Raw genomic sequence first — 55,335 nt, 5'->3', positions numbered from 1 at the left:
TGGCCACGGACGCCTCCTGCGCGATGCTGTCGATGGGGTCACGGGCCGTCGGGCCGTGACCGGATCGTTACATGATGCTCGCGGAAGGTAAGAGCCGTCTCAACGACCGGGGTGCACCAGGGTCGTCAGGGCGTCGAGCCGTTCGTGGGCGATGGTGGCGAACGGGCGGTCCTCGTCGTCGGCGATCCACTGCGCGAACGACAGGTGGAACACGGTGACGGCGGTCTCGGCGGCGATGGTCGCGGCGGGCTCCGGGACGCCGCGGTCGCGCAGGACCTCACCCAGTCGGACCTTCAGGGTCGCGAGCTTCCCGAGCTCCCGTTCGCCGAGTGCGGGGTTGCCGTCGATGATGCCCTGGCGTGCGCGCGACCACGGGCGGCGCTCGTCGGGGAAGAACGCGCCGCTGGCGTCGAGCGCGAGCCGGACGAGGTCGAAGGGCGGGGTGCCGGCCGATGCTGCCTCGATCGGGGTGGTGAACATGCCGAGGAAGTCGTCCTGCCCGGCGAACAGCACTTCACGCTTGTCGGCGAAGTGTCGGAAGAAGGTGCGCTCGGTGACCTCGGCCGCGGCGGCGATCTCGGCGACCGTCGTCTCGTCGTACCCCTGCTCCGCGAAGAGCTGCAGGGCAGTGGCCTGCAGTCGCTCACGGGTCCCGGGTTGCCATCTCGCCATGTCCGCAGTCTACTGATGACAGCGACTGACATCGAGTGCTACGGTGATGTCAGTTCATGACATCACCGCCGTGGACACCTGCGAAGGGAAAGCACATGCACGTGTTCGTCACCGGGGCCTCCGGATGGATCGGCTCCCACACCGTCGACGAGCTCCTCGCCGCCGGACACACCGTCACCGGCCTCGCCCGCTCCGACTCGTCGGCCGCCGCGCTCGAGGCGAAGGGCGTCGCCGTCGTCCGCGGTGACCTCGACGACCTCGACGCCATCCGCCGCGGGGCCGCCGCGTCCGAGGGGGTCCTGCACCTCGCGAACAAGCACGACTGGGCGAACCCGGCCGCCACGAACGCCAGCGAACGCGCCGCGGTCGAGACCATCGGCGAGGCACTCGTCGGCACCGACCGGCCGTTCGTCGTCGCCTCGGGCGTCGCCGGACTCGCACAGGGCCGGCCCTCGACCGAGGCGGACCCCAGCCCGTTCGTCGGCGGGGACAGCATGCGCGGCGGCAGCGAGAACCGCGGGTTCGACTTCGTCGACCAGGGCGTGCGCACCATCGCGGCCCGCTTCAGCCCGACCACACACGGCACCGGCGACCACGGGTTCATCGCCGCGATCGTCGCCGCCGCCCAGGAGCGGGGCGAGTCCGGCTACGTCGGCGACGGCACCAACAGCTGGGCGGCCGTGCACGTCACGGACGCCGCGCGGCTCGTCCGGCTCGGCCTCGAGCACGCACCCGCGGGCACGAAGCTGCACGCCGTCGCCGAGACCGCGATCCCGACCCGGGCGATCGCCGAGGCCATCGGCGACGCCCTCGGGCTGCCCGTGACCTCGATCGATCCGCAGGACGCGCTGTCGCACTTCGGGTTCATCGGGCAGTTCTTCGGCATGGAGATGTCGGCGACGTCCGAGGCGACGCGCGAGCTCCTCGGCTGGGAGCCCACCGGGCCGGGGCTGCTCGAGGACATCGCCGCCGGCGCCTACTCCGACGTGCGGGTGGCGTAGCGCGACCCACCGCCGGCCTGGAGGCGCGTGGCGGCCCCGCCTCGCGCCTCCAGGCCGTCGCCGGTCCGGACCACCGCCGCCGGTCCGGACCACCGCGCACTTGGTGAGCAGAAATGGTCGGGTCCCGTCTCCGGACCCGACCATTTCTGCTCACCAAGTGGGCGCGCGGCGCGCGCGGGGCGCGCCCGCGGGGCGCGGCGCCCGCGCGCGCCTACTCCGCCTTCTGCATCTGCCAGGGCTCGGGCTCGCGGTCGCCGTTCGGCCGCACGGGCCGGACGTCGCCGACGATCGGGATCGCCCGCTTCCGCATGAACCAGAGGTACCGCACGAAGAAGTGCGACAGCGTCGACAGCCGGTTGCCGTTGCCGAGCAGCGACGCGATGTGCACGGCCACCCACGCCGCCCAGGCCACTGGCCCGACCATCGTGATGCCCCCACGGAGTTGGGCCACCGCGGCGTTCGTGCCGATCGTCGCCATCGTGCCCTTGTCGAAGTACTTGAAGTGCTCGGTCGGCTTGCCCGCCATGAGCCGCACGATCTGCCGCGCCGAGTGACGACCACCCTGCAGCGCCGGCTGGGCGAGCTGCGCGAGGGCGTCGTCCTGCGCGGCGATGTCACCGGCGGAGAAGATCCGCTCGACGCCCTTCACGCTGAGGTCGTCGTTCACCTGGATGCGTCCGCCGTGGGTCTGCGGCATGCCCCAGCCGGAGACCTCCTTGTGCGCGGCCACACCGGTCGCCCAGATGACCTGCGACGCCGGGATGAACTCGCCCTCGGCCGTCATCACACCGTCGGGCTTGACCTCGGAGACGCCGGTGTTGAGGCGCAGGACGACACCGCGCTTGCGGAGGACCTTGGCCGCGTAGCGACGCAGCCGCGGGGCGAACGGCTTGAGGAGCTCGCCGCTGCGGTGCACGAGGGTGATCGAGATGTTGCCGCGCTCGATCTCGGGGTACGCGCCGACGAGGGCCTGGTCGCGGAGTTCGGCGAGCGCACCGGCCATCTCCACGCCGGTCGCGCCACCGCCCACGATGACGATCTTGATCTCGTCGGGGCCCTGGTTGGCTGCGGCTTCCTCGAGGCGGGTGAACAGCTCGTCGCGGATGCGGAGCGCCTGCGAGCGGGAGTACATCGAGTAGGCGTACTCGTACGCGCCGGGCGTGCCGAAGTAGCTCGTGTTCACGCCGTTCGCGAGGATCAGCCAGTCGTAGTGCAGGTGCTCGCCGTCGGACATCTCGGCGACCCGCTCGACCGGGTCGATGCCGGTGAGCAGCCCGTGCCGGAACTCGGCGTTGCTCTGCTTCGCGCGGAGGCTCCGGAGGAAGTACGTCACGTCGCCGGCGTTCAGCCCACCGGTCGCCACCTGGTACATGAGCGGCTGGAACATGTTGTAGACGTGGCGGTCGACCAGGGTGACCCGCACCGGTGCGTCGGCGAGCTCGCGCATGGCCGCGACACCGGCGAATCCACCGCCGACGATGACGACGTGCGGGCGGGTGTCCTGGGGCATGCTGACTCCGGCTTCCTCGGATGGTGAGATGGTCACCACCGAGGGTACGCGCGGTTCGGACAGTCGTTCGACGGCGTGGAGGCGCGGTGCGCCTCCGTCAGGCGTCGAGCCGCGCGTAGGTGCTCACGACGTTGCCCTTGCTCGTCACGGTGCTGTCGACCAAGCGCAGGCGCGTGGGAGGGTCGGTCGGCTCGAAGAGCCTGCGGCCCGAGCCGGCGATCGCTGGGTGCACCATGAGCTGCAGTTCGTCGAGGACCCCCGCGAACAACAGGCTGCGGACGAGGGTGACGCTGCCGCACACCGCGATGTCGGCGCCGTCCCGCTGCTGCAGCCCGCGGACGAACTCCGGGACGTCGCCCGTGATCCGGGTGCTGTTCTCCCACGCCAGGTCGTCGCCGAGCGTGGTGGACGCCACGTGCTTCTCGATCGGGTTGATCCACTGGCCGAAGGGGTCGTCGGGGTGGGCGGGCCACCACTCGGACCACTCCAGGTAGCTGTTCCTGCCGAGGAGGACGGTGTCGGTGCGGGCCATGAACGCGCCCATGCCCGCACCGAGCTCGTCGTCGAAGGAGTCGTACTGGAAGGTGTACGGGTCCTGCACGACGCCGTCGACCGACGTGAAGAGTCCAGCGGTGACCTTGCGCATGGTCGGAGCGTAGCCCTCAGCTGTTCGCGGAGGAACCGCTCGTGTCCGATCCGGTGCCGGTGCCGGTGCCGGTGCCGGTGCCGGTCCCGGTCCCGCCCTGCGTGCCGTTGCCCGGGAACTGTCCGGTGCCGCCGCCGGGGAACTGGTTCGTGCCGCCGTTCGTACCCGGCACCTGCGTCGTGGACTGGCTCGTGCCGCCGCCGATCGCGTGTCCGATGGCGAAGCCGATGCCGCCACCGACCAGCAGCGCCGCGAGGCCGACCCCGACGGCCAGCACCTGCCAGAACCACGGCGGTCGCGGGCCGCGCCCGCGCCCGCGCCGGGGCGTCGCCGCGGAGCCGTACCAGGGCGTCGCGCCGTTCGGGGCGCCCGGGTTCCACGAGCCCGCGGAGGGTGCCGGTGTCGCGTACGGGTGCTCGGGCGCCGGCGCCGGGGCGTCGAGCGTCGCGGTCGAGGTGGGCGTCGGTGCGGCGCCCCAGCCGGCCGGGCTGGCGGGGTACGGCGTGGTGGGCTGGTGGGCTGCGGGGTCCACGTCGTCGCGGGACTCGCGGGACTCGGGGTTCACGGGGGTGCGCTCGGTCATGAGGACGAGTACAGACCGGTCGCCTATGTGCGGGCGATGACGACGCTGGTGCGTCACTGTGCACAGCGCCGTCCGCGTAACCTCGCATCGTGCGCGCGAGAGTCGAGACCGTCCGGATCGACGGGCTCCCCGTGCGCCTGCACACCCTCGCGCCGGCCGGCAGGGTGCACGACGCCCTCGCCCCGACGGTCGTGCTCGTGCACGGCATCGGGATGTCGCACCGGTCGTTCGCGCGGTCGCAGCGGGCCCTCGCCGCGACGCACCGGACCGTGAGCGTCGACCTGCCGGGCTTCGGCGGGCTCCCGGCGGCCGGCCGGCGCCTCACCATGACGGAACTCGGGGACCTCGTCGTCCGCACCGTGCGGTCCCGCGGGGCCGGGGACCTCCTGCTCGTCGGGCAGTCGATGGGGACGCAGGTCGTCGCCGAGGCGGCCCGTCGGCACCCGGACGTCGTCGCCTCGGTCGTGCTCGTCGGTCCGGTCATCGCCGCCGGTCGTCGCCGACTGCTCACGCAGGCGCTCGACCTCGGGCGGGACGGCTTCGTCGAGGGCGCCCGGATGAACGCCGTCCTCGTGACCGACTACCTGCGGAGCGTGCGGCAGTACGTGCCGGAACTCCGACCGATGCTCCGCTACCGCCTCGAGGACACCGTCGCCGAGCTCGCGCAGCCGGTGCTCGTCGTCCGTGGCACCGAGGACCCGATCGCACGCCACGACTGGTCCGCCCGGGTCGCCGCCACCGCCCCGCGCGGCGCGTTCGTCGAGCTGCCGGGGCCGCACCACGTGCAGGAGCGCCAGCCGGTGGCGTTCGCGCGGCTCGTGGGGGAGTTCCGCCGCGCGCAGACCCTCGAGGGGCTGCGGTGACCGAGGCGACCACGTCGGGGACGGACGGGACGCGCACGGACCGCACCGCGCCTCCCGTCCACGTCTCCCTGCTCCGCCGCACCCGGTGGGCCGTCCTCGACTGGTGGTACGCGATCCGCTGGCAGGTGCGGAGCCTCGGGCCGACGACCGCCGACGACTACCGGAGCGGCGACGGCCAGCCCGTCGTCGTCGTGCCCGGCGTCTACGAGACCTGGCACTTCATGCGTCCGCTCATGGACGCCCTGCACGACCGCGGACACCCCGTGCACGTGCTGCCGGTGCTGCGGCACAACCTGCGACCGGTGCCGGAGTCCGCGGCGGAGGTGCTGGCGTACCTCGACGAGCACGACCTCCGCGACGTCCTGCTCGTCGCGCACAGCAAGGGCGGGCTGATCGGGAAGTACGCGATGACGCGCCTCGACGACCACGCGCGGATCGACCGCATGGTGGCGGTGTCGACGCCGTTCGCGGGCTCCGGGTACGCGCGGCTCGCACCCGTCCGGCACCTGCGGGCGTTCCGGTCGAGCGACCCGGTGCTCGCCGGCCTCGCACGGGAGCTCGACGCGAACGCCCGGATCACCAGCGTGTACGGCGTCTTCGACACGCTCATCCCCGAGGGCAGTGCGCTCGCCGGGGCGACGAACGTGCGGGTCCCGGTCGGCGGGCACTTCCGCATCCTCGGCGACCCGCGCACGCGTGCGGCGGTGCTGGCCGCGGCGGATCCGGGCCACCCGGCCCCGGCCGACCCCCGGCCGAGCTCCGGCCCGCCCCCGGCCGAGCCCCGGCCTGGCCCGACCCCGGCCTGATCCCTAGGCGCCCGGCAGGAACAGGCAGAACGGGTGTCCGTCGGGGTCGAGCAGCACGCGGACGTCCTCCTGCGGCTGGAACGCCGCCTGACGAGCGCCGAGCCCCTCCGCCCTGGTCACCGCCGCCGGCAGGTCCTCCACCTGGAAGTCGAGGTGCAGCTGCATGCCGGGGGCGTCCTCGGTGCCGGGCCACGTGGGCGCCACGTAGGCGGGTTCGTACTGCACGGAGAGGCCCGGGCCGTCCTCGGGGCGGATGCGCGCCCAGGTCGGGTCGTCCTCGTGGACGGTCCAGCCGGTCAGCGCGCCGTAGAACCGGGCGAGCGCGAGGGGGTCCGGCGACTGCAGCACGGTGGCGGCGAGCGTCGGCATCGACGGGTCAGCAGCGGTCATGCGGCGGAGCGTACGCCGGACCCGCCCGCCCGCCCCGGTCAGCGCGTGGCCACGCTCGCGCGCTCGACGATCCGGTGCGGCACCACGACGGTCTCGGGCGGAGCCTCGCGGTCCTCGATCCGCCGGGTGAGCAGGTCGAGCGCCGCCGTCGCGAACGCCCGTCGGTCGAACGACACCGTGCTCAGCGCGGGGATCGCGTACGCGGCCCCGTCGACGTCGTCGAACCCGATCACGCTCACCTGCTCGGGGACCCGCACACCACGTGCGGCGAGGACGTGCAGCACCCCGAACGCGATCGAGTCGGTGAACGCGAACACCGCGTCGGGCAGCGGGTGCTCGTCGAGCCACGCCGCGAACGCCGACGCCGCCGCGCTGGTCGACCACGCCGGCAGCGGGACCCGCAGCTCCGGGTCCGCACCGATGCCCGCCGCCGCGAGGCCCGCGAGGTACCCGCGCTCCCGCAACTCGCTCGTCGCGGTGGCCTCGACGTCACGGGCGGCACCGACGATCGCGATCCGACGGTGGCCCCGGCCGACGAGGTACGACGTCACCTGCTCGGCCGCGGCACGGCTGTCGACGTGCACCTGGTCGACGTGCTCGGGCTCCACCTCGCCGATGACGACGGTCGGGGGCAGCCCCTCGGTCGAGGCCAGCACGCTCGCGCTGAGCGACACCGGGTTGAGGATCAGCCCGTCGACGAGGTGCGCCCGGGCACGCGAGACGAGGTCACGCTCGCGGGCGGGGTCGTTCGCGGTCTGGTCGAGCTGCACGGTCCAACCGCGCTCCCGCGACAGCTCGACGAACCACTGCGCGAGTTCGGCCGAGTACGCGCTGGCCATCTCGGGGAGCGTCAGGGCGATCGCGCCCGAGCGTCCGTTGCGCAGACCCCGGGCGGACAGGTTCGGCACGTAGTCGAGCTCGGCGAGTGCCTGCTCGACCCGTGCGCGGGTCTCCGGGCGCACCACGACGCCGCCGTTGATGACGTTGGAGACGGTCTTCGGCGACACCCCGGCGAGGGCAGCCACGTCCCGCACGGTCGCGCGCATCGCCACGAGCGTAGCGCGGCTGCGGCTCAGGGACGCACGTACCGGTGCACGTACGTGGTGTAGCCGACGGGGACGGTCGCGCTCCCGGCGGTCTCCGGATCGTCGTCGAGCACGCGCCGCACCCGGTCGAGGAGGGCGGTGCGCTCGTCCGGCGGCAGCACGATGACGTAGCTGCGGGAGGCGACCATGTCGAGGAACGCCGACCGGTCCTGCTCGTGCACCCACGGGAACCGCTCGTGCTCGACGGCGCCGCCGTCGAACGGTGCTCCGACGACCGGCGCGCTCTGGACGCTCGCCCGCGACTCGGGCTGGGACAGGATCGCGCTGATCCGGGCGGACCAGGGCCGGGTCTCGTCGCGGACGTTCCACACCAGACCGAGCACGCCGCCGGGGCGGAGGACCCGGGCCACCTCCTGCGACCCCCGCACCGGGTCGACCCAGTGCCACGCCTGCGCGAAGGTCACGGCGTCGGCGCTCCCGTCGGCCAGGGGGATCGACTCGCCGGTCCCCGCGAGCGCCCGCACGTCGGGCAGCACCGCGGTGAGCCGGTCGCGCATCGCCGGGTCCGGTTCGACGGCGACGACCTCGGCGGCGCGTCCCACGAGGCTCCGCGTGAACTTGCCGGTCCCCGCGCCGACGTCGGCGACGAGTCGGGTGTCCGCCGGCAGGAGCCAGTCGACCGCCGTGTCCGGGTACCCCGGCCGCCCGCGCTCGTAGGCGTCGGCGGCGGCTCCGAACGAGTTGGCGTACTCCTCGAGGGTCATGCGTCCAGCATGCCCCGCCCGGCCGGGTGGCGGACCGGAGGCGCGGGTCGAGCCGGTCGCGCGCCTCCCGGCCGGCCGTGTGACGGACTGGAGGCGCGGGTCGGGGCCGCCACGCGCCTCCCGTCCGCAGTGGGGTCGCCGGGCGACGCGTCGCTCACGCCGTCGGGACGGGCACCGTCCTGCCGGTCCGCACCGACTCCTGTGCCGCGAGGACGATCGACAGCGTCCGCAACCCGACCCGCACGTCGGGCTGGGGCTGCACGCCGTCCCGCACCGCGTCGAGGAACGTCCGCAGCATCGGCACGTCGTGGTCCGCCCCGTACCGCAGTTCGATCGGCCGGCCGCCGACCGCGTCGAGCCCCCTGGCCGCCGCGCCGAAGAAATCGACCGACACCGTGCCGCCCGTCCCCGCGACGTCGAGCGTCAGGCCGCCCCACGCCGGCGCCGTGTCCGGGCGGCTCCATGAGCAGTCGATCGCGACGACCATCCCGGTGTCGTAGGTCACCGTCACGAGCCCGGCCGTCTCGGCCCGTGCGCGCTCGGCGTGCAGCACGCGGTTCGCGACGGCGGTGACGGACACCGGTCGCGCGCCGGTCAGCCCGTCGACGAGGTCGGCGACGTGCACGACGTGGTCGACGATCGCGCCGCCGCCGCTCAGCGCCGGGTCCGTGAACCAGTCGCGCGTGAGCGGCAGCATGCCGTTGTTCGCGCCACGGACCGAGAACACCGTGCCGAGCGCACCCGACGCGTGCGTGGCCCGCAACCGGTCGAACGCCGACGCGAACCGCACCGGGTAGGCCATCATCAGCGTGACCCCGGCGCGCTGCACGGCGTCGCGGATCGCGAGGCCGTCCTCCCACGAGGTGGCGAGCGGCTTCTCGCAGAGCACGTGTGCGCCAGCGGCGGCTGCCCGTTCGACGAACTCGCGGTGCCGCGCGTTCTCGCTGGTGACCACGACGGCGTCCGGTCCCCAGGCGAGGAGGTCGTCGACCGTGTCGGCGTGGTCGACGCCGAGCGCTCCGGTGAGGTCGGCGCCCCGGAGTTCGCCGAGGGTCGTGCCGGTCGAGACGCCGCCGGGGTCCGTCCCGCGCACCTCGACGTCGGGCATCGCGGCGAGCGCCGAGAGGTACCCGATCGCGTGCGTGTGGGCGAAGGACAGGACGCCGACGCGGAGGGTCACAGCGTCACCTCCACGGGTTGTCCGGACGCGATCGACGCCAGGGCGGCGTTCGCGAGGCGCACCGCGACGGCACCGTCCGCCGCACTGACGCGGGGGAGCGGCCCGCCGTCGAACGCGGCGACGAAGTCCGCGAGCTCGAGGGCGTACGGGTCCTCGGCGGGGTCGACGGACGGCAGGAACCCGTCGACGGCGGTCGGGGTCGCGAGGTCGGCGCGGGTGTCCTCCTCGGCGAGGGACGAGTGCGACAGGCTGCCGCGCGTGCCGGTCACCGAGTACTCCGTGCTGAAGGCCAGGTGCGGTGGTCCCCAGAGTCCGGCGACGTGGCTGATCGCGCCGGACGCGTGCGTGAGGAGGACGTGCGCGGCCTCGACCGGGTGCTCGTCGTCGCCCGTGCGGACGGTGACGGCGGACACCCGGGTGACCGGACCGGCGACCCAGCGGGCGATGTCGAGGTCGTGGATCATCTGGTCCATCACGATGCCGCCGGACTGTGCCCGGTCGCCGAACCACGCGACTCGGGTCGGGAACGCCCCGGAGCGGGAGAAGCGCAGGACGGCGAGGTCGCCCAGGAGGCCCGTGGTGACGGCCTCGTGCAGCCGCCGGTACGCGGGGAACCAGCGGACGACGTGCGCCGGGTAGAGCTGCAGGCCCGCGTCCGCCGCCCGGGCGACGAGGTCGTCGGCGTCGGCGTCGGTGCGGGCGAGGGGCTTCTCGGAGACGACGTGCCTGCCCGCCGCGAGTGCCGCGCGGACGACGGTGGCGTGGGCCGGTGTCGGGACGACCACGTCGACGACGTCGACCGCGGCGAGCAGCTCGTCGAGCGATTCGGCGACGGTGATCGTGCTGCCGACCCGTGCGGCCTCGTCCGCGAAGGCGGCGGCGAGCGCGGGCGCACCGTCCTGCGAGTGCACGACGAGGTCGCCCAGGCGGAGGAGCCCGGGGACGTGCGCGACCGCGATGCCGCCGGCGCCCACGAGTCCGATCCGCCGGCGTGGTCGGGGTGCTGACTGCAGCGTCATGGAGCCAGCGTAGAGGTCGTGTTCTCCCCGGGTCGTGACCGTTCCGGTTCGCGGAACCCGGGGATCGCGAACCGGAACGGTCACAGGTCGCGCGGATTGCCCGAACCCGGCGCGCTCCGTGCCCTACGCTCGGGCTGTGGGGAAGCGCGGCATCTACGTCGAGACGATCATCGACGCGGACGTCGACCGGGTGTGGGCGGCGACGCAGGACCCCGAGCAGCACGTCCGGTGGGACGTCCGCTTCTCCGAGATCGTCCCCGAGCCGGCGGACGCCGACGGTGCCGCCCGCTTCACGTACGTCCGGCGCTCCCCGGTGCACGACGTGCACGGCACCGGCGTGAGCATCGGAGAGCGACGTCGGGCGGACGGCACCCGCACGTCGGCGCTCCGGTTCGCGACCGACGACCGGCTGTCGCCGATCCGGGCCGGCCGCGGCTACTGGCGGTACGTCCCGACCGACGACGGGCGCACCCGGTTCGTCACCGGCTACGACTACGACTCCGGCTGGGGCCCGCTCGACCTGGTGGTCCGGCCGCTCCTCGGCTGGGCGACCGCGTGGAGCTTCGACCGGCTCCGGATCTGGCTGGAAGGCGGGGCCGAGCCGGAGGCCTGGCCGCTCACCTCGGTGCTGCAGCCGTGGCGGCGGGACCGGCCCCGCGCCTCCAAGACCCGCCGCGCGCCCGTCGGTGGTACCCGGCGAGGCGACCAGCTGCACGACGCGCCCGCCACCCTGGCAGCGTTGCCCGACCCGGGAGGCGACCGATGAGCTCGGTGTTCGAGGAGGCGCTCGGCGCCGACTTCCAGCGGCTGCACCCGCAGATGCGCCGCAGGTTCGGCGTCGGTCTCGACGCCGCCGAGGCGTGCACCGGCCGCGGCGTCATGACGTCGATCCGCCGGGGACCGTGGTGGACCGTGCCGTTCCTGCAGATCGGGCGACTGCGGAACATCCTCGTCCCGGACGTCGGGACGGACGTGCCGTTCACGATCGAGAACTACCCCTACCGCGACCGGTACGGCCGCGAGACGGTGACGTTCGTCCGGACCTACACGACCAAGCCGGGGCGGACGGCTCGGTTCGACGCCACGATGGTGCTCGTCGACGGCCGGGTGCTCGACTACCTCGGTTCCCACCATCACCTCGCGGTGGACCTCGACCTGACCGTCGACGACCGCGGTGGCCTCGTCCTGACCTCGGACGCGCAGCGGTTCTACGAGGGGCCGATCGCGTTCCGTTTCCCGATGCTGTTCAGCGGTCGCGCGACCCTGCACGAGTGGTGGTCGGACGACGACCAGGCGTTCCACGTCGACCTCGAGGTGCACAACCGCGTCTTCGGGTTCCTGTTCGGCTACCGCGGGACGTTCACCTGCGAGTGGACGCCGGCGACCGACGCCCCCGAGCGGTTGAAGCCGCGGCGGACCGAACTCCGGACCTGACCGCGGCGGCGGGCACCAGGGTGTTCAGCGGCGGAGCCACCCCGCCTCGGCGAGCACCGTCTGGAGCTCGTCGACGAACCGGGACGCGTGGAAGCCGTCCGTGACCGCGTGGTTCACCTGGAGCGCGAGCGGCATCAGGGTGCGTCCCTCGACGAACCGGTACCGGCCGATGGTGAAGATCGGCAGCAGGTGGTCCCAGCCGTCCCGCACGTGCAGGGCGAACCCGGTGAAGGACGCCCCCGGCAGGGTCGAGATGTCGAACACGTTCCGCGGGCGGTCCTCCTGCGGGAACATCCGGTGGTCGTCCCGGTAGCGCTCCATCGTGGCGACCGCGGCCTCGTGGAAGCGCGCCGGATCGTCGTCGTACGGCACGGTCAGCACCGAGAACGTCTCGGTGTCGGGGTGGAACACGGTGAACATCGGGTGCACCACGTCCCAGACGGCGGGTGAGCCGTCGTCGAGCAGCTGCATCCGGAACTCGGCGTGCCGGTTCACCACCGACGCGATCGCCCAGATCTGCGACGCGTACGTGCGGCGGTCCGTGGCGCGCACGGTCTCGGCGAAGTCCGTGACGTCGAGCTCGACGGTCATCTCCCACGTGCAGGGCACCCGGTCACGGTAGTGCTCGAAGTGTTCGCGTCGGGGCCAGCGGTCGAGGTCGACGGGGCGGAGCTCGGTCATGGGACCAGCTTCGTCGCGAGCGCCTGGTCGAGTGCCGAACGGTCCCCGTCGATCGTCACGGCGACCGCGTCGAGCGGGCGTCGGCCCCAGAGGACGAGCAGCAGGTCCTCCGCCCGCCCCGTCACCCGGACCGTCGGCCCGGCACCCGCCGTCCCGACGAGCTCCGCCTCGCCGTCGGCGTCCGGGAACCGGAACACGACGGTCTCCGACAACGGGTCGACGCGGCCGAGGCGCACCTGGCGCGGGTACAGGTCGCCGACCACCTCGCGCACGCCGTCGGCCGCGGTGTCGGCCTGGAGGCGCGGCTTGCCCCCGACCGCCTGCTGTGCGTCCCACAGGTGGATCGTCGTCTCGTGCAGCTGCCGTCGTGCCCACGTGCCGGCCGTGTCGGGTGGGTAGATCGCGCTGCACGCGGCGTCCGCGGCGCGCCCGCGGAGCGCGGCCACGAGGCGGTCCGCGCCGGCGCGGAACCGGTCGGGGAGGTCGGCGGGCTCCGGCGCTTCCTGCTCGGTTCCGGTGAGCTGGCCGAGGGCCCAGCGGTGGACGTCCGTCAGGTGCACGGCGAGGTCTGCCAGCGTCCACCCCGGGCAGGACGGCACCACGGCGCGGTGGTCGCCCGACCGGAGCACCGCCTCGAACCCGTCGACCGCCTCCGCGAGCAGGTCGATGCGGGCCCGGTAGGTGGATCCACCGGCGTCGGTGAGGTCGATGCCGCTCGAGCGCAGGGCAGCACGGAGTCCGTCGACCCCGGTGAAGTGGTGGACCCGCATGCCGAGCTCCTCCGCCCCGGCCAGCTTCCGCTCCGAGTCATCCGTGAAGAACACCTCGGGTCCGTCGAGGTCGAGCGCGTCGAGCACGTGCCGGAAGGCCCGGACGTCGGGCTTCGCGAACCCGATCTCGTGCGAGCTGAACACGGCGTCGACCCGGTCGTGCAGGCCGAACGTGGCCACCTCGGCCGGGATGCCGTCCGTGCCGTTCGTGAGCACCGCCGTCGTGTACCCGGCGGCACGGAGCTCGTCCGCGAGGGCCAGCACCTCGGCGTCCGGGGTGAACGGCTGTCGGCCCCAGGCCTCGGCGGCGTCATGGTCGCCGATGCGCTCGCCGACGGCCCGGACCCACTCGGCCCGGGTGATCCGGCCGGTCGTCACCTCGTCGATCAGGGGCGCGGCGAACGCCACCGCCTCGATCGTTCCCGGTGGCAGGCCGTGCGCGCGTTCGATGGCCGCGACCTGCTCCGGGTGGAAGTGCCGGATGACGCCGTCCAGGTCGAACAGGACCGCTCGGATGCCCGTCACGAGCCGTCAGTCGTTCGGACGGATGAGGCAGAACGGGTGCCCGGCTGGGTCGAGGTACACGCGGAACGTGTCCGTCCCCGAGCCCGTCGCCGTCGCCCCGATGGCCAGGACCGCGGTCTCGCCGGCGTCCAGGTCGTCGACCTTCACGTCGAGGTGGCTCTGCTGCGGGACGTCCTGGCCGGGCCACTCGGGGGCGCGGTACTCCGCCACCTGCTGGAAGGCGAGGATCGGCCGGTGGTCCGTGAAGGGGAGCGCGACCTCGGTCCATTCCTCGTCGTAGCCGACGATCTCGCCGCCGAGCAGTTCGGCGTAGAAGCGGGCGAGCGCGCGAGGATCCGCGCAGTCGAGGACGATGACGTCGAGTGTGCCGATCACAGGAGTGCTCCCGCCGTGACGATCGCGAAGGTGAAGAGGACCCAGTCGTTGATGATGTGCGCGCCGGTGCTGACGGCGATGTTCTTCGTGCGGATGTACGCCAGCGTCAGGACGAGCCGTGCGACACCGATGACGAGGAACGCCTGGACGGGGTTCCAGCCGTACGTGGGCAGGTGCGCGGCGCCGAACCAGACCGCCGTCACGAGCCACGCCACGAGGATCGCGCCCTTCCGCGACATCCCGCCGCGCGCGCAGAACGACAGCACGGCGAGGAACGGCAGGATCGAGAAGAGCTCCTCGCCGAACAGCTGGATCGCCGTGCCGACGTAGAAGGCCGTCACCTCGGCAGCGCCGTGGATGCCGTCCGTCGCACCGTTCGAGTTCGCGCCGAACACGTACTTGACGACGATGCCCACCGCGAAGGTCACGATGAGGTTCGCCACCGCGAACCCCACCATCGTGAGGACGTCCCGCCCCGTGGTCCGCTGGAAGATCTGCGACCAGTGCCGCCGGGTGAAGGCGATGAACACCGCGAGGGGGATCGCGGCGAAGAGGAACCGGGGGACCAGCGACTGGACGTTGTCCGCCGCGGGGGTGAAGCTCAGGACGAGGAACCCGACGGCACACGCGGCGATCACCGCCACCCACTGCAGGATCGACAACGGCAGCGGATCACCGTCGTAGTACGGGAAGTCCCGCCCGTCCCTGCGCTCGATCGCCTTGCCGTACCGCGCCTGCACCCGTTCCGGCCCTGCCGTCGTCCCCACCATGCCCCGAGGCTAGCGGATCAACGGGCGGCGGCCAGCGCCTTCGTGATGCGCTGCAGCGAGACCGTCTCGGCGGTGCCGAGCTCCTGCGCGAACAGACTGAGCCGGAACTCCTCGAGCATCCAGCGGGCGTGCACGAGTTCGGGGTGCGCTCCGACGGCCGGCGGGAAGGTGCCGCCCGCGTCGACGTACCGGTCGGTCGCGACGGTGACCTCGCGCATCCACGTGGCGTCTCGGCCGGGGTTCTGCAGGAGCTTCTGCACGCGTGCGTCGACACCCTGCAGGTACACCCGGATGCGCCGGAGACGATCGAGTCCGGCGACCGAGACGAACCCCGGGAACACGAGCCGCTCCATCTGCTGCCGCATGTCCGTGAGCGCCGGCAGGAGCGACATCGAGTTCGCCTGCTTGAGCGACCGTTCCGCGGCCCGGTGCGCGGCGAGGACCGCAGCCACCTCGGACACGGCGGTGAACATCGTGTCGACGACGGTCGCGGACACGGTGTCGCGCACGGACTCGAAGTCGGTCTTCGTGAACACCAACCCGTCGGCGTGCGCCCGGCGGATCCCGGCGTCCACGACCGCCGCGAGGACGTCGTCGAAGAGCGCCGCGGTGGAGGGGTACGGACTGGCGGCGAGCGCGAGCTTCTCCTGCGCGGTCAGGTGGGACTGGATGTACGAGACCGGCGAGGGCACCGCGTGCATGACCAGCCGCCGGACACCCGCGGGCATCCGCACGGCCCGGTCGGACGGCGTCGCGAGCAGCTGGACGCCGACCGTCGCCTTCGGGCCGTCGCCCTCCTCCACGAGGGACGGGTAGGCGCGGATCACGCCACCTGCCTGCTTCGTGTCGAGCACCTGCGGCAGGTCGTCGGACGGCCAGGCGGTGAGCCCTGACCGCTCCACGGCGCCACCGGAGGCGGCGGACGCGACGCGAGCCGCGCCTCCTGGACGCCCTGCGGCGCGCGTCGTCGCCGAGGCGACGCTCTGCTGCGTCCGATCCTTGAGCTTCGTCTGCAGGGCCGAGAGGTCCTTGCCGGCCTCGACCCGACGGCCGCGTTCGTCGACGACCGCCCACGTCGGCAGGAGGTGGGCCGGTACCCGCGAGAGGTCGAAGTCCGACTCCGACACCGGCACGTAGGTCATGCGCTGGATCGCCTTGGCGAGGGTGGCGCGGAACGACTCGGTCGGCTCGGTCGGGGCGTCGTCGGGGAGCTCGGCGACGATCTTCTCGGCCCAGTCGGCAGCGGGGACGACGTTCTTCCGGATCTGCTTCGGCAGGGACTTGATGAGCGCCGTGACGAGCTCCTTGCGGAGGCCGCGGACCTGCCAGTCGAAGCCCTCTTCGCGCATGCGGGGGAGCAGCGCGAGCGGCACCTGCACGCTCACGCCGTCGTCCTGTGCGCCGGGTTCGAACCGGTACTTGATCGCGAGGCGCTGGTCGCCGCTCCGCCACTGGGTCGGGTACTCCTGCTGGTCCTGTGCGGCCTCGGCCGCGTCTTCGTCCAGCAGGTCCGACCGGCGCATCGTGAGCAGGTCCGGCTGCTCGCGCCTCGTCTGGCGCCACCAGCCCTCGAAGTCGCGCGTGGTCGCGATGTCGGCCGGGATGCGGGCGTCGTAGAACTCGAAGACCCGCTCGTCGTCGAAGAGGATGTCGCGGCGACGCGTGCGCTCCTCGAGCTGTTCGAGTTCGCGCCGCAGCCTGCGGTTGTCGCGGTCGAACGCCTGCTGCGCGTCCCACTCGCCCTCGACGAGCGCGTGCCGGATGAAGAGCTCACGCGAGTGCTCCGGGTCGACTCGCTTGTACTGCACGCGGCGGCGCTGGACGATCGGGACGCCGAACAGGGTGACCCGTTCGTAGGCGACCGCCGCCCCCTGCTTCTTCTCCCAGTGGGGTTCGCCGTAGGTGCGCTTCAGGAGGTCTCCGGCGAGCGGCTCGACCCACGCCGGGTCGATCCGACCGACCGTCCGGGCGAAGAGCCGACTCGTCTCGACGAGTTCGGCTGCCATCACCGCGTCCGGTTGCTTCTTGGCGAGGACGCTGCCGGGGAACACCACGAACCGGGTGTTCCGCGAGCCGAGGTAGTCGCGCTTCTCACGGTCGCGCAGACCGATCTGGCTGAGGAGTCCGGCCAGCAGGGAACGGTGTACCGCGTCGCCGTCGTCGGATCGAGCCTGCCCGATGCGGACGTCGACCTGCTTCGCCGCACGGGAGAGCTGCCGGTACAGGTCCTGCCACTCGCGGATGCGGAGGTAGTTCAGGAACTCGGCCTTGCACAGGCGGCGGAACGCACTGGACGAGAGCTCGTCCTGCTTGTCCTCGATGTGGTTCCAGAGGTTGAGCAGGGTGAGGAAGTCGCTCGTCGGATCGGCGAACCGGGCGTGCAACTGGTCGGCGTGGGCGCGCTTCTCGAGGGGGCGCTCGCGCGGGTCCTGGATGCTCAGGGCGCTGACGACGGCGATGACCTCGCGCCCGACGCCCTGCCGACCGGCCTCGAGCACCATGCGTCCGAGCCGGGGGTCGATGGGCAACCGGGTCAGCTGCTTGCCGGTCTTCGTGATCGTGCCCGCGGCGTCGACGGCTCGGAGCTCGCGGAGCAGGTCGAGGCCGTCCTTCACACCCCGGGAGTCCGGCGGCTGCAGGAACGGGAACGCCTCGATGTCGCCGAACCCCAGCGAGATCATCTGCAGGATCACCGCCGCGAGGTTCGTCCGCAGGATCTCGGGGTCGGTGAACTCCGGACGGCGTTCGAAGTCGTCCTCGGAGTAGAGCCGGATCGCGATGCCGGCGCTCGTGCGGCCCGCGCGACCGGAGCGCTGGTTCGCGCTCGCCTGCGAGATCGCTTCGATCGGCAGCCGCTGCACCTTGGCCCGCGGCGAGTAGCGCGAGATGCGGGCGGTGCCGACGTCGATCACGTACTTGATGCCGGGGACCGTCAGACTCGTCTCCGCCACGTTGGTCGCGAGGACCACTCGGCGTCGGATGCCCGGTGTGGTGCGCCGCTCGAAGACCCGGTGCTGGTCGGCGGCGGACAGGCGACCGTAGAGCGGGAGGACCTCGGTACCGGGGTAGCGCTTGCCCTCGATGGCGTCCTGCGCGTCGCGGATCTCGTTCTCGCCGGAGAGGAACACGAGGACGTCGCCCGGGTCCTCCTGCGCGAGTTCGTCGAGCGCGTCGGTGATGCCCTGCATCGTGTCGCGGTCGTCGGCCGTGCGCCCGCCGTGGTCGTCCGTCCGCGGATCGTCCTCGTCGCCTTCGTCGTCGCGGTCGGCGTCGTCGGCGTCCTCCGCGACGAGCGGGCGGTACCGGATCTCGACCGGGTAGGTGCGGCCGGAGACCTCGATGATCGGTGCCCCGCCGAAGTGCTGCGAGAACGACTCGGGGTCGATCGTCGCACTCGTGATGATGAGCTTGAGGTCCGGCCGACGGGGGAGCAGCCGCTTGAGGTAGCCGAGCAGGAAGTCGATGGTGAGGGACCGCTCGTGCGCCTCGTCGATGATGATCGTGTCGTACCGCTTGAGGTCGCGGTCGAAGTGGATCTCGTTGAGCAGGATGCCGTCGGTCATCAGCTTGACCCGGGTGTCGGAGGACACCTTGTCGGTGAAGCGGACCTGATACCCGACGAGGCCGCCGAGCTCGCCCCCGAGTTCCTCGGACACGCGCTCGGCGATGGTCCGGGCAGCGATCCGCCGGGGCTGGGTGTGCCCGATGTGCTCACGTCCGAGCTCGAGGCAGATCTTCGGCAGCTGGGTGGTCTTGCCCGAACCCGTGGCGCCGGCGACGATCACGACCTGGTTGTCGCGGATGGCGGCAGCGATGTCGTCCCGCCGCTGCGACACCGGCAGTTCGGGCGGGTACGTGATGACGGGGGTGGCAGACATGAGCCCTCCAGGATACCGCGCCGGGGGTCGGTGGGTCGCTAGCCTGTCGTGCGGACCCGATCGCCGAGGAGAGGAACCGGCCGGTGCACGTGTGGATCCGCCCGAGCGCGCGTGGTGCGGTGCGAGGAGCGGCAACCGCTCGGGAGCGGCCCTGGGATGCACTGGCCGCGGTCCGGACGCTCGACGCGGAACTGAGCACCGGCCGACGGTTCTGGGGTGGGACGGTCTCGGTCGCACTCGCGGTGCTCGGAGGCGCGGTGCTGTCCGGGGTCGGCGGCGCTCGGAGCGGTCCGGATGTCGTCGCAGTGGCGATCACTGCCTCGCTGCTGCTGGGAGCGGCGCTCTGTGTGCGGATCGGAGTCCTCCGTGCACGGCACGCCATCGTCGAGGCGTTCGTGACGTGGTCGTCGATGTCGGCGCCGCTCGGCCCTTCGTCGGTCTTCACCGGGCAGCTCAGCGGGAAGAGCATCGCTCGCACGGCGCTCGCCGCCGTGCTCTTCATCGCCGCTGCGTTCAGCTGGTCGTCGGTCGCGGCCGGCCCGTGGGCGTCCGATGACTGGTCGTTCCGCCTGTCCGCCGTTGTGTGGGGTGTCGCCAGCACGGTCGCGATGCTCGCTGTCGTCGCGACCGAGGTCCGTGGGAACCTCGCTCGGACCGGGCGCATCGCCCGTGGCCGGCTCTGAGCGCCCCTGACTCCGCCGCTTCCGGGTGTCGCGGCCGGTCGGGCCGCGAGCTGGTCACGCGCTGAGCTGTGCCGTCAGCTCGTCGACCGACCGCGCGGGCAGGGCGCACACGCGGTCGTGGCAGACGTACCCGGCGGGGTCGAGCCCGTCACGGGACTCGAAGAGCGTGAAGCCCGCGGTGGACCAGTCGGTCGCCTGCGCCGGGGTCACCGTGGCGACGACGGTCCCCGGACGCCGAGCGCCGCGGGCCGCCGCACGGATCGGGTCGTCCGGGTCCGACGCGACCACGACGACCTCGCGCGAGGGACGCTGCAGCGCGAGCGCGACCCCGAGGGCATCGGCGTGCCCGAGCGGCCGCTCCGTCCCGGTGACGGCCCGGTCGGCCACGAGCGACACCGCCGCCCCCCGGTACGACTCGTTGCCGGTCAGCGCGGCGAGCGTCGCGGCGGCCGCGGCGAGTGCGACCGTGCCGGAGCGCATGGCGGTCTGCGGCTGCTCGCTCGTGGCGGTGCCGGCTGCGGCGAGCACCGGATCGGTGTCGAACCGCCCGGCCAGGCCGTCGTCGACCAGCGTGCGCGCGACGTCGGCGTAGGGGAGCTCCCCGGTGACGAGGGCGAGTTCGAGGAGTCCTTCGGCGAGGAGTCCCACGTCCTCGATGGTGGGCGCCGCCGTCGATGCGCCGCGCGGAGTGCTCGACCGCACCGACACGTGTCCGTCCGTGAGGTGTCCGGCGACGATCGCGTCGGCCGCACCCCGTGCGAGCTCGATCATCTCGGCGTCGCCGTGGCGGGCCCCGGCGATGGCGAGCCCCCGGATCGCCAGGCCGTTCCACCCGGTGAGCACCTGGTCGTCGAGCGGCGGGGGGTCGAGCCGCCCACGCTCGTCGAGCGGGAGTCGGTACCACTCGCCCTCGACCCGCCGGCCGTCGATGGTGGACTCGCTGTCCTGCGCCGCGACGAACGCGCCGTCCGCACGCCGGAGCGTGTCCCGCAGGAAGTCGGCGATGCCCCGGGCCTGCTCCGCCCCGGCCACCGCGAGCAGTCCCGCGTTGTCGTAGAGCATCCGCTCGTAGTGCGGCACAGACCAGTCGCGCTTGGTCGCGTACCGGAAGACCCCGCCGTCGGCGTCGGTCAGCTCGCTCGCGCGGATCGCGTGCAGGGAACGTTCGAGCAGTGCGGACGACCGAGCGTCGCCGTCGGCGGCGACGTCCGACAGGAACTCGAGCAGCGGCGCGCTCGGGAACTTGGGGGCACCGCCGAAACCGCCGTATGTGGTGTCCTCGGCCTGTGCCAGTTGGTCGACGACGGCTCGGACGTCGTCGACGCTCGGGAGGCGCGGCTCGTCCCCGCCACCGTCCGCGCCACCGCGGGCGGTCCGGTCCGCCTCGGCCCCCTGCCGGATCGCCGCCGCGATCGCACTCGCGTTCGCGTCCACCTCGTGCCGGCGCTCGGTCCACGCGTCGAGAACCGCCGCCAGGATCTGCCGGAACGCCGGCACCTGCCCGACGGGCGACGGCGGGAAGTACGTCCCCGCGAAGAACACGTGCCCGTCCGGTGTGAGGAACGTCGTCAGGGGCCAGCCGAGCTGCTGCGTGAAGGCACTCGCCGAGGCCATCAGGCTGGCGTCCACGTCCGGCCGTTCTTCGCGGTCGACCTTCACCGCGACGAAGTCCTGGCGGAGCAGCTCGCCGATGCCCGGGTCGGAGAAGCTCTCGCGCGCCATGACGTGGCACCAGTGGCACGTGGCGTAGCCGACCGACACGAGCACGGGGACGTCGCGTTCGCGGGCCTCGGCGAAGGCTTCCGGGCCCCACTCACGCCAGTCCACCGGGTTGTCGGCGTGCTGGCGGAGGTACGGGCTGACGGCGGAGCCGAGGCGGTTGTCGGTCATGCGTCCAGCCTGCCTCGACCGTCCTGGGTGCGCTGCGCTCAGTCGCGATCTGTGGACGGATCCGCGGTGTCCACAGGCTGCCGCAGACCGACCCAGCCCACGAGCGACGCGAGCTGCGCGGCCACGTCGACCGGCGACCGGGAGTCGGTGTCCACCCGGGTGACGTCGCCTCGGACAGCCGAGTCGAGCCTCCTGGCCGTCCGCGTGCTGTGCGCCAGCTGCGCCTCGGGGAGGTGCCCACCGGAACGACGGCGCAGCCGGTCGGCGGTCGTCGTGTCGCCGGCGCGGAGCAGCACGGCGGTCACGACGGGATCGTCGCCCATCGCCTCGGCCAACGCGTCCCGCTCCAGCACCGACACGGTGTTCGTGTACACGAGCCGGTGGTGACCGAGTTCGCGGTACCGGGCCCACATCGCGGCGAGGTTCCGTTCGGCGAGGCGGGCCTCCGGGTGCTCGACGTGCGGCGCGGGGTGGGCGAGGTCGAGGAAGTCGCCCTCGATGACGGCGTGCCGGACGTCGGCGGCGACGAGCAGGTCGTGCAGTGCCTCCGCCGCGGTCGACTTGCCCACGCCGGACCTGCCCCCGATGAAGAGGACCTCGGTGCGGGGCACGGCGTCAGTCCCGGCTGAGCGACAGGAGGGCGAGGGCGGCGTCCTCGGGGCCGTAGTCGAACAGCCGGTCCCAGAACGGGTCGTCGGCCCACGGCACGTCGCTGCCGGCCGGCACCGCATGTGCCGTCTCGACGAGCCAGTCGAGCTCCGGCCGGACCGCCGTCGCGAACACGGGCGGCTCCCACCCGAGGGAGCGTGCGGCGGTGGTGTCGAGGACGAACGGCGTCGGCGTGGTCCACGGGGTCGTGCCCACGAACGCGGGGGCGTCGGCGTCGAGCAGGACCTCGTCGAACGGGTGGTCGAGGTGACCGGCGATGGTGCGGACGATCTCGAGCACGCTCGGCGCGGTGTCGTCGGCGACGTTGAGGATGCGGCGGTCCGGTGCGTCGGCGACGAGACGGACGAGTGAACCGATGCCGCTGGCTGCCGTGGTGTGGTCGACGCTGCGGCCGTGGTCGGCGAGGAGGACGCGCTCCCGACCGTCCAGCGCCCGCCGGACGACGAACCACTCGCGAGGCCGACCGATGCCGACGCCGTACACCTTCGATGGCCGGACCACGGTGACCGGGGCGCCGTGGTCGAGCAGCACCTGTTCGGCGGCGACCTTGGCGGCGCCGTAGCCGTCACGACCGGTGGGGTCGCCGTCGCCCGCCGTGACGGTCGGCTGCAGCTCGGTCACCGCGCCGCCGAACACGGGCTTGTCCAGCGAGTTCGCGTGCCGACCCTGCTCGTCGGCGTACACGGCCTTCGACGACACGAACACGGTCGAGCCGACGTCGTCGAGGAAGGGCAGGAGCTGCCGGGCGTCGTCGCGGGTGAGGCCGACCGTGTCCACCAGCAGGTCGGCGCCGGGGCGGAGGAGGTCGCGGAGGACGGCGGTGTCGCGACGGTCGCCCGGGGTGAACGTCGCTCCCACTGCGGTGAGTTCGTCGGCGACGGGGCCACCGCGGCGGGCGACCACGTCCACCTGCCAGTCGTCGCCGCCGCGTCCGGAGGCGTCGAGGAGCGCACGCGCGACGGCCGAACCGATCCCGCCGGTACCGCCGAGGACGACCGCGCGTCTGGTGCTCATGGGTCAACGGTAGTCGGCGCGGGCGCGGGGCCACCCGAGACGGCCGCCGGTGTCGGCCGCCGGTGTGACCGGTGTCGGCCGCCGGTGTGACGGGCGTCGGCGGCCGGTGTCGTCGGGCTAGGAGGCCAGCGCCTCGGGCTCGCGCCGCCACCAGTCGAGCAGGGACCCGTCGTAGACCCGGACCTTCTCGTGGCCGAGCACCGTCAGCGCGAGGGCGTCGACGCACGCGGCACTGCCGACACCGCAGTAGGTCACGATCTCGTCGGCGTCGAGTACCGCTGCGAAGGCCTGCTCGAGGGCGGGACGGCGCAGGTACGCGTTCGTCGTGGGGTCCACGAGCGTGTCCACGGTGATCGGGGTGCTGCCGGGGACGATCGGCGGGTGCTCGGCGCCGAGGGCGGACTCGGGCGCGGCGAACACCAGCGACGCGGGCTGCTCGCCCGAGACGGCACGGAGGACTCGTTCGTGGTCGGCCCAGAGCGGACGCTCCTCGCCCGCGAGGAAGGTCGTGGTCGCCGTCGCGTCGCCCACGTGCGACGCCGGGGTCGACGCCGGCTTCGGCGCCGATCGGAGCGCACCGACGCGCACCGGGCGACCCTCGTCCCGCCACTTCGTGAAGCCCCCGTCGAGCACAGCGACGGAGTCGAAGCCGAACGAGCGGAAGATCCACCAGAGCCGCGCCGACCACTCGCCGACGCTGTCGTCGTAGACCACGACCGTCGAGGTGTTCGTCACGCCGAGGTCGCCGGCGGCGGACTCGAACCGCTCGGCGCCGGGTCGGGTGAACGGGACGTCGGCGTCGGGCGTGGAGAACGCCTCGACGAGGTCGGCGTACCGGGCGCCCGGGACGTGTCCGCGCTGCTCGTAGGAGTCCCGCGCCGTCTGCCACGTCGTCTCGAGACCGGTCCCCGCGGTGTGCACGGACGCGTCGAGCACGACGAGCTCGTCAGCACCGAGGTGGTCTGCGAGCCACTGCGTCGACACGAGCGGCGAGGTCAGGACGGGGGCCATGCCGGAAAGGGTAATCGGCACCCCTGACGTGTGCGAGGGAAACCGACACACGGCGCAACCGGGCCGCGTCCTGCGGCGGATCGTCAGACCGGACGGAGCGGTTCCGGCGTGCCGGCGGGGACCTCGACGCGGATACGGTCTCCGGGGCGGACCACCCCGCCGGTGACGACGACGGCCATCACGCCGCCCTTGCGCTCGACCGAGCCGTCCTCGGCGCGACCGAGCACGGCGCGCAGGAGCCCGGGCTCGAAGTCGTTGATCTGCTGGCACGGGTTCCGCAGGCCGGTCACGCGGACGCACGCGTCGTCGCCGAGGTGCAGGAGCGTGTCGGTCGGCAACCCGAGCAGGTCGACGCCGCGGGTGGTGACGTTCTCGCCCATCTGGCCCGGAGCGACCTCGTACCCGGCCTCGGCGACCTCGTCGAAGAGTTCGGTGTGCAGCAGGTGGACCTGCCGCAGGTTCGGCTGCGAGGGGTCCCGCGCGACCCGGGACCGGTGCTGGACGGTGGTGCCGGCGTGTGCGTCGCCCTCGATGCCCCAGCCGGCGACGAGCACGACCTCGTCCACGACCGGCTTGCTGAACCGGTGGTCGGTGTCGCGGCTGACGGAGACGACGACGGCGTGGTCTTCCTGGTGTTCGGTCACCCCTCGATCCTGGCGCGGATCGGATTGGGGCGCGAGGGGGTCCCGCGCGGAGTGTCGGGAGTGTCGACGCCGAACGACAAACCCGTTGTCGTACGACCTCGATCATGTCGCTCCCGTCGGACCGCGAATGCTCGCGAGCGCAACGAGCGACAACGCCGATGTCGTGCGACGTCGACCATGTCGTTCGGCGTCGGCGTCGGCGTCGGCGTCGGCCTCGGCGCCCCCGCCCCGCCCGCCCGCCCCGCCGCACCGCGCCAGAGACGCCGAACGGCCCGCCCCGGAGAACCGGGACGGGCCGTACGTGTCGAGCGGTGCGGGTCAGTGCGCCGCGGTCGGGATGCTGCCCGTCGTCGCCGCGCTGGCGTGCTCGAGCTTCGCGAGCCGCACCGACTGGCGGTTGATGAGGAGCCCACCGGCCAGGGCGACCAGGACGAGCACGCCCGCCGAGATGCCGAACGCCACGTGGTACCCGTCGAGCACGGCCTGCGCCTGCTGGAGCTTCGTCGGTGCCGCGGAGAGCCCGGAGAGGCTGTTCGCCACGACGTCCGCGAAGATCGTCGACAGGAGCGCGGTGCCGATCGAGCCGCCGATCTGCTGCATCGTGTTCACCGTCGCCGAGGCCACGCCCGCGTCGGCACGGGCGACCCCGGTCGTCGCGGTGTTCATCGCGGACGAGAAGATCGTGCCCATGCCGAGGCCGATCACGATGAGCGCCGGCAGGACGGTGCCCGCGTAGGAGCTGTCGAGGTCCGTGCGGAGGAGCAGCAGCAGACCGATCGACGCGACGAGACCACCGGCGAAGATGAGCACCTTCGGCCCGACGCGGGGGAGCAGCCGACCGCCGATCTGCGTCGCCGAGATCATGATCGAGAGGGGCATCGGCAGGAACGCCAGACCCGTCTGCAGCGAGCTGAACCCGAGGGTCTGCTCGAGGTAGTAGGTCAGGAACAGGAAGATGCCGAACATGCCGATCGCCACCAGGCCGATCGCGATGAACGAGCCACCGCGGTCACGGTCGAGCACGACCCGGAGCGGGAGCAGCGGGTGCGCGACGCGGGTCTCGATGAAGACGAACGCCGCGATGAGTACCACGCCCGCAGCGAGCATGACGATCGTGACCGGGGAGTCCCAGCCGTTGGTCTCGGCGTTCGAGAAGCCGTAGACGACGCCGACCAAGCCGGCAGTGATCGTGAGGACGCCGGCGACGTCGATGCGCGGGCGCTCGACCTTCGGCGGCTTCGCCATGAACACCAGGGCGCCGATCACGCCGAGGACGGCGAACACGACGTTCACGTAGAGGCACCAGCGCCACGACGCGTACTCGGTGAGCACGCCGCCGAGGAGCAGGCCGATCGCGGCACCGGAGCCGGCGATCGACCCGAAGATGCCGAACGCACGGCCGCGTTCCTTCGGGTCGCGGAAGGTCGTCGTCAGCATGCCCAGCGCGGAGGGGGCGAGGAGCGCGCCGAACACGCCCTGCAGTGCACGAGCGGCGACGAGCAGGCCGAACGAGTCCGCCAGGCCGCCGAGCACGGACGCCACGGCGAAGCCGACGAGCCCGATGATGAAGGTGTTCTTCCGGCCGAAGAGGTCGCCGAGCCGCCCGCCGAGGAGCAGCAGCGACCCGAACGCGAGCGAGTACGCCGTGACGATCCACTGGCGCTGGTCGGTGCCGAAGTCGAGGTCGGCCTGGGCGGAGGGCAGTGCGATGTTGACGATCGTCGCGTCGAGCACGACCATCAGCTGCGCGAGGGCGATGACCGCCAGGGCGATCCAACGGTGGTTGCTCTTGTCGGGCGTGGAGCCGGAAGTCGTGGGTGCTGTCCCGGTGGGGGTCGGCACGGTCTGTTCTGCCGTCACGGCAGCCTCCTTCGAGAAGGTGGAGGGATGGTGGAGCACGCGCCGTCGGGCGCTCCGGGAGAGGGAGGGGTGAAGCGGATGCGATGCATCCGCTTGTGACCAGTGTAGACCGAAACGGAAGGTCCGCATCCGCTTATTCCCAGAAAGTTCAACTAGCGTCGAGGCCGTGAGCACCACCGACCTCGAGCGCCCCCTCCGCGCCGACGCAGCACGCAACCGCGAGCTGATCCTGCAGACGGCACGCAAGTGCTTCGCAGAACGCGGGTTGTCGGTCACGCTGAACGACATCGCTCACGAGGCCGGGGTCGGCGTCGGGACGGTCTACCGCCGCTTCGCCGACAAGGACTCCCTGATCGAGGCGCTGCTCGCCACCAAATTCGAGGCGATGAACGACGCCGCGGCGCGTGCGGCGGACGAGTCCGATCCGCGCGAGTCCCTGCGGGTGTACCTGATGGGCGTGTTCGAGTTCCGGGCACGCGACCGGGCCCTCGCCGACGCCATCGTGCGTGCCGGCAAGTCGCGTCCGTCGATCGTGCAGGAACGCGATCGACTCGAGACCCAGGTCTCCGAGATCATCCGCCGTGCGCGGGACGCCGGCGTCGTGCGGGTCGGGTTCGACTACCGCGACCTGCCGATGCTCACCTCGATGGTCGGCGCCGTCGCGGACACCACCCGCGCGCACGACCCGAACGCGTGGCGGCGCTACGCCGAGGTCCTCATCGAGGGCGTGCTCCCGGGCGAACGGGAAGCGCCCATGCTTGGCGACCCGCTCGACCGTGAATCGATCGAGCGAGCGCTGCACGCGCAGTCCTGACGCCGCGCACGCGCGGTCCTGACACCGCGCACGCGCGGTCCTGACACCGCGCAGGCGCAGTCCTGACACCGCGCACGCGCTACAACCAGCTCGGCACCCAGTAGTGCGACCGGACGAAGTCCCACGGCATCTGCATGCCGGTCCACATCGGGAACCAGTACGCCGACGCGAGCACCACGACCCCGAGGTACACGCCGACCCAGACGACCGCTCGGGTCCGGCGTGGCCGGGGATCGTCCCGTGACCCGAGCACCAACCCGATCGCCGCGGCGAGCGCCATCACCATGAAGGGCTCGAACGAGACCGTGTAGAACTGGAACACCGTTCGGTTCACGTAGAGCAGCCACGGCAGGTACCCCGCCGCGACGCCCATCAGGACGAAGGCGTACTCCCACCGGCGGCGCAGGATCCAGAGCACCAGCAGCGCCACGGTCGCGATGACCGCCGCGTACCAGATGAACGGGTTCGCGATGCCGGTGATGGCCTCCCCGCAGCGGGTCGCCGTGCAGCCGTCCTGGCCGGCGTTCGTGCCGACGTAGTACATCGACGTGGGTCGCTGCATGAGCAGCCAGAGCAGTGGGTTCGCCTGGTACGAGTGCGGGGTGTGCAGGCCGATGTTGAAGCCGTAGATCTCGGACTGGTAGTGCCACCAGTTCTGCAGGCTGTCCGGCACCCACGACAGCACGCCGGTCCAGCGCTGCCCGCCCGTGGCGATCCAGTCGCGGTCCCAGCCGTCCTTCGACACGAACCACCCGGTCCACGACGCGACGTAGGTGACCGCGGCGATCGGCACCGTGAGCAGGAACGACGCCGGTCCCTGCTGCAGCCAGGCGCTCGAGGACCAGAACTCGATGCCGGCCCGCTTCCGCAGCATCATGTCGGTCAGGACGGAGTACACCGCGAAGAACGCGAGGAAGTACATGCCGGACCACTTCGTCGCGGTCGCGAGTCCGAGCGCCACCCCCATCGCGATCAGCCACGGACGCCACCAGAGCACCGGTCCCCAGAGCGTGTCGCGGCCGGCTGCCGTGCGTCGGGCGACCCAGGCGTCGAGCCGCTTGGACGTCCAGCGACGGTCGAGCAGCAGCGCGCCGAAGCCGAGCACCACGAAGAACGTCAGGATCCCGTCGAGCAGGCTCACACGGGACAGCACGATCGCCTGCCCGTCGATCGCGAGCAGGAAGCCGGCGAGGGTTCCGACCAGCGTCGAGCGGAAGAGCGACCGGGCGATGACCGCCGTCAGGAACACGGTCGCGATGCCGAGCACCGCCACGGCGAACCGCCAGCCGAACGAGTTGTCCGCGCCGAACAGGAGCATCCCGAGGCCGATGAGGTACTTGCCGAGCGGCGGGTGCGCGATGAACTCCGCAGCGCTGGTGAACAGCGAGGTCTCACCGGACGCGAACCGCTGGTCCGTCGTCGGCTGGGAGCTGTCGGCGGGGTTGCCCGGCCAGGTGCCCTCGTACCCGAGGTGCACGATCGACCAGCCGTCCTTGACGTAGTACGTCTCGTCGAACACGAGCGAGTGCGGGTGTCCGAGGGCGACGAGCCGCAGCACCGCGGCCAGCAGCGTGACGGCCAGGGGCCCGGCCCAGCGCCAGACGGCGACGCGCCTGGCGGTGGAGAGCGTGCGCGCCCACCAGTCGTCGAGACGGGAGCCGACCGGCCCGTCGGGGACGGCGGTGCGGTCGTCGGTCAGCTCGCTGGTCATCGGAGAGCATCCTACGGATCGGCGCCATGTCCCCGCAGCCGCGCACAGGCGACCACAATGGTCCCGTGATCGTGCTCGCAGCAACGCCCATCGGCAACCTCGGAGACGCCTCCCGGAGGTTGGTCGAGACCCTCTCGAACGCGAGTGTGGTCGCCGCCGAGGACACCCGCACCGCGATCCACCTCATGCGGGCGCTCGGCATCGAGAACCGCCCGCGCCTCATCGCACTGCACGAGCACAACGAACGGGCGAAGGCAGCCGAGGTCGTCGAGCTCGCGCGGGACGAGGACGTCGTCGTCCTCACCGACGCCGGCATGCCCGCCATCAGCGACCCGGGCTTCCCCCTCGTCGAGGCCGCCGCGGCCGCCGGGGTCACGGTCACCGCGTTGCCGGGCCCCTCGGCGGTGCTCATGGCGCTCGCCGTGTCGGGGCTGCCGACCGACCGCTTCAGCTTCGAGGGGTTCCCGACGCGGAAGGGCGGGGAACGTCGGCGGCTCTTCGCGTCGCTCGCCGGGGAGCAGCGGACGATGGTGTTCTTCGAGTCGCCGCACCGGTTGGGCGACACGCTCGCGGACATGGCCGCGGGCTTCGGGGACGACCGGCGCGCGGTCGTCTGCCGCGAGCTGACGAAGCTGCACGAGGAGGTCCGACGCGGGTCCCTCGCGGAGCTCGCGGCGTGGGCAGCTGACGGGGTGCGCGGTGAGATCTGCGTCGTCGTCGAGGGGTCGACCGGTGCGCTCGACGACACGACGATCGAGGACGGCGTCCGGCTGGTGCTGGAGCGGGTGGCCGCCGGGTCGCGCATGAAGGAGGCGGCCGCGGCCGTCGCGGACGCGACGGGGCTGTCGAAGCGCGACCTCTACGAGGGCGCGCTGGCGGCGCGGTAGACGCGAGCGTCACCGGACTGAAGGCGCGGTTCCGGACGCGCACCGCGCCTCCCGTCCGGTTCTCCACAGGTGGCGCGCGGGGCGCGTCATGCGGCTCCCGCCCACCCGTAGGATGGTCCGCATGTCCGACGGGTCCTCGTTCAGCATCACCACGCCGATCTTCTACGTGAACGACGTGCCCCACATCGGGCACGCCTACACCGAGGTCGCCGCGGACGTCCTCGCGCGCTGGCACCGGCAGCGCGGCGACGACACGTGGCTGCTCACTGGCACCGACGAGCACGGGCAGAAGATCCTGCGGACGGCCTCGGCCAACGACGTCACGCCCAAGGAATGGGCCGACCGGCTCGTGACCGAGGCGTGGAAGCCGCTCCTCGACACCGTCGACGTGGCGAACGACGACTTCATCCGCACCACGGACGAGCGCCACGAGCGCGGCGTGACGGCGTTCCTGCAGAAGCTGTACGACGACGGCTACATCTACGCGGGCGAGTTCGAGGGCTTCTACTGCGTGGGCTGCGAGGAGTACAAGCAGCCGAGCGACCTCGTCCCCGGCACCGGTGCGTACGAGGGGCAGCAGGTCTGTGCGATCCACTCGATCCCGGTCGAGGTGCTGTCCGAGCGCAACTACTTCTTCCGCATGTCCGACTTCGAGCAGCGCCTGCTCGACCTGTACGAGTCGAACCCGCTGTTCATCCAGCCGGAGAGCGTCCGCAACGAGATCATCTCGTTCGTCAAGCAGGGTCTGCGCGACCTGTCGATCTCGCGGTCGAGCTTCGACTGGGGCATCCAGATCCCGTGGGACCACGACCACGTCCTCTACGTGTGGTTCGACGCACTGCTCAACTACGTCACGGCGCTCGGGTACGGCACCGACGACGACGAGGCCTTCCAGCGCCTCTGGCCGAGCGTGCACATCGTCGGCAAGGACATCGCACGGTTCCACGCGGTGATCTGGCCGGCGATGCTCATGGCCGCCGGGCTGCCCGTCCCCGAGCGCGTGTTCGGCCACGGCTGGCTGCTCGTCGGCGGCGAGAAGATGTCGAAGTCGAAGCTGACCGGCATCGCGCCGTCGGAGATCACCGACACGTTCGGGTCCGACGCCTTCCGTTACTACTTCCTCCGCGCCATCACCTTCGGGCAGGACGGCAACTTCAGCTGGGAGGACATCTCCGCCCGCTACCAGGCCGAGCTCGCGAACGGCTTCGGCAACCTCGCCTCCCGACTCGTCGCGATGCTGCAGAAGTACTTCGACGGTGCGGTGCCCGAGCGTGGGTCGCTGACCTCCTCCGACGAAGCGATCGACGCGCTCGCGGTCTCCGTCACCGAGCGCGCCGACGCCGCCATCGCCGCGTTCGCGCCGCACGAGGCCATCGCCGCGGTGTGGGAGCTCGTCGATGCGCTGAACGGGTACATCACCGAGCAGCAGCCGTGGGCGCTGGCGAAGGACGACGCGCAGCGCGAGCGGCTCGGCACCGTCCTGTCCACCGCGCTTCGTGGGCTCGGCACCGTCGTCGTCCTGCTCTCGCCGGTCATGCCGAAGGCGACCGAGAAGCTCTGGGCCTCGATCGGTGCCGGCGGATCGATCGCCGAGCAGCGGGTGGACCGTGCCTGGGAGTGGCAGGGTGCCTCGACCGTGGTCCCGCTCGAGTCCGGGTTGTTCCCGCGCATCGAGCAGTCGGAGCAGGGCGCAGCGTGACCGACGCCCACCTCCGCGCCCGTGGTGACGGCGATGGGTCCAAGCGGGACCTGACCTACCCGCCCCTGCCCGAGGCGCTCGTCGTCCCGGTCTACGACAACCACACCCACATGGAGATCGCCGACGGCGGCGACGGCGCGCTGGACTACCGAGAACACCTCGACCGAGCGTCGAGCGTCGGCGTCCGCGGTGTCGTGCAGGTCGGCACCGACCTGGCCACCTCGGAGTGGTCGGCGGCGATCGCTGCTCGTGAGCCCCGGGTCCTCGCCGCGGTGGCGCTGCACCCGAACGAGGCGCCGTCGCTGCAGGAACAGGGCCTGCTCGACGAGCACCTCGTCGGCATCGAACGGCTCGCGGCGCTGCCCCGGGTCCGGGCGATCGGTGAGACCGGTCTCGACTTCTTCCGCACCGGCGAGGACGGCCGCGACGCCCAGGTCCGTTCGTTCGAGGAGCACATCCGCATCGCCAAGGCGCACGACCTCGCGCTGACGATCCACGACCGCGACGCGCACGACGCCGTGGTCGAGGTCCTCGACCGTGTCGGCGCTCCCGAGAAGACCGTGTTCCACTGCTTCTCCGGCGGTCCCGACCTCGCCCGGCTCTGCGCGGAGCGCGGCTGGTACATGTCGTTCGCCGGCACCGTGACCTTCAAGAACGCGGCCCCCCTGCGTGCCGCGCTCGAGGTCGCGCCCCGTCACCTGATCATGGTCGAGACCGACGCCCCGTACCTCACGCCGACGCCGTTCCGCGGCCGCCCGAACGCGCCGTACCTCATCCCGCTCACCCTCCGGTCGATGGCCGACACCCTCGGGACCGACGCCTCGATGCTCGCGGCGCAGATCGCCTCGAACACCGAGCTCGTCTACGGCGCGTGGGACGCCGAGCCCGTGACAGTGGAGCAGTAGTGGCATCGCTCCTCGGCCCGGCGGAGATCCGGGACCTCGCGGCCCAGCTCGACGTCACGCCGACGAAGAAGCTCGGCCAGAACTTCGTGCACGACGCGAACACGGTCCGTCGCATCGTGGCGTCCGGTCGGGTCACCGCCGACTCGAAGGTGCTCGAGATCGGTCCCGGTCTCGGCTCGCTGACGCTCGGGTTGACCGAGACGGGCGCCTCCGTCACCGCGGTGGAGATCGACGGCCGGCTCGCCGCCCAGCTGCCGACCACGGTCGCCACGATGCAACCGGCGGCCCGGCTCGAGGTCATCCACCAGGACGCCCTCACCGTCGCCGCGACGGACCTGCCCGAGGCGCCCACGCACGTCGTCGCGAACCTGCCCTACAACGTCTCCGTCCCGGTGCTGCTCCACCTGCTGGCGACCTTCCCGTCGATCGAGCGGGCGCTCGTCATGGTGCAGGCCGAGGTCGGCTACCGCATCGCCGCAGGCCCCGGCAGCAAGGTCTACGGGGCGCCGAGCGTGAAGGCCGCCTGGTACGGGTCGTGGTCGATCGCCGGACAGGTCAGCCGCCAGGTGTTCTGGCCGGTGCCGAACGTCGACAGCGTCCTCGTCGGGTTCGACCGGCACGACCCGCCCGGGGACGAAGCACTGCGGGCGCAGGTCTTCGCGCTCGTCGACGGGGCGTTCCAGCAGCGGCGGAAGATGCTCCGCCAGAGCCTCTCCGGTGTCCTCGGCAGCAGTGCCCGGGCGTCGGAACTCCTCACCGCCGGCGGGGTCGACCCGACGGCTCGGGGCGAGATGCTCAGCGCCGACGACTTCGTGCGCCTCGGCCGGACGGTCCTCGCCGCGGCGGAGTGACCCCGGCGGCCGCGTCCGCCGTCGTGCTCCAGTGCCCGGGGCGCTGGAACCCCTCCGGCAGGACCGTGGCCGCGTCGCCCCGCGCCGCGTTGACCTGCATCTGCGTGAGGAACACCGCGCCACGGAGATCGGTGCCGCGCAGGTCCGCGTCGCGGAGGTCCACGCCGAGCAGGTCGCAACGGTCCAACCGGGCGCCCCGGAGGTCCGCCGCGATGGCGAGCGACCCGCGCAGCGTCGCCCCGCGCAGGTCGGCCCCGCGCAGGTCCGCGCCGACGAGGTCCGTCCCCGGACCGACCCGCTGGTCGTGGGCACCGACCGGACCCTGCCGACGCGCGATCGCACTCGCCTCGAGCAGGAGCGGACGGGCACGGTCGTACTCCGCGTCGACGTCGAGGGTGGTGAGGTCCTCCGGCGTCCCGTCGCTCAGCAGACGGACGCGCTCGAAGGCCGCGACCCACGGGGTCTCGTCGTGTGTCGCTCGCACGAGGGTGATCGCCTCGTCGAGGTACCGCAGGAGGTCGTGGAGTCGTCGGACGATCGGGAACGTGGCGAACATGGAGCGCCGCGTCTCGGGGTCGTCGCGCCACGAGCGGCCCGCGAAGGTGTGCCGGGAGACCTTCTGCCCGGCCCCCGAGCAGTCGAACACCGTGCAGCCGGAGAAGCCCCGCTCACGCAGGTGCGGGTGGATCCGGCAGCCGTCCGCGTCGTCGAGGTTCGTGCACGGGTCGCCGGCGTCCTTGTCGAACGGGAAGTCCGCGGACTTCGCGAACGCCAGGGCCACGCAGCACAGGCCGAAGCAGTTCGCGCAGTCAGCGCCGAGGTCCTCTCGTCGCCCCAGCTCGACGCGCGTCCGCGTCGCCATCAGTGGTCGTTGACCCGGACGACCGTCCCACCGGTCAGCGACAGCAACTGCTCGAAGGTCAGGGGGAGCACGCTGTTCGCGGTCCCCGCCGCCGACCAGACCGTGTCGTACTCGCGGAGCGCCTCGTCGACCACCGTGCGGATCGGGGCCGGGTGCCCGACGGGGGAGACGCCGCCGATCGGCTGCCCGGTGATCTCGCGGACCCGCTTCGCGGTGGCCATGGTGAGCTCGGTCGCGTCGATCTGGGCGGCGAGCAGGTCCGTGTCGACCCGGTGCCGGCCAGACGTCATCGCGAGCAGGGGTTCCCCGTCGGCGAGGAACAGCAGGCTGCTCGCGATCGCTCCCGGTTCGGTGCCGAGCGCGGCGGCGGCCTGCGCGGCGCTGTGGGTCGAGTCGGGGAGTTCCCGGGCGGTCGCGTCGATGCCGGCTTCGGCGACGATGCGCTGGACGGTGGCGAGGCGGTCGTTCATCACCGTCCATCCTCGTGGGAAGCGGTGTCGAGCGCGAGCACCTGCCCCGAAGTCATGGAAATCCAACATGTTTGCAGACCGGCTCCGTGCCCGCCTACGGTCGTCCTGACGAACCGAAGGAGACACCATGACAAGCACCCGTCGTCCGCATTTCGCGCATCGCACGCTCACTCCTGCTGAGATCGAAGCACGTCGCACCCGACCGACCGGCACCCCGGCGGAACGCGCACAACGGGTCCGCGAGATCCTCAGCACGTCGACCTTCACGATCGCTCCCCGTCCCACTCGTCACACCTGGCGGGGTGTCTGAGGACATGCCGCTGGAGTTCGCTCCGATCGACGAGCCGTACCGTGTCTTCCCGATGGAGGACGTGGCACGGATGCCCGCTGCGGTGGTGCTCCGAGCGGAGCTTCGTCGTCGCCGCACTCGAGCGCAGCGCTCCTGGGCACGACTCGGCCGCCGGCTTCCTCGAACGGATGGTGCTGGCGGACACGACGCTGTTCTGCAACGACGTCCTCGAGCTCCAGCTCCAGGACGCTGCCTTCGACCTCGCCCTCCGAGAAGTTCGTCTCACGGGGACACGCTCGGAGGCATCCGTCTGCTCACACCGCTGCTCGAGGACGTCATGTACTACCGCGAGCGCTTCGGTCTCCCCGCCCTCGACTCGGTCCAGGCGGCGATGGTGATGGCGTCCGGCGCGGACGGCATCGTGACCGTCGACCAGTACTTCGGAGAGGTCGATCCCTCGCTGCTCCCGATCTTCACACCCCAGCAGTTCGTCCGTGGCACCCGAGCGCGTCGACGCTCGAGCGGCTGGACGAGTCCCTGACGAGATCACGAGCGTGATGCGATCGCACCGCCCCTACGATGGCGGCATGACCGACGGGACGGTGCGATCGCACGCGCAGGGGATGGCTGCCGACAACGTGCTCGCGGCGACCGGTCGCACGCCGGACGACTGGTACGCCCGCATCGACGAGATCGACGGACGGACGATCGGGCACGCCGCCATCGCCGCCTGGATCGTCGAACAGGGCGTCGAGCCGTGGTGGGCGCAGGGCGTCACGATCGGGTACGAGCAGGCGCGGGGCCTCCGGATCCCCGGGCAACGATCGGACGGCTCGTTCGCGGTGTCGGCGTCGCGCCAGGTGCCCGGGGAGCGCGAGACGGTGCTCGACGGGGTCGTGCCGGTCTGCACGAAGGCGTTCGGGTTCGCCCCGACCTCGGAACGCCGGGGCGGGAAGCGGCCGTCGGCGCGGTGGACGTTCCCCGATCGCGAGTCGGTGCTGCTCACCACCGAGGACGGCTCCCGGGCGGGCACGGTCCGGATCGCCGTGCAGCGGGAACGGCTCACCGGACCGGAACGCATGCCCGACGCCAAGGCGGAGCTCCAGGACCTGCTCGCGGCACTCTGAACCGGGGTCCCGAACGGGGCACGCGCGGATCGACCGGATGGCCCTAGGCTTCGACGGGTGTCTGCACCCCGTTCCCGTTCCGCACTCGTCCTCCTGCTCACGGCAGTGGTCGCGGGGTGCGCCATCGTGGTCTTCGCCGTGCTCGCGCTCCTCCGGGATCCCTCCGACGACGCCGCGTGGGTGGCCGTCGTGCTGGGCGGGCTGTTCGTCGCGTGGGGGATCACGTTCGACCGCCTCCCCGACGATGACGATGACGATGACGACGGGGACGGCGACCACCACAGCCACGACCAGGGCTGGACGCCCCGCCGCCTCAACGCCGCCCTGTCGACTGGCCTGACGATGACCGGCGCGTACGTCGTGATCCGCGCGCTCGGCCGCCCGGTCGACACGGCGCTGGTCGGGGCCCTCGCGTGGCCGGCCTGGCGACTCGTCAACCGGATCCTCGACGGCGTGATCCGACGGCGCGGAGCCCGCGGCGAGGCGGACGGCGCCACCGACTGAGCGAGACGGACGGCGAGCCGGACGTCAGTGCCCCCGCGACGCCAGCGCCTCGATGAGCTGCTGCTGCGTCCCGTCCCGCTCCGACCACCGCAGCGGCAGCACGTTCTGCACCAGGATCTCCGGCGCGGCGCCGGCCTGCAGCAGCGACACCACCTCGTCGAGGAACGAGGCCAGCGGCATCCCACCGAAGTCGACGCCCTCGCCCATCAGGTCCGTGGCGACCGCCGGCGGCACGAGCTCGAGCACCGAGACGGGTGACCCGGTCAGCTGCTGGCGGAGCGACTGCGTGTACGAGTGCACCGCGGCCTTCGTGGCGCTGTAGGTCGGGGTCGCGGCGAGCGGTGTGTACGCCAGCCCCGACGACACGGTGACGATCGTCGACGCCGGACGACCGAGCAGGTGCGGCAGGAACGCGTCGATGAGGCGGATGGTGCCGAGCAGGTTCGTCTCGACGGTGGCGACGGCGTCGGCCAGGTGTTCCGACGATCGCAGGTCCTCGGCGCGCATGATGCCCGACATCGTGACGAGGGCGTCGAGCGACGGGTAGGCGTCGATGACGGAGGCGGCCGCGGCGGTGATCGACGCCGGGTCGGTGACGTCGAGCTCGACGGTGCCGAAGCCGTACTCGTCGTGCAGCGAGTCGAGCAGGGCGCGACGTCGGCCGCCGATGACGACGGTGCTGCCCGCTGCCTGCAGGCGCTGGGCCAGCCCGAGGCCGATGCCCGAGGTCGCGCCGGGGATGAAGACGGTGGAGTTCGTGATGTCCATGACGACCACGATCCACCTGCCCGACCGCCCGAACCAGAGCGCCGTCATCGGGGGACCGCCGATCCCTGGCACGGTCGCCGGGCCCGGTGCACGATGAAGGCATGGACCGCCCCGGGCTCGCCGACTTCCTCCGCCGCCGCCGCGAACTGCTGCGCCCCGAGGACGTCGGACTCGGATCCGGGCAGCGCCGCCGCACGCCGGGCCTCCGGCGCGAGGAGGTCGCCGCGCTGGCGGGGATGTCCGCCGACTACTACACGCGCCTCGAGCAGCAGCGTGGACCGCAGCCGTCCGAGCAGATGGTCGCGGCGATCGCCCGGGCGCTCCGCTGCAGCCTCGACGAGCGCGACCACCTGTTCCGCCTCGCCGGGCACAACGCGCCCGCACGGGTCCACCGTTCCGACCACGTCGACCCCGCGATCCTCCGGGTACTCGACCGCCTCGAGGACACCCCGGCGATCGTGGTGAACGACCTGGGGGAGACCCTCGTCGAGAACCGGCTCGGGGCCGCGCTCCTCGGCACGACCACGGGGTTGCCGGGCAACGAGCGGTACCAGCCGTGGCGCTGGTTCATGACGGGCTACGAACGGGCGAAGTACGCGCCGGAGGAGCACGAGCGGCTCGCCCGGGCACAGGTCGCCGCACTCCGTGCAGCGGTCGGCGCCGCGGGACCGACGGACACCCGGGCGGCGGAGCTCATCGCCGACCTCGAGGTGAACAGCGCGGACTTCCGAGCGCTGTGGTCCCTACACGAGGTGGCGAGCCGGTGGGAGGACCACAAGACGTTCGTCCACCCCGAGCTCGGTCGCATCACCGTGGACTGCCAGGTGCTCCACACGACGAGCCAGACGCAGGCGCTGCTGCTCTTCACGGCACCGACGGGCAGCGAGGACGCGCAGAAGCTCGAGCTCCTCGGCGTCGTCGGCCAGCAGACCTTCGTCCGCTGACGGAGTAAACCCGCGTCACACACCTGGCGACTCCCGGCAGGCCGTGCCTAGGGTGGCGAGGTGAGCACTCCCCGCGTGTACGTCATCCACGAGAACCCCGAGTGGTTCCCGCCGCTCGCCGCTGCCTTCGAGGCCGAGGGGGTCCCCGTCGAGGAGATCCTCCTCACCGAGGGACAGATCGACCTCGCAGCCGACCCCGAACCGGGCGTGTACTGGTCGCGGATGTCGGCGAGCTCCCACACGCGCGGGCACGAGCACTCGAAGGAGTACACCCGCGCGGTCCTCGGCTGGCTCGAGCGCGCCGGTCGACCGGTCGTCGGCGGCAGCCACGTCCTCGAGCTCGAGGTCTCGAAGGTCGCCCAGCACGGACTGCTCCGGAACGCCGGGTTCGACGTGCCCCGCACCACGGCCGTCTTCGGGCGCACGACGCTCAAGCAGGCCGCCCACGACTTCACCGGCGGCCAGGACGTGCCGTTCATCACGAAGCACAACCAGGGCGGCAAGGGCCTCGGCGTCCGCCGGTTCGACTCGCTCGCCGAGTTCGACGCCTACGTCGACAGCCCGGAGTTCGAGGAGCCCGTCGACGGCATCACCCTGCTGCAGGAGTACCTCACGGCCCGCGAGCCGTTCATCACGCGCGTCGAGTTCGTCGGTGGCGAGTTCGTCTACGCCGTCCGCGTCGACACGAGCGCCGGCAGCTTCGAGCTGTGCCCGGCCGACGCGTGCGAGGTCCCGCAGGTCATCGCGGGTGCTGTCTGCGACGTCCCCGGCACCGAGGCCGCCGGGGCACCCCCGGCGTTCAGCGTCCGCACGGAGGTCACCGCCGAGCACCCGCTCGTCCAGCAGCTCCGCGGGTTCCTCGCGGAGCAGCGGATCCAGATCGCGGGCGTCGAGTTCATGGAGACGACGGACGGTCGCACGGTCGTCTACGACATCAACACGAACACGAACTACAACCCCGCCGTCGAGGAGACCGCGCCGGCCTCCGGCCCGCGCTCCATCGCGCGGTACCTCGGTGGCCTGCTGGAGACGCAGTACGCGGCGCAGCTCACGGCCTGAGAACGCAAGATCCACCGGACTGGAGGCGCGGTGCGGGCCCGCCCCGCGCCTCCAGTCCGTCCCTCCCCACCTCCCCAAGGAACTCACCCCGTGCGATTCGGATACTGGACCCCGCTCTTCGGCGGCTGGCTGCGCAACGTCGACAACGAGAACATGCCGGTCACCTTCGACTACGTGAAGCGGCTGGCGCAGCGCGCCGAGCGGATCGGCTTCGACCTGACGCTCGTGCCGGAGCTCAACCTCAACGACATCAAGGGCACGGCCGCGCCCTCGCTGGAGGCCTGGTCGCTCGCCGCGGCCATCGCGGCGACGACCGAGCGCCTCGAGATCATGGCGGCGATGCGACCCGGGTACCACCTGCCCGCGGTGACGGCGAAGCAGGCCGCGACGATCGACGACATCTCGTGCGGCCGGTTCACGTTCAACGTGGTGAGCGCGTGGTGGGCGGAAGAGGCCAAGCAGTACGGCGGCATCTTCTCGGAGCACGACGACCGGTACAAGCGCACGGCGGAGTTCGTCGAGATCATGAAGGGGCTCTGGCGGGAGACGCCGTACTCCTTCCACGGCGAGTACTACGACATCGAGAACAGCCACCTCGAGCCGAAGCCCCGGGTCACCCCGCGCATCTACGCCGGCGGCGAGAGCGAGGCCGGCAAGGCGGCGATCACCGGGTACGCCGACGCCTACGTGACCCACGGCGGCACCGTCGAGGAGCTCCGGACGAAGATCGCCGAGATGAAGCAGCGCCGTGTCGACGCCGGGCTGCCGCCGTTCGAGGCGTTCGGCATGGCCGCCTACGTCATCGTCCGCGAGACCGAGGAGGAGGCGCAGGCCGAGCTCGCCCGGATCACCGACGTGCAGCACGGGCACGCGTACGAGTCGTACCAGGACTTCATCTCGAAATCGCAGCTCGAGCACGTGCCGTCGCTCGAGGACTACTCGGTGTCGAACCGTGGGCTCCGCCCCGGCTTCGTCGGGACGCCGGAGCAGGTGGCCGCGCGGATCCGCGAGTTCGAGGACGCCGGGGTGGACACGCTGCTGCTGCAGTTCTCGCCGCAGCTCGAGGAGATGGACCGGTTCGGCGAGCAGGTCATCCCGCTCGTCCGGCCGTCCGTGGCCGCGCCGTCCGGGGCGGTCGTCTGATGGGCGACGCCTCCGACGGCACCGAGGCCGGCTGGGCCTTCGAGACCCGGCAGATCCGTGCCGGCTTCCGGGCGGACCCCGGGTTCGGTGCCAACGTGCCGCCGATCGCGCAGAGCGCCGCGTTCGTGTACCCGTCGGGCGAGGACGCGGCCGACCGTTTCATGCTCAACGCGCCCGGTCACACGTACTCGCGGGTGAACAACCCGTCGGCTGCCGCGCTCGAGCGTCGCATCGCCGACCTCGAGGGTGGTGTCGGCGCCCTCGCGCTCGCGTCCGGGCAGGCTGCGACCTCGCTCGCCGTCCTCGGCCTGGCCCGCGCCGGAGACCACATCGTGTCGAGTGCGTCGCTCTACGGCGCGACCTACACGCTCTTCGCCTCCACCCTGGGCGACCTCGGCATCGCGTTCACGTTCGTGCAGGACCCGACCGACCTCGACGAGTGGGCGGCGGCGGTCCGTCCGGAGACGAAGGCGTTCTTCGGCGAGTCGATCCCGAACCCGCGCGGCGACGTCCTCGACTTCGCGGGGGTGGCCGGTGTCGCGCACGAGCACGGCGTGCCGCTCATCGTCGACAACACCATCGCCACGCCGTACCTCGTCCGGCCGATCGAGCACGGTGCGGACATCGTCGTGCACTCGGCGACGAAGTACCTCGCGGGGCACGGCAGCGCCATCGCCGGGCTCATCGTCGACAGCGGGAACTTCGACTGGGCGGCGCACGCCGAGCGGTACCCGCAGCTCGCCACGACCGAGCAGTCCGGGTTCGCGAACACCAACTTCGCGGCGAAGTTCGGGCGGCGCGCATTCATCCAGCGCACCCGCTCGAAGCTCTCCGCCGACCTCGGGCCGGCGATCGCACCCTTCAACGCCTTCCTCGTGCTGCAGGGCATCCAGACCCTGTCGCTCCGGATGGACCGGCACGTGTCGAACGCGGCCGCGGTGGCGACGTGGCTCGACGCGCACGACCAGGTGCTCGGCGTGCACTACGCGGGACTGCCGTCGTCGCCGTGGCACGAACTCGCCCAGCGGTACGTGCCGGCGGGTCCGTCGGCGGTGCTCGCGTTCGACCTCGACGGCGGGGTCGACGCCGGGCGGCGGTTCGTCGCGGCGCTCGAGCTGTTCGACCACGTGTCGAACATCGGTGACGTGCGCTCGCTCGTCGTGCACCCGGCGTCGACGACCCACGTGCAGATGACCTCGGCGGAGCGGGCGGCCGCGGGGGTCGGGGACGGGCTCATCCGGCTGTCCATCGGACTCGAGCACGTGGACGACATCCTCGCGGACCTCGCGCGCGGCTTCGCGGCTGCGTCGGGATAGGTTGGGGGCATGACCACGCTGGCCGCACCGACCCGTGTGCGGACGCGCGCCCCCGGGAAGATCAACGTCTACCTGTCGGTGGGGGCCCTGCAGGACGACGGCTACCACGACGTGGCGACGGCGTACCAGGCGGTCTCGTTGTACGAGGACGTCTCGGCCGAGCCGGCGGACGACTTCTCGGTGACCTTCACCGGGCCGATCGACACCCGGTCGGTCCCGGTCGACGAGTCGAACCTCGCGATCCGGGCCGCTCGCCTCGTGGCCGACGCCGCCGGGTACCGCGGGGGCGTCCGGCTCACCATCGACAAGCAGGTCCCGGTCGCCGGTGGGATGGGCGGTGGATCGGCCGACGCCGCAGCGACCCTGCTCGCCGTCGACACGCTGTGGGGGACCGCGCTCGGGCGTGAGGAACTGCTGCGTCTCGCCGCGCAGCTCGGCGCCGACGTGCCCTTCGCCTTCGCCGGCGGGACCGCCGTCGGGACCGGGCGCGGCGACGAGCTGAGCCCGGCGCTGGCCAAGGGTGAGTTCCACTGGGTGCTCGCCCTGAGCGACGACGGCCTCTCGACGCCCGCCGTGTACCGGGCGCTCGACGAGCACCGTGAGCGGTACCGTGCGGACATCGCGCCGGCACCCACCACGCCCGTGGTCGAGGCGAACGTGCTGCAGGCCCTCCGCGCCGGCGATCCCGACCTGCTCGCGGACTGCCTGCACAACGACCTGCAGGCCCCGGCGATGCGCCTCCAGCCCGCGCTCGCGACGACGCTCGAGATCGGTGAGAAGGCCGGTGCCCTCGCCGGACTGGTGTCGGGCAGCGGGCCGACGGTGGCGTTCCTCGTCGCCGACCGTGATGCCGCGCTCGAGGTGCAGGTCGAGCTCAGCGCCGCCGGCATGGTCGCGGTGCGTGCGGCCGGACCGGTGCACGGCGCCCGCGTCCTGCACTGACCGCGAGCCCCGTCGGCCGGTCAGTTCCGGACGAACTCCGTGATGACGACCGTGCCGGTCTTCCAGTGCTCCTTCGCCGTGAAGCCGTGCTCCGCGAGCACCGCGGCGGTCTCCGGCTCGATGTTGCGCGCCTTCACCGTCCCGCCGACGAACCAGACCGTGTCGATGTCGCCCAGGCGGCTCGGGATCGTCGTCTCGAGGTCCCCGGTCTGGTTCCACAGGACGCCGGACTCGGCTCCGACCTTGCGCACGCCGAGGTCCGTCATGCCCGCGAACGCCGACGGGTAGGAGACGCGGATGACGTCGGCGGTGGTGCCGGGGTGCCCGTAGACGCTGCCGAACACGACACCCTCGTCGGCGTCGGCGCGGTTGGTGCTCCGCTCGGCGGCGATGATCGAGGCGGCACGGGCCCAGGTCGAGTCCTGCTTCGCGAGCGGCTCCTTCACGGCGATGGCCGTCGGCACCGACAGCACGAGGACGGCGGCCACGGCGGCGGCGAGCAGTGCCTTCGGCCGGACCAGGGTCAGGGCGAGGGCGATGAGCAGTGCGACGAACGGCAGGCTGAGCGTGGCGTACTTCGGGGAGTACAGGTGCTTCCCCATCGCCGTGGCGAGCACGAGCGCGGCCGTCGGGATGACGACGAGCGGCACGGCGACGCGGACCGCCTGCGCGCGGACGAGCGACCGGACCGTGGCGGAGCGCCGGTGTGCCTCGACGAGGGCGAACACCGTGCCGACGAGCATGAGCGCCCACGCACCCGCGGCGTACACGTCGACGCCGCCGAACCACGCCGTGGCGAACACCTGCACACCCGTGCGTTCGCCGATGCCGGCGATCCACGCGACCTGCTTCGACTGCGAGGCGACCTCGACGACGAGCGGCGAGACGGCCACGGCGGCGAAGGCGGCTGCGACGGCCCAGCGGACCAGGACCCCGCGGGTGACGAGCGCCGGACCCAGGTCGTGGCCGCGGCGGGACACCGTGGCGCGACGGACGGCCGCGCGGCGGGCGACGAGCGTCCACAGCAGGGTCACGGCGTGCGCGACGACCGCGAGCGAGAGGTAGACGTTGAACGTCACCGAGACGAGTGCGAGTGCTCCGTAGGCCGCCCACCAGTGCAGGCTGCGACCCGTCCGGGTGCGGCGGACCGCGGTCAGGCCGACGAGGGTGAGGCAGACGGCCAGGGTCGTGATCGTGGCGTACGGCCGACCTTCGGACCCGGCCCACTGCACGCGGGGCAGCGCGAGGAACACGAGCCCGGCGGTGATGCCGAGTCGAAGTCCGCCGAGCCGGCGCCCGAGCGCGACGAGGAGCCCCGCCGCCACGCCGATGGCCAGGGCGCTCGGGAACCGCAGCGTGAACGGCGTGTACCCGACGAGCCAGAACCAGACGTGCATCAGCGAGTAGTAGAGCCCGTGCACGGCGTCGACGCTGTGCAGCTCGGCCCAGAGCTGCGGCCAGGTCCGCTGGGCGCTCGTGACCGTCGCGGCCTCGTCGTACCAGAGCGACGGGACCCAGGCGAAGGCGGCGCAGACGATCACGCCGAACGCGCCGACCGTCAACTCGGGCGTACGGACGACGGCGGTGCCGATGCTCGACACGAGGCCGCGGAACCAGGAGCGGGAGCGGGCACGGACCGGCGCGATCCCCGACGTTCGGGGGATGCTGATGGTGCCGGTCCGTGGTGCAGTCACGGTGAGGACGGTATCCGCGGCGGCTGGGCAGGTGCCCGGCGTCCCCGCAGCCCAGACTGAGAGTTCCACATACCGGTATCGTGCGGAGGACCATGACGAAGCTCCGCATCCGCGACGCCGCGCGGTACCTCGGCGTCAGCGACGACACCGTCCGGCGGATGGTCGACGCCGGGACCTTCACGCGGGGGACGGACCCCTCCGGACGGACCGTCGTGGACGCGCGGGAACTCGCGGCGCACATCCGCGGCACCGGCGGGCAGCTCGACGACCCGTCGGGGACGAAGAGCTCGGCGCGCAACCGGTTCGTCGGGATCGTCACCGACCTCGTGGTCGACGGCGTGATGGCGCAGGTGGAGCTGCAGAGCGGCCCGCACCGGGTCGTGTCGCTCATGAGCGCCGAGGCCGTCCGCGACCTCGGGCTCGAGGTCGGGACGGTCGCCGTCGCATCGGTCAAGGCGACGATGGTGTCGGTCGAGGTGCCGGCGGAACCGACCGACGCATGACCGACGACCGGCAGACGAGCGACGACCGCCGTCGGTTGCTGTCCCGGACCGCGGCGCTCCAGGGCGCGGGGGACCGGGCCGTCCGGGCGCTGTCCGAGGCGAGCGTCCTCGTCGTCGGTGCCGGTGGCCTCGGCGCGCCCGTGCTCACGTACCTGGCCGGGTCGGGACTCCGCCGCGTCACCATCGTCGACCACGACGTCGTCGACACGTCCAACCTGGCACGGCAGACGCTCTTCGCCGCGGCGGACGTCGGCCGACCCAAGGCCGAGTGCGCGGCCGAGCGGGTGCGGGGCGTCGACCCGGAGCTCGAGGTCGTCGCACTCGCCGAGCCGTTCCACGCCGACCACGTCGCGGGCCACGACGTGGTCGTCGACGCCGCGGACAGCGTCGAGGTCACACGGGCGATCTCGGACGCCTGCTCCACGGCCGGAGTCCCGTTCGTGTGGGGCACGGTCCTCGGCACCGACGGGCAGGTGTCCGTGTTCCACGACGCCGGGTCGGAGCCGATCGACTTCCACGACCTGCACCCGGACGCCCTGCCGGACGAGGGGTCCTGCGCGCTCGACGGCGTGCTGCCCGCGCTGTGCGGCGCCGTCGGCTCGGTGATGGCGGCCCAGGTGACCGCGCTCGTCGCCGGCATCGGGGAGCCGTTGACCGGCAGGGTGCTCACGGTCGACGCCCGGCGGTGGCGCTGGACCGAGAGCACGCTGCGACGTGGCCCGCACTCCCGGCGTCCGGTCCCCTCGGTGGACGAGGCCCCGCCCCGGATCGCCCCGGCGGCACTCGCCGCCCGACTCGACCGGACCACCGGCGGCAGCGGCGGACCCGTCCTCGTCGACGTCCGCACCCCGGCCGAACGCGCCACCGGGATCGTCCCCGGCAGCATCCCGCCGGACGACCTCGCCGCAGACGACGACCGACCCGTCGTCGTGGTGTGCGCCAGTGGCGTCCGCGCGACCGCCTGGGCACGCGCAGCCCGTGCCGCAGGTCGTGACGCGACGGTCCTCGACGGTGGGATCCAGGCCTGGGACAGGGAGGGCCTGCCGACGATCCGGCCCACGGCGACCGCAGATGCGGATACGATCGAGCGATGACGACGCACGTGCGGAACGCCGCCCTCCTGATCGCCGCGACCGCCCTCGTCGCCGTCGGCCTCGCCGGCTGCAGCACGGCCGACACGGCTAGCACGGCCGGCACGGCTGGCACGGCCGGCACGACGGACACGACCGCCCCGAGCATCAGCGCGAGCAGCACGGCCGGGGCCCCGACCGGGAAGATCACCGTCTTCGCCGCGGCGTCGCTCCAGAAGACGTTCACGACGCTCGGCGAGCAGTACGAGGCCGCCCACCCGGGGACCACGATCACCTTCTCGTTCGCCGGCTCGAGCGACCTCGTCACGCAGATCCAGAACGGCGCCCCCGCCGACGTCTTCGCGTCCGCCGACGAGGCGAACATGGACAAGCTCGTGAAGACCGACATCGCCGCCGGTTCGCCGCGGGACTTCGCCACGAACGTCCTCGAGATCGCCGTGGCTCCCGGCAACCCGAAGGGGATCAAGGACCTCGACGACCTGACCGCCTCGGACGTGCAGCTCGTCACCTGCGCCACCCCGGTGCCGTGCGGTGCCGCGACCGCGAAGGTCGAGCAGGCCACCGGCGTCGACCTGCAGCCGGTCAGCGAGGAGCAGTCGGTGACCGACGTCCTCGGCAAGGTCGAGTCCGGCCAGGCGGACGCGGGACTCGTCTACGTCACCGACGTCGAGGGTGCCGGCGGCAAGGTCGACGGCGTCCGGTTCGACGCGGCGTCGAAGGCCGTCAACACCTACCCGATCGGTGTCCTGAAGGACGCGTCGAACCCCGACCTCGCGGCGGCGTTCACGGCGTACGTGCGTTCCGACGCCGGCCAGAAGGTGCTCGCCGACGCCGGCTTCGGAGCGCCCTGACCCGTGCCCGACCACACTGACCGAACACCCCGGGCGAGCCCGTCCGTCCGCACCCCGGTGCCGTGGTGGCTGCCGGTCCCGGCGGTCCTCGGCGGCCTGTTCGTGGTGGTCCCGGTCCTGGCGATGGTCGGCCGCGTCGACTGGGGGTCGTTCGGCGCACTCGTCACGTCGCCCGCGTCGCTCACCGCCCTCGGACTGAGCCTCGGGACCGCTGCCGCCGCGACGGGCATCGCCTTCGTGCTCGGCTACCCGCTCGCCGTCCTGTTCGCCCGGTCCACGTCGCGGTGGATCGGGGCCGCACGCGCCCTGGTCCTGTTGCCGCTCGTGCTGCCGCCGGTCGTCGGGGGACTGGCCCTGCTCGCGGCGTTCGGTCGGCTCGGCGTCGTCGGGGCGTGGCTCGACGACCACGGCCTCCGGATCGCCTTCACCACGACCGCGGTCGTGATCGCGCAGACCTTCGTCGCGATGCCGTTCCTGGTGTCCTCGATCGAGGGTGCGCTGCGCGTCGGCGGTGACCGGTTCGAGCGGGTCGCCGCGACGCTCGGCGCGTCCCCGACCCGGACGTTCCTGACGGTGACGACACCGCGGGTGCTCCCGGGCATCCTGGCCGGCCTCGTCCTCTGCTTCGCCCGTGCCCTCGGGGAGTTCGGCGCGACCCTCACGTTCGCCGGCAGCCTGCAGGGGGTCACCCGGACGCTGCCCCTCGAGATCTACCTGCAGCGCGAGATCGACCCGGACACCGCGGTCGCGCTGGCGCTCGTGCTGGTCGTCATCGCGCTCGTGGTCATCGGCGCCTCCGCGCTCCGCACCCGGACGGCACTCGCATGAGCCGCGAGCGTCCGGCGCACAGCGGCCTCCGCGCCCACGTCGTCGTCCCCGACCGCGGCGTCGACGTCCACCTCGACGTCGCACCGGACGAGTGCGTCGCGCTGGTCGGGCCGAACGGCGCGGGCAAGTCCACGGTCGTCGAGGCCCTCGCCGGACTGCTGCGCATCCGGTCCGGATCGGTCCTGCTCGGCGACCGCGACCTCACCGGCGTCCGAGCGCACCGACGCGGGGTCGGGCTCGTCGCCCAGCGCGCGGACCTCTTCCCCCACCTGTCGGTCGCCCGCAACGTCGGCTACGGACCGCGCGCGGCCGGTTTCGGGGGCCAGGAGGCGCGGCTCCGCTCCGACGCGGCCCTCGCCGCCGTCGGCGTGGCCGGTCTGGCGGACCGCGCACCGGGGACGCTCTCGGGAGGGCAGGCCCAGCGCGTGGCGATCGCACGGGCCCTCGCCACCGAGCCGGCGCTCCTGCTGCTCGACGAGCCCACCTCGGCGCTCGACGTCGACGCCCGGGCCGAGGTCCGCTCCGCCCTCGGGACCGCCCGGACCGGTCGACCGACGGTCCTCGTCACGCACGACCCGCTCGAGGCCGTCACCCTCGCGGACCGCATCGTCGTGCTCGAGGGCGGCCGGGTCGCCGAGCAGGGGCCGACCGCCGTCGTCCTCGGGCGTCCGACCAGCGCGTTCGCGGCGTCCTTCTCGGGCCTGACGCTCCTGCGCGGCACCGCCACCCGGGGTGGGATCGCCCTCGACGACGGGGGCGCGCTCGCGTCGTCGACCGGCACCGCGCCTCCTGGCTCGTCCGCCCTCGCCGTCTACCACCCGACGGCCGCCGTCGTGACGCGTGACGGTGCCGGGCCGGAGCGCCGGGTGACCGGACTCGAACCGCGGGACGGGCTCGTCCGGGTGCGGGCCGGCGACCTCGTGGCGGACGTCACGGTCGCGGTGGCTGCGGCGCTGGGGCTCGCGCCGGGGGACGCCGTGCGGATCGCGGTCCCGGCGGACGAACTGACGGTCTACCGGCCGGACGGACCCACGCCGGACTGAGCCGGACACGGCCGCGGGGCTCAGCTGCCGGACTCGGCTGCCGGGCTCAGCCGCCGGGCTCAGCCGCCGGCGAAGGGCGGCATGACGTCGACGACCGCCACGCCGTCGAGCCCGGTCGCCCGATCGCGCGTGGTCACCCCGTCGACGAGGTACGAGCAGCGCTCCTGCAGTGCCCGCCACCGATCGGGGTCGTCCGCGGTCACCGACCGCAGGGCCTCGTCGAGCGTCGCTGCCTGCACCGCGACGTCGTCCACGCCCACCGCTGCCCGGGCCGCGGCGAAGAACCGGATCGTCGTCACCGTCATCCGCCGATCGCGCTCATGCCCCGGGTGGGGTGCACCAGGTCGTCGCTGTCGTCGCCGTGGTCGCGGGGCTTCGCCCACATCGCCAGGCGCCAGAGCTCGGCGACCTCGTCGTCGGAGGCACCCTGGCGCATCGGGCCGAGCACGTCGGTCTCGTCGTCCGAGAAGAGGCAGCTGCGGACGTTGCCGTCGGCCGTCAGACGGGTGCGGGTGCAGTCGGCGCAGAACGACTCGGTGATGCTCGCGATGATGCCGATCGTGCCGAGCTCCGCACCGACGCCGCCGTCGGCCGTCCGTGCGAGCACCCGGAAGCGCTCGGCCGGCGCGCCGTCACGGGGCGCCTCGTCCGGCACCAGGGCGAAGGACTCGGACAGCATCGCCCGGGTCTCGGCCGCGGTCACCATCGACGTGCGGTCCCAGGCGTGGTCGGGGTCGAGCGGCATCTGCTCGATGAACCGGAGCTCGTAGCCGCGGTCGAGGCACCACCGCATGAGGTCCGGCGCCAGGTGGTCGTTCACGCCCCGCAGCAGCACCGCGTTGACCTTGATCGCGAGCCCCGCTGCCCGGGCGGCCTCGAGCCCGGCGATGACCTTGTCGAGGAACGGGCGCCGGGTGACGGTGGTGAAGACGTCCGGGTCGACGGTGTCGAGTGACACGTTCACGCGTCGGAGGCCGGCGTCGTACAGGGCGGCTGCGCGGTGGGCGAGCCCGATCGCGTTCGTGGTGAGCGACAGCTCCGGGGCGTCGGGGAGCGCGGCGCACCGGGCGATCACGTCGACGAGGTCGTGGCGGAGCATCGGCTCACCGCCGGTGAAGCGGACCTTGCGCACGCCGAAGCGGTCGGTCGCGAGCCGGACGAGCCGCTCGATCTCGGCCGCGGTCATGAGTGCGTCGTCGGGGGCGAACGGCAGCCCGGCCGCCGGCATGCAGTAGGTGCAGCGCAGGTTGCAGCGCTCGGTGAGCGACACGCGCAGGTCGACCGCGCGCCGCCCGAACCGGTCGAGCAGGCCGCCGGTCGAGCCGAGCATGGTCGCGGGTGCCATGTGCGTCAGCGTACGGGGTCGGCGGGTCCTCCACCTGATGACATCGCGAGCGCTCGTTCCCGGAAGGCGAGCCGGCGCCCCCAGCGCTCCCAGTCGGACCGCCGGGTGCGCACCAGCGTGACGACGATGACGACGGCGACCGCGGCGGCGAGCCACCAGCGGTACGCGTCCGCCGACGGCCAGACGCCGCGCAGGGCGATGGCGAGCCCGATCGACAGCCACTCCCAGCGGCCGGAGAGCACCACGAAGGGGATGAGGAGCAGCGCGTACCAGGGGTAGCGCGGGCTCACCGCGAGGAACGTCACGCCGATGAGGAGGACCTCGCCGGACCACGGCCGCGCGGGGTCGGACAGCCGCCACGCCACGAACGCCGCCAGCAGGACGAGCAGTCCGACCACGAGCGTCGCCGCGTCGCCGTGGAAGACGAGTGAGACCAGGGCGAACCGGGAGCCGTCCTCGTAGCCCTCTTCCGACAGGTACCCGGGCAGGTAGCCGAGGACGTCGAGGCCCGTCGTCAGCACGTACGGCACGTAGAGCAGCCCGAACACCGCGATGCCGACCGGGATCGCCCACCAGTTCCGCCACCGACCGAGCAGTGGCGGGTACACGATCGCGGGGATGAGCTTCGTCGCGGTCGCGGCGCCGAGGGCGATCCCGCCCCAGATCGGGCGGCCGAAGGCGACGAGCACGGCGCCGGCGGTGGCCAGGGCCGCGCCGAGGGCATCGACGTGCGAGTTGGTGACGGCTTCGGACGCGACGAGCGGGGACCACGCCCACAGTGCGGCCCACCACGTCGGTCGTCCGAGCTTGCGGAGCACGACGACCAGGCCCAGGGTGACGCCGAGCGACAGGAGCAGCCCCGCGACCTGGAACGGCATGTACTGCGCGGTGGCCGGCACGAACGCCCGCACCGCCGCGAACCAGAGCTGGGCCATCGGCGGGTAGATCGTCACGACGTCCGGGCGGTTGATCGCGACGCAGTGCCCGTCCGCGCCGTCGCCGAGGCCGCGGAACCGGGGCTCGAGGGGCTTGCACGTGCCGTCGACCTTGTCGGGGAAGAGCCAGTCGGGGCGCAGACCGGACAACGCGGTCGACTGCGGCGTGTGCGCGTACGGCGAGATCCCGGCGTGCTGCACGATGCCGTCCCAGGCGTAGCGAGCAGAGTCGGTACTGGTGTTCGGCGGCCCGGCGATGGCGGCGAGCCCGACCACCAGGCCACCGCCGACCACGAGCCACGTCATCCACTTCGCGGGGACGAACCGCAGCGCGAGCACCGCGAGCGCGAACACCGTCCAAGCGATCAGGGTCCACGCAACGAATGGGGAACGATGACCGGACCGGAGGAACCCCAGATGCGTGACGCCGAAGGCGTTGACGCCCGACAGAGCGAGCACGCCGACCACGGCCAGCACGGTCGGCAGGAGTCGGCCGGGGCGAAGTCGTTCACTCATGGTGCGACGAGGCTATCCATGGTCCGCGGGCTGCTCCTGGATGCACGATCCGCGATGGCGTCGCCGAACCGGAACGCGCGGACGGCGGTCGTCCTGGGGCGGTTGCTCGGGGTGGCGTTCCTGGTCTGCTTCGCGACCGGCGTCTACAGCTACTTCCTGCAGCAGCCGCTGCCGTGGATGCGGTTCCCGACCCGTCCCGCGCAGCTCTACCAGTTCACGCAGGGCGTGCACATCACCGCGGGGATCGCGATCATCCCGCTGCTGCTCGCGAAGCTCAACACGGTCATGCCGGCACTCGCGCAGACCCCGCCGGTGCGTGGGCCGCTGCACCTGCTCGAGCGGCTGTCCATCGCGGTGTTCGTGGCGTCGGCGATCGTGCAGGTGACGACGGGCCTGCTCAACACGTACCAGTGGTACCCGTGGCCGTTCCCGTTCAAGCAGGTCCACAACGCGCTCGCGTACGTGCTCATCGGGTCGCTCGTGCTGCACATCGGCGTGAAGCTCCGGCTGATCACCCGGTACTGGCGGAAGCGGGACTCGTACGACGAGCACGGCCGGTTCGTGGTCGACCCGGCCGCGGGGAGCGAGCTGCTCTCGCCGTCCCAGGAGGCACGGGTCGACCCCGCCACGTCGGCTCCGGCACCGCAGGCGGTCGCGTCCTACCCCCGCGGCATCACCGGCCGCGTGCTCCGCTGGGTCGACGGCGTGCCGGCCGAGCCGGCCGTCCCGGCCGTCCCGGCCGACGCTGCCGAGACTCGTCCCGGCGGACCGGACTCGGCGTCCGCGACCCGAGCGGCGTCCGCAGAGCCGAGTGTCGGTGTGCCGCAGGCCGGTGCGGCGGAGGCGAGCCGCGCCTCCAGGGCCACACCGGAGGCGACCGACGGTCGACGTGAGCGGATCGCCCGACGCGGGTTCTTCGCCGGTGTGACCGCCGCGACGGTCGGTGTCGTGGCGTTGACCGCCGGACAGTCGAGCACGCTCGCCGAGCCGTTCAACGTGTTCGGTGCCCGACAGCGGCACCGCGGGCCGAACGACCTGCCGGTCAACCGCACGGCCCGTGCCGCCGGTGTGCTGGCCACCGCCACCGCCGCCGATTGGTCCCTGACCGTCGTCGGGCACGACGTGGTCCGCACCTTCTCGCGAGCCGAGCTCGTCGCGCTCGGCACCGCCGAGGCCGAGCTCCCGATCTCCTGCGTCGAGGGCTGGAGCCAGATGGCGACCTGGAAGGGCGTGCGCATGCGCGACCTGCTCGGCGCCGTGCAGGCGGCGCCGGGGTCGCACGTGCGGGTGACGAGCCTCGAGCGGCACGGCGGCTACCGCATCATGGACATGGGCCCCGAGTACGCCGAGGACCCGACGACGCTCGTCGCGCTCGAGCTGAACGGCGCGAGGCTCGACCTCGACCACGGGTTCCCGGCGCGGATCATCGCTCCCGGACGACCCGGTGTGCTGCAGACCAAGTGGATCGAGAAGATCGAGGTGATCGCATGAGGGCCGCACGCATCGTGCTCGTCGTGGTCGGGGTGCTCGTCATCGCGTTCGGGGCGTACGTCCTCGTGACGACGGTCCGACCGAACCGGATCTGGGGGCTGGCGACCTGGCTCCTCGGGGCCGTGATCCTGCACGACGCGATCCTGTCGCCGTTCGTCGTCGGAGTGGGGCTCCTGCTCCGCCGGACCGGGCGGACGCTGCGTGGCTGGGCGCTCGTCGTCGTGCAGGCGGTCGTCGTGCTCGGGAGCGTCCTCGCGCTCGTGGTCCTGCCGGAGATCGCGGCCAAGGCGCACGGGCAGAAGAACCCGACGGTGCTGCCGTTCGACTACGGCGCGCGGTTGCTCCTCGTCGAGGGGGTCCTGCTGCTCGTCGTCGTGGTGGTGCTCGTGGTCGCCGCACGTCGTCCGGCACACGTTCGAGCGAGTACTGGTTGAACCGACAACCTTTCGGTAGACTCGACGCATGACCGACGACACCCCGTGGCTCACCCGCGACCAGCTGCGCGCGTGGATGAAGCTCGTCGCGGTCATGGAGCTCCTGCCGGCCGCGCTCGACCAGCAGCTCCAGCGCGACGCCGACCTGACGCACTTCGACTACATGGTCATCGCGATGCTCTCCGAGACCGACTCCCGGACGCTCCGGATGTCGGCGCTCGCCTCGGCGACGAACGCCTCGCTGCCGCGGCTGTCCCACGTGGTGTCCCGGCTCGAGAAGCGCGGCCTCGTGGCGCGCTGTCCCTCGACCGACGACCGGCGCGCGACCGACGTCCGGCTGACCGACGCCGGCTACGCGACCATCGTCGACGCGGCGCCCGACCACGTCCGGACCGCCCGTCGTGTGGTGATCGACGCGCTGAGCGACGAGCAGGTCGGGCAGCTCGACGGCATCGCAGCGGCCCTCCTCAGCCGGCTCGATCCCGAGGGACGGTTCGCCGCCCTGACCTACCCGCGCGACGACGACGAGCCCGCCATCTGCGAGGCCCGGCTGACCGGCACGGCCACCGACTGACGCCACCGTCACGCACGTCTGCGGGCCGTGGGCGTTGCAATAGGCTCGCCGCATGACCGAGTCCGCCGCGCCGTCCGACACGTACTCCTACCTCGGACCCGCAGGGACCTTCACCGAGGCTGCGCTCAAGCTCGTGGACGCCGCGGCCGGCAAGCCCTGGCGGAGCGTGAACAACGTCGGCGAGGCCCTCGACGACGTCGTCAGCGGCCGGTCGATCGGTGCCGTCATCGCCATCGAGAACAGCGTCGACGGCGGGGTCAGCGCGACGCAGGACGCCCTCGCCCGGATCCCCGGCGTGCGCATCGTGGGGGAGTACCTCGTCCCCGTCGACTTCGTGCTCGTCGCCCGCCCCGGCACCGCGCTCGCCGACGTCCGCACCGTGAACGCCCACCCCGTGGCCTACGCCCAGACACACAACTGGCTCGAGGCGAACGTCCGCGGCCACGGGCACATCCCGGCGTCCTCGAACGTGGCGGCCGCAGCAGCCCTGCTCGACGAGCACCCCACCGCCGACGCTGCCGTCGCACCCCCGGGGATCACCGACCACTACGCGCTCGAGGTCCTGGCCTCGTCGATCGGGGACAACGCCTCGGCGGTCACCCGGTTCGTGCTCGTGTCGAAGACCCTCGCGCTGCCCGAGCCGACCGGGGCCGACAAGACCAGCGTCATCGTCGAACTGCCCGCCGACCACCCCGGCGCCCTGGTCGACATGCTCGAGCAGTTCGCGACGCGGGGCATCAACATGGGGTTGCTGTCCTCGCGGCCGATCGGCGACGAGCTCGGGCGGTACCGGTTCGTCATCGACCTCGACGGGCACGTGCGGGACGAGCGCGTAGCGGACGCACTGCTCGGCCTGCGGCGGTTCAGCCCGCGCGTGACGTTCCTCGGGTCGTACCCGCGGGCCGACGGGGTCCGGCCCGAGGTGCCCGCGCGCTACTCGGACGTCGCGTTCGTCGAGGCGCGCGACTGGCTGCGCGCGATCGTGTCGGGCGAGCCCGAGGCGCGCTGAGCGCTGCGCGCCCGCTGCCCGCCGCGCGCTGCGCGCTGCGCTGCGC

General features: G+C 72.5%; 57 protein-coding genes (1 of these 57 running past the window's edge). 28 read left to right on the top strand and 29 right to left on the bottom strand.

Going from position 1 to position 55,335, the window contains the following annotated elements; translation table 11 throughout:
- On the bottom strand, positions 1–7 hold the 5' end (the start) of the coding sequence (locus BIV01_RS11075; RefSeq protein ID WP_071302851.1) for an acyltransferase family protein. 1,205 nt of this gene lie to the left of the window's left edge; only the first 7 of its 1,212 coding nucleotides appear in the window; it begins with the start codon at positions 5–7; its stop codon lies off the left edge, out of view.
- Positions 8–99: 92 nt separating this feature from the next.
- Entirely contained in the window at positions 100–672 is a 573-nt protein-coding gene (locus BIV01_RS11070) for a TetR/AcrR family transcriptional regulator (RefSeq protein ID WP_071302850.1), read from the bottom strand.
- 95 nt (positions 673–767) lie between these two features.
- Here BIV01_RS11070 and BIV01_RS11065 point away from each other — a divergent pair, with 95 nt between their 5' ends.
- Entirely contained in the window at positions 768–1,673 is a 906-nt protein-coding gene (locus BIV01_RS11065) for an SDR family oxidoreductase (protein WP_071302849.1), read from the top strand.
- Positions 1,674–1,884: 211 nt separating this feature from the next.
- Here BIV01_RS11065 and BIV01_RS11060 read toward each other — a convergent pair whose 3' ends face one another.
- The 3 genes from BIV01_RS11060 to BIV01_RS19365 all read right to left on the bottom strand — a co-directional run bounded on the left by BIV01_RS11060 (position 1,885) and on the right by BIV01_RS19365 (position 4,412).
- Positions 1,885–3,219 carry an NAD(P)/FAD-dependent oxidoreductase gene (locus BIV01_RS11060; RefSeq protein WP_229086779.1) on the bottom strand — a complete coding sequence of 445 codons (1,335 nt, stop codon included), beginning with the start codon at positions 3,217–3,219 and terminating at the stop codon, positions 1,885–1,887.
- Positions 3,220–3,280: 61 nt separating this feature from the next.
- On the bottom strand, positions 3,281–3,829 hold the full coding sequence (locus tag BIV01_RS11055) for a dihydrofolate reductase family protein (RefSeq protein WP_070418076.1): 549 nt from the start codon (positions 3,827–3,829) through the stop codon (positions 3,281–3,283).
- A gap of 16 nt (positions 3,830–3,845) precedes the next feature.
- Positions 3,846–4,412 (bottom strand): hypothetical protein, encoded by a 567-nt coding sequence (locus BIV01_RS19365; RefSeq protein ID WP_071302848.1) that lies wholly within the window; start codon positions 4,410–4,412, stop codon positions 3,846–3,848.
- 89 nt (positions 4,413–4,501) lie between these two features.
- Here BIV01_RS19365 and BIV01_RS11045 point away from each other — a divergent pair, with 89 nt between their 5' ends.
- Positions 4,502–5,275: an alpha/beta fold hydrolase gene (locus tag BIV01_RS11045; RefSeq protein ID WP_071302847.1), complete on the top strand. Its 774-nt coding sequence runs from the start codon at positions 4,502–4,504 to the stop codon at positions 5,273–5,275.
- Complete coding sequence (locus BIV01_RS11040) at positions 5,272–6,081, top strand: esterase/lipase family protein (RefSeq protein ID WP_254791821.1); 810 nt, start codon at positions 5,272–5,274, stop codon at positions 6,079–6,081. The genes BIV01_RS11045 and BIV01_RS11040 overlap by 4 nt, the downstream gene beginning before the upstream one ends.
- Positions 6,082–6,084: 3 nt before the next feature.
- Here the strand turns inward: BIV01_RS11040 and BIV01_RS11035 are convergent, their stop codons facing one another.
- The 5 genes from BIV01_RS11035 to BIV01_RS11015 all read right to left on the bottom strand — a co-directional run bounded on the left by BIV01_RS11035 (position 6,085) and on the right by BIV01_RS11015 (position 10,480).
- Complete coding sequence (locus tag BIV01_RS11035; RefSeq protein WP_071302846.1) at positions 6,085–6,471, bottom strand: VOC family protein; 387 nt, start codon at positions 6,469–6,471, stop codon at positions 6,085–6,087.
- A 38-nt stretch (positions 6,472–6,509) separates the two neighbouring features.
- A complete protein-coding gene (locus BIV01_RS11030; protein WP_071302905.1) occupies positions 6,510–7,517 on the bottom strand; it encodes a LacI family DNA-binding transcriptional regulator in 1,008 nt (335 codons plus the stop codon).
- 26 nt (positions 7,518–7,543) lie between these two features.
- Entirely contained in the window at positions 7,544–8,281 is a 738-nt protein-coding gene (locus BIV01_RS11025) for a class I SAM-dependent methyltransferase (protein WP_071302845.1), read from the bottom strand.
- Between the two features lie 154 nt (positions 8,282–8,435).
- Positions 8,436–9,461 carry a Gfo/Idh/MocA family protein gene (locus tag BIV01_RS11020; protein ID WP_071302844.1) on the bottom strand — a complete coding sequence of 342 codons (1,026 nt, stop codon included), beginning with the start codon at positions 9,459–9,461 and terminating at the stop codon, positions 8,436–8,438.
- A complete protein-coding gene (locus BIV01_RS11015; RefSeq protein WP_071302843.1) occupies positions 9,458–10,480 on the bottom strand; it encodes a Gfo/Idh/MocA family protein in 1,023 nt (340 codons plus the stop codon). The genes BIV01_RS11020 and BIV01_RS11015 overlap by 4 nt, the downstream gene beginning before the upstream one ends.
- 136 nt (positions 10,481–10,616) lie before the next feature.
- On the opposite strand from BIV01_RS11015, the gene BIV01_RS11010 reads away from it, so the two are divergent.
- Positions 10,617–11,246, top strand: a complete 630-nt coding sequence (locus BIV01_RS11010; RefSeq protein ID WP_139199300.1) for an SRPBCC family protein — start codon at positions 10,617–10,619, stop codon at positions 11,244–11,246.
- Positions 11,243–11,914, top strand: a complete 672-nt coding sequence (locus BIV01_RS11005; protein ID WP_071302842.1) for a DUF4166 domain-containing protein — start codon at positions 11,243–11,245, stop codon at positions 11,912–11,914. The genes BIV01_RS11010 and BIV01_RS11005 overlap by 4 nt, the downstream gene beginning before the upstream one ends.
- A gap of 24 nt (positions 11,915–11,938) precedes the next feature.
- Here the strand turns inward: BIV01_RS11005 and BIV01_RS11000 are convergent, their stop codons facing one another.
- Genes BIV01_RS11000 through hrpA form a run of 5 tightly spaced genes read right to left on the bottom strand, consistent with a single transcriptional unit; the run spans position 11,939 to position 18,913 of the window.
- On the bottom strand, positions 11,939–12,595 hold the full coding sequence (locus BIV01_RS11000) for a CatA-like O-acetyltransferase (protein WP_071302841.1): 657 nt from the start codon (positions 12,593–12,595) through the stop codon (positions 11,939–11,941).
- A complete protein-coding gene (locus BIV01_RS19780) occupies positions 12,592–13,890 on the bottom strand; it encodes an HAD-IA family hydrolase (protein ID WP_071302840.1) in 1,299 nt (432 codons plus the stop codon). The genes BIV01_RS11000 and BIV01_RS19780 overlap by 4 nt, the downstream gene beginning before the upstream one ends.
- A 6-nt stretch (positions 13,891–13,896) precedes the next feature.
- The gene (locus tag BIV01_RS10990) at positions 13,897–14,265 is read right to left on the bottom strand and encodes a VOC family protein (protein WP_071302839.1); all 369 of its coding nucleotides are present in this window, start codon (positions 14,263–14,265) and stop codon (positions 13,897–13,899) included.
- Positions 14,262–15,035: a CPBP family intramembrane glutamic endopeptidase gene (locus BIV01_RS10985; protein WP_083413962.1), complete on the bottom strand. Its 774-nt coding sequence runs from the start codon at positions 15,033–15,035 to the stop codon at positions 14,262–14,264. The genes BIV01_RS10990 and BIV01_RS10985 overlap by 4 nt, the downstream gene beginning before the upstream one ends.
- Before the next feature lie 17 nt (positions 15,036–15,052).
- Positions 15,053–18,913 (bottom strand): ATP-dependent RNA helicase HrpA, encoded by a 3,861-nt coding sequence (hrpA, locus tag BIV01_RS10980; protein WP_071302838.1) that lies wholly within the window; start codon positions 18,911–18,913, stop codon positions 15,053–15,055.
- Positions 18,914–19,218: 305 nt separating this feature from the next.
- On the opposite strand from hrpA, the gene BIV01_RS19775 reads away from it, so the two are divergent.
- Complete coding sequence (locus BIV01_RS19775; RefSeq protein WP_175473691.1) at positions 19,219–19,596, top strand: hypothetical protein; 378 nt, start codon at positions 19,219–19,221, stop codon at positions 19,594–19,596.
- 54 nt (positions 19,597–19,650) lie between these two features.
- Here BIV01_RS19775 and BIV01_RS10970 read toward each other — a convergent pair whose 3' ends face one another.
- The 6 genes from BIV01_RS10970 to BIV01_RS10945 all read right to left on the bottom strand — a co-directional run bounded on the left by BIV01_RS10970 (position 19,651) and on the right by BIV01_RS10945 (position 26,684).
- Positions 19,651–21,486 carry a thioredoxin domain-containing protein gene (locus tag BIV01_RS10970; RefSeq protein ID WP_071302836.1) on the bottom strand — a complete coding sequence of 612 codons (1,836 nt, stop codon included), beginning with the start codon at positions 21,484–21,486 and terminating at the stop codon, positions 19,651–19,653.
- Between the two features lie 38 nt (positions 21,487–21,524).
- Positions 21,525–22,097, bottom strand: coding sequence for an ATPase (locus BIV01_RS10965; protein WP_071302835.1), 573 nt, complete (start codon positions 22,095–22,097; stop codon positions 21,525–21,527).
- Between the two features lie 4 nt (positions 22,098–22,101).
- Complete coding sequence (locus BIV01_RS10960) at positions 22,102–23,169, bottom strand: NAD-dependent epimerase/dehydratase family protein (protein WP_071302834.1); 1,068 nt, start codon at positions 23,167–23,169, stop codon at positions 22,102–22,104.
- A 117-nt stretch (positions 23,170–23,286) separates the two neighbouring features.
- The gene (locus tag BIV01_RS10955; protein WP_071302833.1) at positions 23,287–24,180 is read right to left on the bottom strand and encodes a sulfurtransferase; all 894 of its coding nucleotides are present in this window, start codon (positions 24,178–24,180) and stop codon (positions 23,287–23,289) included.
- Positions 24,181–24,263: 83 nt separating this feature from the next.
- On the bottom strand, positions 24,264–24,824 hold the full coding sequence (locus tag BIV01_RS10950) for an MOSC domain-containing protein (RefSeq protein WP_071302832.1): 561 nt from the start codon (positions 24,822–24,824) through the stop codon (positions 24,264–24,266).
- Between the two features lie 318 nt (positions 24,825–25,142).
- Complete coding sequence (locus BIV01_RS10945) at positions 25,143–26,684, bottom strand: MFS transporter (protein ID WP_071302831.1); 1,542 nt, start codon at positions 26,682–26,684, stop codon at positions 25,143–25,145.
- A 166-nt stretch (positions 26,685–26,850) separates the two neighbouring features.
- Here BIV01_RS10945 and BIV01_RS10940 point away from each other — a divergent pair, with 166 nt between their 5' ends.
- Entirely contained in the window at positions 26,851–27,498 is a 648-nt protein-coding gene (locus BIV01_RS10940; RefSeq protein ID WP_071296070.1) for a TetR/AcrR family transcriptional regulator, read from the top strand.
- Between the two features lie 79 nt (positions 27,499–27,577).
- Here the strand turns inward: BIV01_RS10940 and BIV01_RS10935 are convergent, their stop codons facing one another.
- On the bottom strand, positions 27,578–29,209 hold the full coding sequence (locus BIV01_RS10935; RefSeq protein ID WP_071302830.1) for a dolichyl-phosphate-mannose--protein mannosyltransferase: 1,632 nt from the start codon (positions 29,207–29,209) through the stop codon (positions 27,578–27,580).
- Between the two features lie 65 nt (positions 29,210–29,274).
- Between BIV01_RS10935 and rsmI the strand changes: the two genes are divergently transcribed.
- From rsmI to rsmA, 4 genes are all read left to right on the top strand, one after another.
- A complete protein-coding gene (gene rsmI, locus BIV01_RS10930) occupies positions 29,275–30,096 on the top strand; it encodes a 16S rRNA (cytidine(1402)-2'-O)-methyltransferase (protein WP_070418096.1) in 822 nt (273 codons plus the stop codon).
- A 121-nt stretch (positions 30,097–30,217) separates the two neighbouring features.
- A complete protein-coding gene (gene metG / locus BIV01_RS10925) occupies positions 30,218–31,795 on the top strand; it encodes a methionine--tRNA ligase (RefSeq protein WP_071302829.1) in 1,578 nt (525 codons plus the stop codon).
- Positions 31,792–32,700 carry a TatD family hydrolase gene (locus BIV01_RS10920; protein WP_071302828.1) on the top strand — a complete coding sequence of 303 codons (909 nt, stop codon included), beginning with the start codon at positions 31,792–31,794 and terminating at the stop codon, positions 32,698–32,700. Before metG ends, BIV01_RS10920 begins: the two co-directional genes overlap by 4 nt.
- Complete coding sequence (gene rsmA / locus BIV01_RS10915) at positions 32,700–33,551, top strand: 16S rRNA (adenine(1518)-N(6)/adenine(1519)-N(6))-dimethyltransferase RsmA (protein ID WP_070418099.1); 852 nt, start codon at positions 32,700–32,702, stop codon at positions 33,549–33,551. The genes BIV01_RS10920 and rsmA overlap by 1 nt, the downstream gene beginning before the upstream one ends.
- Here the strand turns inward: rsmA and BIV01_RS10910 are convergent.
- Complete coding sequence (locus BIV01_RS10910) at positions 33,496–34,413, bottom strand: pentapeptide repeat-containing protein (RefSeq protein ID WP_071302827.1); 918 nt, start codon at positions 34,411–34,413, stop codon at positions 33,496–33,498. The two genes, rsmA and BIV01_RS10910, sit on opposite strands and share 56 nt — an antisense overlap.
- On the bottom strand, positions 34,413–34,883 hold the full coding sequence (locus BIV01_RS10905; RefSeq protein ID WP_071302826.1) for a YbaK/EbsC family protein: 471 nt from the start codon (positions 34,881–34,883) through the stop codon (positions 34,413–34,415). Before BIV01_RS10905 ends, BIV01_RS10910 begins: the two co-directional genes overlap by 1 nt.
- Positions 34,884–35,509: 626 nt before the next feature.
- Here BIV01_RS10905 and BIV01_RS10900 point away from each other — a divergent pair.
- The 3 genes from BIV01_RS10900 to BIV01_RS10890 are packed head-to-tail and all read left to right on the top strand — an operon-like array spanning position 35,510 to position 36,803.
- Positions 35,510–35,713, top strand: coding sequence for a hypothetical protein (locus BIV01_RS10900; protein WP_071302825.1), 204 nt, complete (start codon positions 35,510–35,512; stop codon positions 35,711–35,713).
- A 46-nt stretch (positions 35,714–35,759) separates the two neighbouring features.
- Complete coding sequence (locus BIV01_RS10895) at positions 35,760–36,299, top strand: hypothetical protein (protein ID WP_071302824.1); 540 nt, start codon at positions 35,760–35,762, stop codon at positions 36,297–36,299.
- A gap of 57 nt (positions 36,300–36,356) precedes the next feature.
- On the top strand, positions 36,357–36,803 hold the full coding sequence (locus tag BIV01_RS10890) for a hypothetical protein (RefSeq protein ID WP_139199299.1): 447 nt from the start codon (positions 36,357–36,359) through the stop codon (positions 36,801–36,803).
- Positions 36,804–36,827: 24 nt separating this feature from the next.
- Here the strand turns inward: BIV01_RS10890 and BIV01_RS10885 are convergent, their stop codons facing one another.
- Complete coding sequence (locus BIV01_RS10885; RefSeq protein WP_071302902.1) at positions 36,828–37,571, bottom strand: SDR family oxidoreductase; 744 nt, start codon at positions 37,569–37,571, stop codon at positions 36,828–36,830.
- 101 nt (positions 37,572–37,672) lie between these two features.
- On the opposite strand from BIV01_RS10885, the gene BIV01_RS10880 reads away from it, so the two are divergent.
- The 5 genes from BIV01_RS10880 to BIV01_RS10860 all read left to right on the top strand — a co-directional run bounded on the left by BIV01_RS10880 (position 37,673) and on the right by BIV01_RS10860 (position 42,975).
- Positions 37,673–38,515, top strand: coding sequence for a helix-turn-helix transcriptional regulator (locus tag BIV01_RS10880; protein ID WP_071302822.1), 843 nt, complete (start codon positions 37,673–37,675; stop codon positions 38,513–38,515).
- A 60-nt stretch (positions 38,516–38,575) separates the two neighbouring features.
- The gene (locus BIV01_RS10875; protein WP_070418106.1) at positions 38,576–39,574 is read left to right on the top strand and encodes an ATP-grasp domain-containing protein; all 999 of its coding nucleotides are present in this window, start codon (positions 38,576–38,578) and stop codon (positions 39,572–39,574) included.
- Between the two features lie 90 nt (positions 39,575–39,664).
- A complete protein-coding gene (locus BIV01_RS10870) occupies positions 39,665–40,717 on the top strand; it encodes an LLM class flavin-dependent oxidoreductase (protein ID WP_071302821.1) in 1,053 nt (350 codons plus the stop codon).
- Positions 40,717–42,033 carry an O-acetylhomoserine aminocarboxypropyltransferase/cysteine synthase family protein gene (locus BIV01_RS10865; RefSeq protein WP_070418108.1) on the top strand — a complete coding sequence of 439 codons (1,317 nt, stop codon included), beginning with the start codon at positions 40,717–40,719 and terminating at the stop codon, positions 42,031–42,033. The genes BIV01_RS10870 and BIV01_RS10865 overlap by 1 nt, the downstream gene beginning before the upstream one ends.
- Before the next feature lie 9 nt (positions 42,034–42,042).
- The gene (locus BIV01_RS10860; RefSeq protein ID WP_071302820.1) at positions 42,043–42,975 is read left to right on the top strand and encodes a 4-(cytidine 5'-diphospho)-2-C-methyl-D-erythritol kinase; all 933 of its coding nucleotides are present in this window, start codon (positions 42,043–42,045) and stop codon (positions 42,973–42,975) included.
- 20 nt (positions 42,976–42,995) lie between these two features.
- On the opposite strand, the gene BIV01_RS10855 is transcribed toward BIV01_RS10860, so the two are convergent.
- Positions 42,996–44,669, bottom strand: coding sequence for a glycosyltransferase family 39 protein (locus tag BIV01_RS10855; protein WP_071302819.1), 1,674 nt, complete (start codon positions 44,667–44,669; stop codon positions 42,996–42,998).
- Positions 44,670–44,761: 92 nt separating this feature from the next.
- Between BIV01_RS10855 and BIV01_RS10850 the strand changes: the two genes are divergently transcribed.
- Genes BIV01_RS10850 through BIV01_RS10830 form a run of 5 tightly spaced genes read left to right on the top strand, consistent with a single transcriptional unit; the run spans position 44,762 to position 48,985 of the window.
- Positions 44,762–45,172, top strand: coding sequence for a TOBE domain-containing protein (locus BIV01_RS10850; RefSeq protein ID WP_071302818.1), 411 nt, complete (start codon positions 44,762–44,764; stop codon positions 45,170–45,172).
- Positions 45,169–46,266: a ThiF family adenylyltransferase gene (locus BIV01_RS10845; RefSeq protein ID WP_071302817.1), complete on the top strand. Its 1,098-nt coding sequence runs from the start codon at positions 45,169–45,171 to the stop codon at positions 46,264–46,266. The genes BIV01_RS10850 and BIV01_RS10845 overlap by 4 nt, the downstream gene beginning before the upstream one ends.
- Entirely contained in the window at positions 46,263–47,114 is an 852-nt protein-coding gene (modA, locus tag BIV01_RS10840; RefSeq protein WP_071302816.1) for a molybdate ABC transporter substrate-binding protein, read from the top strand. Before BIV01_RS10845 ends, modA begins: the two co-directional genes overlap by 4 nt.
- 3 nt (positions 47,115–47,117) lie before the next feature.
- Positions 47,118–47,942 (top strand): ABC transporter permease, encoded by an 825-nt coding sequence (locus BIV01_RS10835; protein ID WP_071302815.1) that lies wholly within the window; start codon positions 47,118–47,120, stop codon positions 47,940–47,942.
- Positions 47,939–48,985 (top strand): ABC transporter ATP-binding protein, encoded by a 1,047-nt coding sequence (locus BIV01_RS10830; RefSeq protein WP_071302814.1) that lies wholly within the window; start codon positions 47,939–47,941, stop codon positions 48,983–48,985. Before BIV01_RS10835 ends, BIV01_RS10830 begins: the two co-directional genes overlap by 4 nt.
- A 59-nt stretch (positions 48,986–49,044) precedes the next feature.
- Here BIV01_RS10830 and BIV01_RS10825 read toward each other — a convergent pair whose 3' ends face one another.
- Genes BIV01_RS10825 through BIV01_RS10815 form a run of 3 tightly spaced genes read right to left on the bottom strand, consistent with a single transcriptional unit; the run spans position 49,045 to position 51,781 of the window.
- Positions 49,045–49,290 carry a MoaD/ThiS family protein gene (locus tag BIV01_RS10825; protein ID WP_070418116.1) on the bottom strand — a complete coding sequence of 82 codons (246 nt, stop codon included), beginning with the start codon at positions 49,288–49,290 and terminating at the stop codon, positions 49,045–49,047.
- Complete coding sequence (gene moaA / locus BIV01_RS10820; protein ID WP_071302813.1) at positions 49,287–50,330, bottom strand: GTP 3',8-cyclase MoaA; 1,044 nt, start codon at positions 50,328–50,330, stop codon at positions 49,287–49,289. The genes BIV01_RS10825 and moaA overlap by 4 nt, the downstream gene beginning before the upstream one ends.
- Positions 50,331–50,335: 5 nt before the next feature.
- Positions 50,336–51,781 carry a glycosyltransferase family 87 protein gene (locus BIV01_RS10815; protein ID WP_083413960.1) on the bottom strand — a complete coding sequence of 482 codons (1,446 nt, stop codon included), beginning with the start codon at positions 51,779–51,781 and terminating at the stop codon, positions 50,336–50,338.
- Positions 51,782–51,835: 54 nt separating this feature from the next.
- On the opposite strand from BIV01_RS10815, the gene BIV01_RS10810 reads away from it, so the two are divergent.
- From BIV01_RS10810 to pheA, 4 genes are read left to right on the top strand one after another with little or no spacing between them, the layout of a single operon-like run.
- The gene (locus BIV01_RS10810; RefSeq protein WP_071302901.1) at positions 51,836–53,272 is read left to right on the top strand and encodes a molybdopterin-dependent oxidoreductase; all 1,437 of its coding nucleotides are present in this window, start codon (positions 51,836–51,838) and stop codon (positions 53,270–53,272) included.
- Positions 53,269–53,706 carry a hypothetical protein gene (locus BIV01_RS10805; protein ID WP_071302811.1) on the top strand — a complete coding sequence of 146 codons (438 nt, stop codon included), beginning with the start codon at positions 53,269–53,271 and terminating at the stop codon, positions 53,704–53,706. The genes BIV01_RS10810 and BIV01_RS10805 overlap by 4 nt, the downstream gene beginning before the upstream one ends.
- Before the next feature lie 28 nt (positions 53,707–53,734).
- Positions 53,735–54,280: a MarR family winged helix-turn-helix transcriptional regulator gene (locus tag BIV01_RS10800; RefSeq protein ID WP_070418120.1), complete on the top strand. Its 546-nt coding sequence runs from the start codon at positions 53,735–53,737 to the stop codon at positions 54,278–54,280.
- A 52-nt stretch (positions 54,281–54,332) separates the two neighbouring features.
- Positions 54,333–55,289: a prephenate dehydratase gene (gene pheA, locus BIV01_RS10795; RefSeq protein ID WP_071296051.1), complete on the top strand. Its 957-nt coding sequence runs from the start codon at positions 54,333–54,335 to the stop codon at positions 55,287–55,289.
- Positions 55,290–55,335 lie beyond the last annotated feature (46 nt).

The sequence above is a fragment of the Curtobacterium sp. MCBA15_013 genome, from assembly GCF_001865095.1.
Taxonomy (GTDB): Bacteria; Actinomycetota; Actinomycetes; order Actinomycetales; family Microbacteriaceae; genus Curtobacterium.
This window is presented reverse-complemented; position numbering and strand designations above follow the sequence as displayed.

Excerpts from the sequence above, each read along its gene's own strand:
- BIV01_RS11070 (WP_071302850.1), bottom strand. The coding sequence starts at position 672 with ATGGCGAGATGGCAACCCGGGACCCGTGAGCGACTGCAGGCCACTGCC.
- BIV01_RS11065 (WP_071302849.1), top strand. The coding sequence starts at position 768 with ATGCACGTGTTCGTCACCGGGGCCTCCGGATGGATCGGCTCCCACACC.
- BIV01_RS11055 (WP_070418076.1), bottom strand. The coding sequence starts at position 3,829 with ATGCGCAAGGTCACCGCTGGACTCTTCACGTCGGTCGACGGCGTCGTG.
- BIV01_RS19365 (WP_071302848.1), bottom strand. The coding sequence starts at position 4,412 with ATGACCGAGCGCACCCCCGTGAACCCCGAGTCCCGCGAGTCCCGCGAC.
- BIV01_RS11035 (WP_071302846.1), bottom strand. The coding sequence starts at position 6,471 with ATGACCGCTGCTGACCCGTCGATGCCGACGCTCGCCGCCACCGTGCTG.
- BIV01_RS11030 (WP_071302905.1), bottom strand. The coding sequence starts at position 7,517 with ATGCGCGCGACCGTGCGGGACGTGGCTGCCCTCGCCGGGGTGTCGCCG.
- BIV01_RS11025 (WP_071302845.1), bottom strand. The coding sequence starts at position 8,281 with ATGACCCTCGAGGAGTACGCCAACTCGTTCGGAGCCGCCGCCGACGCC.
- BIV01_RS11015 (WP_071302843.1), bottom strand. The coding sequence starts at position 10,480 with ATGACGCTGCAGTCAGCACCCCGACCACGCCGGCGGATCGGACTCGTG.
- BIV01_RS11005 (WP_071302842.1), top strand. The coding sequence starts at position 11,243 with ATGAGCTCGGTGTTCGAGGAGGCGCTCGGCGCCGACTTCCAGCGGCTG.
- BIV01_RS11000 (WP_071302841.1), bottom strand. The coding sequence starts at position 12,595 with ATGACCGAGCTCCGCCCCGTCGACCTCGACCGCTGGCCCCGACGCGAA.
- BIV01_RS10985 (WP_083413962.1), bottom strand. The coding sequence starts at position 15,035 with ATGGTGGGGACGACGGCAGGGCCGGAACGGGTGCAGGCGCGGTACGGC.
- hrpA (WP_071302838.1), bottom strand. The coding sequence starts at position 18,913 with ATGTCTGCCACCCCCGTCATCACGTACCCGCCCGAACTGCCGGTGTCG.
- BIV01_RS10970 (WP_071302836.1), bottom strand. The coding sequence starts at position 21,486 with ATGACCGACAACCGCCTCGGCTCCGCCGTCAGCCCGTACCTCCGCCAG.
- BIV01_RS10960 (WP_071302834.1), bottom strand. The coding sequence starts at position 23,169 with ATGAGCACCAGACGCGCGGTCGTCCTCGGCGGTACCGGCGGGATCGGT.
- BIV01_RS10955 (WP_071302833.1), bottom strand. The coding sequence starts at position 24,180 with ATGGCCCCCGTCCTGACCTCGCCGCTCGTGTCGACGCAGTGGCTCGCA.
- BIV01_RS10935 (WP_071302830.1), bottom strand. The coding sequence starts at position 29,209 with ATGACCAGCGAGCTGACCGACGACCGCACCGCCGTCCCCGACGGGCCG.
- metG (WP_071302829.1), top strand. The coding sequence starts at position 30,218 with ATGTCCGACGGGTCCTCGTTCAGCATCACCACGCCGATCTTCTACGTG.
- BIV01_RS10910 (WP_071302827.1), bottom strand. The coding sequence starts at position 34,413 with ATGGCGACGCGGACGCGCGTCGAGCTGGGGCGACGAGAGGACCTCGGC.
- BIV01_RS10905 (WP_071302826.1), bottom strand. The coding sequence starts at position 34,883 with ATGAACGACCGCCTCGCCACCGTCCAGCGCATCGTCGCCGAAGCCGGC.
- BIV01_RS10900 (WP_071302825.1), top strand. The coding sequence starts at position 35,510 with ATGTACTACCGCGAGCGCTTCGGTCTCCCCGCCCTCGACTCGGTCCAG.
- BIV01_RS10895 (WP_071302824.1), top strand. The coding sequence starts at position 35,760 with ATGACCGACGGGACGGTGCGATCGCACGCGCAGGGGATGGCTGCCGAC.
- BIV01_RS10885 (WP_071302902.1), bottom strand. The coding sequence starts at position 37,571 with ATGGACATCACGAACTCCACCGTCTTCATCCCCGGCGCGACCTCGGGC.
- BIV01_RS10880 (WP_071302822.1), top strand. The coding sequence starts at position 37,673 with ATGGACCGCCCCGGGCTCGCCGACTTCCTCCGCCGCCGCCGCGAACTG.
- BIV01_RS10865 (WP_070418108.1), top strand. The coding sequence starts at position 40,717 with ATGGGCGACGCCTCCGACGGCACCGAGGCCGGCTGGGCCTTCGAGACC.
- BIV01_RS10860 (WP_071302820.1), top strand. The coding sequence starts at position 42,043 with ATGACCACGCTGGCCGCACCGACCCGTGTGCGGACGCGCGCCCCCGGG.
- BIV01_RS10850 (WP_071302818.1), top strand. The coding sequence starts at position 44,762 with ATGACGAAGCTCCGCATCCGCGACGCCGCGCGGTACCTCGGCGTCAGC.
- BIV01_RS10845 (WP_071302817.1), top strand. The coding sequence starts at position 45,169 with ATGACCGACGACCGGCAGACGAGCGACGACCGCCGTCGGTTGCTGTCC.
- modA (WP_071302816.1), top strand. The coding sequence starts at position 46,263 with ATGACGACGCACGTGCGGAACGCCGCCCTCCTGATCGCCGCGACCGCC.
- BIV01_RS10830 (WP_071302814.1), top strand. The coding sequence starts at position 47,939 with ATGAGCCGCGAGCGTCCGGCGCACAGCGGCCTCCGCGCCCACGTCGTC.
- BIV01_RS10825 (WP_070418116.1), bottom strand. The coding sequence starts at position 49,290 with ATGACGGTGACGACGATCCGGTTCTTCGCCGCGGCCCGGGCAGCGGTG.
- moaA (WP_071302813.1), bottom strand. The coding sequence starts at position 50,330 with ATGGCACCCGCGACCATGCTCGGCTCGACCGGCGGCCTGCTCGACCGG.
- BIV01_RS10815 (WP_083413960.1), bottom strand. The coding sequence starts at position 51,781 with ATGAGTGAACGACTTCGCCCCGGCCGACTCCTGCCGACCGTGCTGGCC.
- BIV01_RS10810 (WP_071302901.1), top strand. The coding sequence starts at position 51,836 with ATGGCGTCGCCGAACCGGAACGCGCGGACGGCGGTCGTCCTGGGGCGG.
- BIV01_RS10805 (WP_071302811.1), top strand. The coding sequence starts at position 53,269 with ATGAGGGCCGCACGCATCGTGCTCGTCGTGGTCGGGGTGCTCGTCATC.
- BIV01_RS10800 (WP_070418120.1), top strand. The coding sequence starts at position 53,735 with ATGACCGACGACACCCCGTGGCTCACCCGCGACCAGCTGCGCGCGTGG.
- pheA (WP_071296051.1), top strand. The coding sequence starts at position 54,333 with ATGACCGAGTCCGCCGCGCCGTCCGACACGTACTCCTACCTCGGACCC.